The organism is Streptomyces sp. NPDC050674, from assembly GCF_040654575.1.
Lineage (GTDB): Bacteria > Actinomycetota > Actinomycetes > Streptomycetales > Streptomycetaceae > Streptomyces.
The window spans coordinates 1-44,525 of record NZ_JBFAIG010000030.1; the positions used below are offsets into that span (position 1 = coordinate 1).

General features: G+C 72.3%; 42 protein-coding genes and 2 pseudogenes. 17 read left to right on the forward strand and 27 right to left on the reverse strand.

Annotated elements, in window-relative coordinates; translation table 11 throughout:
• Window positions 1–74: 74 nt before the first annotated feature.
• A complete protein-coding gene (locus AB0I06_RS32795; protein WP_363122507.1) occupies window positions 75–581 on the reverse strand; it encodes a DUF5709 domain-containing protein in 507 nt (168 codons plus the stop codon).
• 391 nt (window positions 582–972) lie between these two features.
• Here AB0I06_RS32795 and AB0I06_RS32800 point away from each other — a divergent pair, with 391 nt between their 5' ends.
• Both AB0I06_RS32800 and AB0I06_RS32805 read left to right on the forward strand, forming a co-directional pair.
• Window positions 973–2,442 (forward strand): APC family permease, encoded by a 1,470-nt coding sequence (locus AB0I06_RS32800; protein ID WP_363122508.1) that lies wholly within the window; start codon window positions 973–975, stop codon window positions 2,440–2,442.
• A gap of 12 nt (window positions 2,443–2,454) precedes the next feature.
• The gene (locus AB0I06_RS32805; RefSeq protein WP_363122509.1) at window positions 2,455–3,426 is read left to right on the forward strand and encodes a hypothetical protein; all 972 of its coding nucleotides are present in this window, start codon (window positions 2,455–2,457) and stop codon (window positions 3,424–3,426) included.
• A gap of 7 nt (window positions 3,427–3,433) precedes the next feature.
• Here the strand turns inward: AB0I06_RS32805 and AB0I06_RS32810 are convergent, their stop codons facing one another.
• From AB0I06_RS32810 to AB0I06_RS32830, 5 genes and pseudogenes are all read right to left on the reverse strand, one after another.
• Window positions 3,434–4,585 (reverse strand): HoxN/HupN/NixA family nickel/cobalt transporter, encoded by a 1,152-nt coding sequence (locus tag AB0I06_RS32810; RefSeq protein WP_363122510.1) that lies wholly within the window; start codon window positions 4,583–4,585, stop codon window positions 3,434–3,436.
• Between the two features lie 157 nt (window positions 4,586–4,742).
• A pseudogene (locus AB0I06_RS32815) lies at window positions 4,743–5,087 on the reverse strand (proteasome subunit beta); the annotation flags it as partial.
• A 65-nt stretch (window positions 5,088–5,152) separates the two neighbouring features.
• On the reverse strand, window positions 5,153–6,631 hold the full coding sequence (locus tag AB0I06_RS32820) for a hypothetical protein (RefSeq protein ID WP_363122511.1): 1,479 nt from the start codon (window positions 6,629–6,631) through the stop codon (window positions 5,153–5,155).
• 103 nt (window positions 6,632–6,734) lie between these two features.
• The gene (locus AB0I06_RS32825; RefSeq protein WP_363122512.1) at window positions 6,735–9,089 is read right to left on the reverse strand and encodes a glycosyl hydrolase family 65 protein; all 2,355 of its coding nucleotides are present in this window, start codon (window positions 9,087–9,089) and stop codon (window positions 6,735–6,737) included.
• Complete coding sequence (locus AB0I06_RS32830) at window positions 9,086–9,823, reverse strand: beta-phosphoglucomutase family hydrolase (RefSeq protein ID WP_363122513.1); 738 nt, start codon at window positions 9,821–9,823, stop codon at window positions 9,086–9,088. The genes AB0I06_RS32825 and AB0I06_RS32830 overlap by 4 nt, the downstream gene beginning before the upstream one ends.
• 118 nt (window positions 9,824–9,941) lie before the next feature.
• Between AB0I06_RS32830 and AB0I06_RS32835 the strand changes: the two genes are divergently transcribed.
• Both AB0I06_RS32835 and AB0I06_RS32840 read left to right on the forward strand, forming a co-directional pair.
• Window positions 9,942–10,595 (forward strand): nucleoside/nucleotide kinase family protein, encoded by a 654-nt coding sequence (locus tag AB0I06_RS32835; RefSeq protein WP_363122514.1) that lies wholly within the window; start codon window positions 9,942–9,944, stop codon window positions 10,593–10,595.
• Between the two features lie 58 nt (window positions 10,596–10,653).
• Window positions 10,654–11,163, forward strand: a complete 510-nt coding sequence (locus AB0I06_RS32840; RefSeq protein ID WP_363122515.1) for a GNAT family N-acetyltransferase — start codon at window positions 10,654–10,656, stop codon at window positions 11,161–11,163.
• A 53-nt stretch (window positions 11,164–11,216) separates the two neighbouring features.
• Here AB0I06_RS32840 and AB0I06_RS32845 read toward each other — a convergent pair whose 3' ends face one another.
• The 5 genes from AB0I06_RS32845 to AB0I06_RS32865 form a co-directional block, all read right to left on the reverse strand.
• A complete protein-coding gene (locus AB0I06_RS32845) occupies window positions 11,217–12,944 on the reverse strand; it encodes a hypothetical protein (RefSeq protein WP_363122516.1) in 1,728 nt (575 codons plus the stop codon).
• Window positions 12,945–12,946: 2 nt separating this feature from the next.
• The gene (locus AB0I06_RS32850; RefSeq protein WP_363122517.1) at window positions 12,947–13,849 is read right to left on the reverse strand and encodes a carbohydrate ABC transporter permease; all 903 of its coding nucleotides are present in this window, start codon (window positions 13,847–13,849) and stop codon (window positions 12,947–12,949) included.
• Complete coding sequence (locus tag AB0I06_RS32855) at window positions 13,846–14,757, reverse strand: sugar ABC transporter permease (protein ID WP_363122518.1); 912 nt, start codon at window positions 14,755–14,757, stop codon at window positions 13,846–13,848. Before AB0I06_RS32855 ends, AB0I06_RS32850 begins: the two co-directional genes overlap by 4 nt.
• 115 nt (window positions 14,758–14,872) lie before the next feature.
• Window positions 14,873–16,201 carry an extracellular solute-binding protein gene (locus AB0I06_RS32860; RefSeq protein WP_363122519.1) on the reverse strand — a complete coding sequence of 443 codons (1,329 nt, stop codon included), beginning with the start codon at window positions 16,199–16,201 and terminating at the stop codon, window positions 14,873–14,875.
• A gap of 274 nt (window positions 16,202–16,475) precedes the next feature.
• Entirely contained in the window at window positions 16,476–17,597 is a 1,122-nt protein-coding gene (locus AB0I06_RS32865; protein ID WP_363122520.1) for an ROK family protein, read from the reverse strand.
• 240 nt (window positions 17,598–17,837) lie between these two features.
• Here AB0I06_RS32865 and AB0I06_RS32870 point away from each other — a divergent pair, with 240 nt between their 5' ends.
• Entirely contained in the window at window positions 17,838–18,737 is a 900-nt protein-coding gene (locus tag AB0I06_RS32870; RefSeq protein ID WP_363122521.1) for a BadF/BadG/BcrA/BcrD ATPase family protein, read from the forward strand.
• Window positions 18,738–18,959: 222 nt separating this feature from the next.
• Window positions 18,960–20,876, forward strand: coding sequence for a phosphatase PAP2 family protein (locus AB0I06_RS32875; protein ID WP_363122522.1), 1,917 nt, complete (start codon window positions 18,960–18,962; stop codon window positions 20,874–20,876).
• Between the two features lie 208 nt (window positions 20,877–21,084).
• Here the strand turns inward: AB0I06_RS32875 and AB0I06_RS32880 are convergent, their stop codons facing one another.
• Together AB0I06_RS32880 and AB0I06_RS32885 are read right to left on the reverse strand one after the other, a co-directional pair.
• Window positions 21,085–21,486: a DUF3662 domain-containing protein gene (locus AB0I06_RS32880; protein WP_363122523.1), complete on the reverse strand. Its 402-nt coding sequence runs from the start codon at window positions 21,484–21,486 to the stop codon at window positions 21,085–21,087.
• A 55-nt stretch (window positions 21,487–21,541) separates the two neighbouring features.
• Window positions 21,542–21,703 (reverse strand): hypothetical protein, encoded by a 162-nt coding sequence (locus AB0I06_RS32885; protein ID WP_363122524.1) that lies wholly within the window; start codon window positions 21,701–21,703, stop codon window positions 21,542–21,544.
• 154 nt (window positions 21,704–21,857) lie between these two features.
• Between AB0I06_RS32885 and AB0I06_RS32890 the strand changes: the two genes are divergently transcribed.
• The 4 genes from AB0I06_RS32890 to AB0I06_RS32905 all read left to right on the forward strand — a co-directional run bounded on the left by AB0I06_RS32890 (window position 21,858) and on the right by AB0I06_RS32905 (window position 26,528).
• The gene (locus AB0I06_RS32890; protein ID WP_363122525.1) at window positions 21,858–22,775 is read left to right on the forward strand and encodes a MurR/RpiR family transcriptional regulator; all 918 of its coding nucleotides are present in this window, start codon (window positions 21,858–21,860) and stop codon (window positions 22,773–22,775) included.
• A gap of 260 nt (window positions 22,776–23,035) precedes the next feature.
• Window positions 23,036–23,416 carry a hypothetical protein gene (locus AB0I06_RS32895; RefSeq protein WP_363122526.1) on the forward strand — a complete coding sequence of 127 codons (381 nt, stop codon included), beginning with the start codon at window positions 23,036–23,038 and terminating at the stop codon, window positions 23,414–23,416.
• 43 nt (window positions 23,417–23,459) lie between these two features.
• Window positions 23,460–24,026 (forward strand): antibiotic biosynthesis monooxygenase, encoded by a 567-nt coding sequence (locus AB0I06_RS32900; RefSeq protein ID WP_363122527.1) that lies wholly within the window; start codon window positions 23,460–23,462, stop codon window positions 24,024–24,026.
• 105 nt (window positions 24,027–24,131) lie between these two features.
• Complete coding sequence (locus AB0I06_RS32905) at window positions 24,132–26,528, forward strand: SpoIIE family protein phosphatase (protein WP_363122528.1); 2,397 nt, start codon at window positions 24,132–24,134, stop codon at window positions 26,526–26,528.
• Between the two features lie 251 nt (window positions 26,529–26,779).
• Here the strand turns inward: AB0I06_RS32905 and AB0I06_RS32910 are convergent, their stop codons facing one another.
• A complete protein-coding gene (locus AB0I06_RS32910) occupies window positions 26,780–27,268 on the reverse strand; it encodes a flavin reductase family protein (RefSeq protein WP_363122529.1) in 489 nt (162 codons plus the stop codon).
• Between the two features lie 9 nt (window positions 27,269–27,277).
• The gene (locus AB0I06_RS32915; RefSeq protein ID WP_363122530.1) at window positions 27,278–27,964 is read right to left on the reverse strand and encodes a peptidoglycan-binding domain-containing protein; all 687 of its coding nucleotides are present in this window, start codon (window positions 27,962–27,964) and stop codon (window positions 27,278–27,280) included.
• 232 nt (window positions 27,965–28,196) lie between these two features.
• Between AB0I06_RS32915 and AB0I06_RS32920 the strand changes: the two genes are divergently transcribed.
• Together AB0I06_RS32920 and AB0I06_RS32925 are read left to right on the forward strand one after the other, a co-directional pair.
• On the forward strand, window positions 28,197–28,865 hold the full coding sequence (locus AB0I06_RS32920) for a TetR family transcriptional regulator (protein WP_363122547.1): 669 nt from the start codon (window positions 28,197–28,199) through the stop codon (window positions 28,863–28,865).
• Between the two features lie 151 nt (window positions 28,866–29,016).
• Window positions 29,017–29,427 (forward strand): zinc ribbon domain-containing protein, encoded by a 411-nt coding sequence (locus AB0I06_RS32925; protein ID WP_363122531.1) that lies wholly within the window; start codon window positions 29,017–29,019, stop codon window positions 29,425–29,427.
• Between the two features lie 7 nt (window positions 29,428–29,434).
• On the opposite strand, the gene AB0I06_RS32930 is transcribed toward AB0I06_RS32925, so the two are convergent.
• The 3 genes from AB0I06_RS32930 to AB0I06_RS32940 form a co-directional block, all read right to left on the reverse strand.
• Window positions 29,435–30,772, reverse strand: coding sequence for a Gfo/Idh/MocA family oxidoreductase (locus AB0I06_RS32930; protein ID WP_363122532.1), 1,338 nt, complete (start codon window positions 30,770–30,772; stop codon window positions 29,435–29,437).
• A 65-nt stretch (window positions 30,773–30,837) separates the two neighbouring features.
• The gene (locus tag AB0I06_RS32935) at window positions 30,838–31,218 is read right to left on the reverse strand and encodes a PPOX class F420-dependent oxidoreductase (protein ID WP_363122533.1); all 381 of its coding nucleotides are present in this window, start codon (window positions 31,216–31,218) and stop codon (window positions 30,838–30,840) included.
• A 29-nt stretch (window positions 31,219–31,247) separates the two neighbouring features.
• Window positions 31,248–32,423, reverse strand: coding sequence for an aminotransferase class I/II-fold pyridoxal phosphate-dependent enzyme (locus AB0I06_RS32940; RefSeq protein WP_363122534.1), 1,176 nt, complete (start codon window positions 32,421–32,423; stop codon window positions 31,248–31,250).
• Window positions 32,424–32,447: 24 nt separating this feature from the next.
• On the opposite strand from AB0I06_RS32940, the gene AB0I06_RS32945 reads away from it, so the two are divergent.
• Together AB0I06_RS32945 and AB0I06_RS32950 are read left to right on the forward strand one after the other, a co-directional pair.
• The gene (locus AB0I06_RS32945) at window positions 32,448–33,437 is read left to right on the forward strand and encodes a hypothetical protein (RefSeq protein WP_363122535.1); all 990 of its coding nucleotides are present in this window, start codon (window positions 32,448–32,450) and stop codon (window positions 33,435–33,437) included.
• A 122-nt stretch (window positions 33,438–33,559) separates the two neighbouring features.
• Window positions 33,560–34,906 carry a S1 family peptidase gene (locus AB0I06_RS32950; protein ID WP_363122536.1) on the forward strand — a complete coding sequence of 449 codons (1,347 nt, stop codon included), beginning with the start codon at window positions 33,560–33,562 and terminating at the stop codon, window positions 34,904–34,906.
• 32 nt (window positions 34,907–34,938) lie between these two features.
• Here the strand turns inward: AB0I06_RS32950 and AB0I06_RS32955 are convergent, their stop codons facing one another.
• The 6 genes from AB0I06_RS32955 to AB0I06_RS32980 form a co-directional block, all read right to left on the reverse strand.
• Entirely contained in the window at window positions 34,939–35,763 is an 825-nt protein-coding gene (locus AB0I06_RS32955; RefSeq protein ID WP_363122537.1) for an EamA family transporter, read from the reverse strand.
• Window positions 35,764–35,834: 71 nt separating this feature from the next.
• Window positions 35,835–35,993 (reverse strand): hypothetical protein, encoded by a 159-nt coding sequence (locus tag AB0I06_RS32960; protein WP_180989589.1) that lies wholly within the window; start codon window positions 35,991–35,993, stop codon window positions 35,835–35,837.
• Between the two features lie 216 nt (window positions 35,994–36,209).
• Window positions 36,210–36,905 (reverse strand): L,D-transpeptidase, encoded by a 696-nt coding sequence (locus AB0I06_RS32965; RefSeq protein ID WP_363122538.1) that lies wholly within the window; start codon window positions 36,903–36,905, stop codon window positions 36,210–36,212.
• A gap of 183 nt (window positions 36,906–37,088) precedes the next feature.
• Complete coding sequence (locus AB0I06_RS32970; RefSeq protein WP_363122539.1) at window positions 37,089–38,003, reverse strand: SDR family oxidoreductase; 915 nt, start codon at window positions 38,001–38,003, stop codon at window positions 37,089–37,091.
• A gap of 90 nt (window positions 38,004–38,093) precedes the next feature.
• Window positions 38,094–38,723: an MBL fold metallo-hydrolase gene (locus tag AB0I06_RS32975; protein WP_363122540.1), complete on the reverse strand. Its 630-nt coding sequence runs from the start codon at window positions 38,721–38,723 to the stop codon at window positions 38,094–38,096.
• Entirely contained in the window at window positions 38,723–39,811 is a 1,089-nt protein-coding gene (locus AB0I06_RS32980) for an S-(hydroxymethyl)mycothiol dehydrogenase (RefSeq protein ID WP_363122541.1), read from the reverse strand. Before AB0I06_RS32980 ends, AB0I06_RS32975 begins: the two co-directional genes overlap by 1 nt.
• 159 nt (window positions 39,812–39,970) lie before the next feature.
• Here AB0I06_RS32980 and AB0I06_RS32985 point away from each other — a divergent pair, with 159 nt between their 5' ends.
• Window positions 39,971–41,725, forward strand: coding sequence for an ABC transporter ATP-binding protein (locus AB0I06_RS32985; protein WP_363122542.1), 1,755 nt, complete (start codon window positions 39,971–39,973; stop codon window positions 41,723–41,725).
• A 59-nt stretch (window positions 41,726–41,784) separates the two neighbouring features.
• Here AB0I06_RS32985 and AB0I06_RS32990 read toward each other — a convergent pair whose 3' ends face one another.
• Complete coding sequence (locus tag AB0I06_RS32990; protein ID WP_363122543.1) at window positions 41,785–42,072, reverse strand: hypothetical protein; 288 nt, start codon at window positions 42,070–42,072, stop codon at window positions 41,785–41,787.
• Window positions 42,073–42,244: 172 nt separating this feature from the next.
• Between AB0I06_RS32990 and AB0I06_RS32995 the strand changes: the two genes are divergently transcribed.
• The gene (locus AB0I06_RS32995) at window positions 42,245–42,610 is read left to right on the forward strand and encodes a nuclear transport factor 2 family protein (protein WP_363122544.1); all 366 of its coding nucleotides are present in this window, start codon (window positions 42,245–42,247) and stop codon (window positions 42,608–42,610) included.
• A 60-nt stretch (window positions 42,611–42,670) separates the two neighbouring features.
• Here the strand turns inward: AB0I06_RS32995 and AB0I06_RS33000 are convergent, their stop codons facing one another.
• On the reverse strand, window positions 42,671–43,714 hold the full coding sequence (locus AB0I06_RS33000; protein WP_363122545.1) for a CU044_5270 family protein: 1,044 nt from the start codon (window positions 43,712–43,714) through the stop codon (window positions 42,671–42,673).
• Window positions 43,707–44,267, reverse strand: a complete 561-nt coding sequence (locus tag AB0I06_RS33005) for a sigma-70 family RNA polymerase sigma factor (protein WP_363122546.1) — start codon at window positions 44,265–44,267, stop codon at window positions 43,707–43,709. The genes AB0I06_RS33000 and AB0I06_RS33005 overlap by 8 nt, the downstream gene beginning before the upstream one ends.
• 45 nt (window positions 44,268–44,312) lie before the next feature.
• Between AB0I06_RS33005 and AB0I06_RS33010 the strand changes: the two are divergent.
• A pseudogene (locus tag AB0I06_RS33010) lies at window positions 44,313–44,525 on the forward strand (cytochrome ubiquinol oxidase subunit I); the annotation flags it as partial.

Consider the following 44,525-nt stretch of genomic DNA (forward strand, 5'->3'; position numbering starts at 1 on the left):
GGCCACCGCGGCCGGGCGTCCGGTCGCGGTGGCCTCCCGCATGACTGCCCCCGCCTCAGGTGGCGGGCGGCGCTTCACCCTCTGCTGTCGTCCTCGGGCAGCAGGACGTCCTCCTCGACCACGTGCACGGCGGCCTCCTCCGCGCCGGCCGCGCCGCCGTCGATGCCGACGTCGGCCGCGACGCTCTCCTTCGTGGTGTCGGCGTGCGCGCCCTCGTCCGGGGCGACGAGGCGTCCGGCCCTCTCGGTGCCCGCCTCGGGGTCCACCGGTTCGCCGTCGCCGTCGGGGCTGTCGCCCACCCCGTCGCCGACCGGTTCGGCGGACACGTCGGGGACCTCCTGGGCGAGCCGTTCGTCGAGGGACTCGCCCTCGTGCTGCTCGGCGGCGGTGGTGCCGCGCTTGGTGACGCCGAGGGGCTTCTCCGGCGGGGAGTAGCCCTCGTCCAGGGTGTCGTCGTAGGTCCGTTCGTCGACGGCGTCCTGCAGGTCAAGCGGCGCGGCGTCCTCCTGCTCCTCGTTGGTCCCGGTGGGCTGGTACACGTCGTCCGCCATCGGTTCGGGGTGCGTCGGTTCCGTGCCCATCACTCCTGCCTCCTTGTCGCGCTGCGTCGACTCGTGGGTGTGTTCTGTCCGTTCCGCGTTTCCCGTTACGCGGGCTCTAACCTCGGCGAATGTCTCCCGGCCGGGAGGGCGGCCGAACGTCCGCCGGCCGACGGGAGTCAGAACCGGGCGGCCGCCCGGACATTACCGATCAGTCAAGCTTGAAAGATCAAGGAGTAGGGCTATCATCACTCGCACACACGGTGTGACCGAGTGCCGACACGGCGGCAGCGCGGTATCCATCACCCCTTTTTCATCGCCCCCGGGCCCGAGGCCACCTTTCTCCGTCCGGCGGCGAGCTCCACCCCACCCCCCAACGCCTCCGGGACGGCATGCCCGCTTCCGGTCGTGCACAAGTGAAAGCAGCGCATCCATGAGCAACAGCAGGGGCAGAGGGCTGCAGGCCAACGTCCTCGGCACGTTCGACACCGTTGTGATGGCGGTCGCGGGCAGCGCCCCGGCGTACTCGCTGGCCGCGACCACCGCCGTCCTCGTCGGTGCGGTGGGACTGGCCGGCCCGGCCGCCCTGCTGTACTGCGCGATACCCATGCTGGGCATCGCGCTGGCGTTCAGCTACCTCGGCCGGATCGACGTCAACGCGGGCGCCAGCTACTCGTGGGTGGGACGCACGCTCCACCCGTTCCTCGGCTTCATCAGCGGCTGGGCGCTGGTGATCTCGGCGACGATCTTCATGGTGGCCGGTTCGCTGCCCGCCGGGTCCATGACCCTCGCGCTGTTCGACGACACACTCGCCGACAACACCGCGCTGGCCACGGTGGTCGGCGCGGTGTGGTTCCTCGTCATGCTGGGCGTGGTGCTGGGCGGTGCCCGGCTCACCGTCCGGGCGCAGCTGATCATGTCCGGTGTCGAGCTGGCCATCCTGGCGCTGTTCGCGGTGCTCGCCTTCTTCCACACCGGCAACGCCCGCGCCTTCGACTGGTCGTGGCTGGGCTTCTCCCACTTCGACGGCATGGCCGGCTTCGCCTCGGGCGCGCTCGTCGCCGCGTTCTACTACTGGGGCTGGGACGTCACCAGCAACCTCAGCGAGGAGACCCGCGACAGCCGCCGGACCACGGGCCTCGCGGGCCTGATCGGGGTGGGCATCGTCTTCCTGCTGTTCGAGGTGTTCACCATCGCCGTGAACGTGATCCTGACCTCGCGGCAGATCGAGGAGAACGACGCGAACGTGCTGGCGGTGCTCGGCGAGGAGGTCTGGCCCGGCTGGGGCGGCAAGTTGCTGATCGTGGCGGTCATGCTGTCCACCATCGCCACCCTGGAGACGACGCTGATCCAGGTCACGCGCTCGCTGTTCGCGATGGGCCGGGACCGTACGATGCCGTCCGCCCTGGGCCGGGTGCACCGCCGGTGGAACACGCCCTGGGTGGCGATCGTGGTGGTCGGGGCGGTGGCGCTGGTGATGTTCATCGCCTCCAACGCCCTGGGCTCGGTGGGTGACATCCTCTCCGACGCCATCTCGGCGATCGGCCTGCAGATCGCGGTCTACTACGGACTCGCCGGGCTCGCGGTGGTGGTCGCCTACCGCAAGACGCTGCTGACGTCCCCCGCCAACTTCCTCTTCGGCGGCCTGTGGCCGCTGTGCGGCGCCCTGTTCATGTTCTGGGTGTTCGTGGAGTCGCTGAGCGAGCTGAGCAGCGCCGCCATCACCATCGGCGTCGGCGGCCTCGCGGTCGGGCTCGTCCCGATGCTCTGGTACTGGCGACAGGGCAGCGACTACTACCGGCCCGCGAAGCTGGACGCCTCGCGCGCGGTCGAGACGGACTACGTCCCCGACGAACAGGCCGCGCACGCCCGGGTCCACGAGGGTCTCTCCACCGACTTCTGAGGGGGGACTCCCATGGCGCGAGGCGGTCTCAGACGTGGTTTCACTCCCGACTTCGACCCCGACTGCGGGGACGCCGGGCTCACCTCCGCCCGTCAGGACGTGGTGATCGGCCGCTGGCAGGGGCTGCGGGACCTGCTGGGCGCCACCGGGGGCGACTGGGCGGCGCGGGGGCACCGTGTCCGGCAGCTCGCCCAGGCCTGCGCGGGCAGTTCGACGGTGGAGTCCTGGCTCTCCGCGGACCCGCACAGCGCCGACGCGCTGGTGCTGCGGGCGGCGACGGAGACGGCCCGTACCTTCAACACCGCCATCGCGGCGGGGCGGGGCGTGCCGATCGACCAGCACCGCGTGGACGCCGCGGTGCTGGCCTGCCTGACGGCGGCGCAGGCCTGCCCGGAGGATCCGACGCCCTGGGTGTCGCTGATCTCGGTGGCGCGCCTGTACCCGTCGGGGGTGCGCCGGCAGGAACTGGGGCGCTGGTGGGACGAGTTGCACGCGCGTGATCCCTACAGCGTCGAGGGACACCTACAGGTGCTGCACTACTACTCGGCGCGCTGGCACGGCACGCACGGCCTGATGTACGACTTCGCCCGGGACGCGGCCGGGGTGGCACCGCCCGGCTGCCCGCTGCCGGTGCTGGTGCAGTACGCCCGGGTCGAGGAGTACCGCTTCGCCCTGGACGCGGCACAGGGCAGGCACTCCGCCGTGGGGCTCTCGCAGCACTGGAACCACGACGGCGCGCTGAGCGACGTGCGGCGGACCTGGCAGCGCTGGGTCATGAGCCGGACGCAGACCGCGATCACGCCCGCCGAACTGCGCGACTTCGGCTACCTGGCCCACGCCGCCTGCTCCGCCGGCGCCACCGACATCGCGGGCGTCCTGCTCGGCATGCTGGGGACCCGCGCGACCCGCACGCCCTGGTCGTACACGGGCGACGCGGAGAAGCAGATCGTCAAGTGGCGCAAGGAACTGCGGCTCGGCTCCTGAGCACCTGTCAGGAGCCCGGCGGCCCGGCCAGGTCCCCCGACCACCTCTCCTCGATGCGTCCGACCCTCCACACCACCAGGGCCACCACCCACGTGGCGAAGAACAGGGCGACGACCACGTAGCCGAGGACGTTGAGGTCCAGGCCGGCGACGCGGTCCCAGAAAGGGCCGTGCAGGCCGAACCGGTCGGCGAGGAGGCCGAGGAGTTCCACGGTGCCGATCAGCAGGGCCACGGCGACGGACAGGCCGGTGATGGTGAGGTTGTAGTAGACCTTGCGGACGGGCTTGGAGAAGGCCCAGCCGTAGGCGAAGTTCATGAAGGAGCCGTCGATGGTGTCGAGGAGGCACATCCCCGCGGCGAACAGGACCGGCAGGCACAGGATCGCGTACCAGGGCAGTCCGGAGGCGGCGCCGGAGCCGGCCAGGACGAGCAGGGCGATCTCGGTGGCGGTGTCGAAACCGAGGCCGAACAGCAGGCCCAGCGGATACATGTGCCAGGGCTTGGACACCGACTTCATGACACGGCCCAGCAGGCGGTTCATGAAGCCTCGGTTGTTCAGCTGCTCCTCCAGGGCGGCCTCGTCGTAGCGGCCCGAGCGCATCGCGCGGAACACCTTCCAGATGCCGGCCAGGATGACGAGGTTGACGCCCGCGATGAGGTAGAGGAACGTCCCGGAGACGACCGTGCCGATCAGGCCCGTGGCGTCGTGCAGCGCCGAGCCGTCGTCGCGTACCGGCCCGGCCAGGGTCTTCACACCGAGGGTGAGCAGGAAGGCCAGGGCGAAGACGACGCTGGAGTGGCCGAGGGAGAACCAGAAGCCGACCGACAGCGGGCGCTGTCCCTGGCCCATCAGCTTGCGGGTGGTGTTGTCGATGGCGGCGATGTGATCGGCGTCGAAGGCGTGCCGCATGCCGAGCGTGTACGCGGTGACGCCGATGCCGACGCCGAAGGTCTGCGTGCCCAGGGTGCGGTGCTCCGGGGTGACGATCGCGACGAGGGTGAACCAGCCGATCACGTGCAGGGCCAGGATGAAGGCCGCCATCCCCCCGACCCTGGTCCACTCCCGCCGCGTCATGGAGGTGCGGACGCGGTGCCAGGCCGTGCGCTGGGCGGGGGCCGGGGCGGGGAGGGGTGGAGTGGACTCAGGGGCGGCCGTCATCGGGGGGCGGGTCTTTCTGTCGTACGGACGGCTGCGTCGAACAGCCTCGCGCCATCCTCCGGTACCTGCAAGTCTTGTGCAGTAAAGCCCGCGACAGGTCTTGTCCATGGAAGCGAAAACTCCGCCCGGGGGCGGCGGGCCGACGGGATCGGACCTCGGCGTTCGGTCCGTCCGGCCGGGTCCGGCGCCGCTCGACCATCTCGCGGCTGAGCTCCTCGGTCTCCTCCTCGGCCGGCCGCTCGAAGCCGTCCTCGGTGATGAGCGCGACGATCGGGTAGATGCGGCGCGTGAGGTCGGGGCCGCCGGTCGCGGAGTCGTCGTCCGCCGCGTCGTACAGCGCCTGAAGGGCGGCCAGGGCCGCTTCGCGGCGGGTCGTGCCGGGGCGGTACAGCTTCTTCAACGCGCCCCGCGCGTACGGCGATCCGGAGCCCTCGGCGTGGAAGCCGTACTTCTCGTAGCGGCCCCCGGTGACGTCATAGGAGAAGATGCGGCCGTGTTCGCCCCCGGGAGCCGGCCGTCGACGCGCTCCTGCCTGAGCCGGGCGGCCGGGAAACCCGCCGTGCGGCGTCAGGGACGCGGTGCGACACGGACGTCCAGGTCCGAGATCCGGTGCACGGGCCAGGAGCGGGCGTAGCGGGGCGGGGTGCCGCCGGCCGGTGCGAGGTGGGCGACCGGGATCCGCCGTGCGGAGCGCAGGATGTCCGTCACGGTGATGTTCTCGTTGTTGCCGGACGTCGCCCCCGAGGAGCAGCCGGTGTAGTAGCCGATCGGGATGGCCTCGTGGCCGGTGAGCAGGCAGGGCGCACGGACACCGAGCCGGTGCAGGGCAGCCGCGGTGCGGTCCCAGTCCCGTCGGCTCTCGGTGTTGCGGCTCACGACGCCGTTCAGGACGGCGAGCTGCGCCGCGAGGTGCCCGGCCAGGCAGAGCGCCACGATGGTGGCGGCCACCGGGCGCCATGCTCCGCCGCGGGTGCGGACCAGGTGCCACAGGGCGTCCGCGACCGGGAGCGCGAGCAGCGCGTAGGCCGGCTGGAGGAAGCGCGGCGCCGCGTAGCCGATCATGAAGAGGTACGGCAGGGCGGCCGTGGTGGCGCAGGCCAGCGGGACCAGGGTCGGCGCCGGGCGCCGGGCGCGCACCGCGACGACCAGTGCCAGGCCGGCCAGGACGGGCAGGGCGAACCACCAGAGGGTGACCAGGGGGTTGGGCATCGAGCCGGTGCACGGCCGGCACAGGGCCCGTCCACCCAGGCTGCGCAGCTGGTCGTCGACGGCGATCTGCCAGCCCAGTCCGCCCTGGATGCGGGAGGCCTCCGCCAGCCGTTGCGCCAGACCGCCGTAACCGACGTAGGCCTCGATCACCCAGGGAACGGCGCCCGCCGCGAGTCCCGCCGCGAGGACGAGCAGGGCTCGCCAGTGGCGCCGCGCGAGGGCGAGGACGAGCAGGGGTGCGGCCACGTGGACCGCGTCGGTGGGGCGCATCCACGCCATCAGCGCGGCGCCGGCCGCCAGACCCCACAACAGTCTCGCGCAGGGACGTTCCGCCCGGAGGCGCAGGAAGCAGCCGACGCTGATCAGGGCGCCGATCGCGACCCAGTAGTTCGGCATGGCCTGCGGACCGTAGAAGAGCGTCATCCACAGCGAGGCGAACAGGGCCCCGCCGACGACCAGCACGCGGGTCGGGAACAGGCCCCGCCAGGCGCGCAGGGCCAGGTAGAGGGCGAGCCCGGAGAGCAGGGCGAGATAGACGCGCAGCAGCGGGACGGACGACGACCAGGACGCGACGGGCGCGGCCAGCAGCGAGACGCCACGGGAGCGGGGCGCGCTGAAGAAGGCGGCGGGGTGGTGGGAGGTGACCTGGCTGACGTAGACGATCTCGTCCCAGCCGAGGCCCAGGACGGGCCGGACCAGGACGAGCTGCGCGAGGGTGAAGACGGCGGCCAGGACGGCGAGCGGCCGGTCGCCGCGCACCCTGCCGGGGGTACGCGGCCCGGCCGTCTGCCGCCGTCTTCTCCTCTGAACGAGGACGGCGCTCGCGCCATCGGCCATGTTCGCCCCTTGTTCCGGTGATCAACTACCCCGGTCAAGCTAACCCGCGGTGCGGGGCAGCGCAGGGCGGAACTCGGCCATGTGCCTGACCCCGGAGGCGAGATCAGCGCGTGTGCGGGGCGCGGTGCGGGGGCTGGTGGGGGGCCGGGCGGTGGACCGGCTCGGGAACGGGCCGGGAGACGGGCGCCTCCTCGGTCACCGTCAGTTCGCTCCCGTGGTGGTGGATGGTCAGGGGCAGGCCGGAGTTGAGGGTGTACGTGGCCTGGTCGGCGGTGAGTTCCACGCGCAGGCACCGGTCGAGGAAGCCCACCGTGAAGGCGAGCCGGCTGTAGCGTTCGGGCAGGCGGGGCGCGAACCGCAGGGTGCCGTCGGTGCACCGCATGCCGCCGAACCCGGCGACCAGCGCCATCCAGGTGCCGGCCAGCGAGGCGATGTGCAGGCCGTCGCGGGTGTTGTGCTCCAGGTCGCCGAGGTCCATCAGCGCGGCCTCGGCCGTGTAGTCGGCGGCCAGGTCGAGATGGCCGGAGCGGGCGGCCATGACGGCCTGGACACAGGCCGACAGGGAGGAGTCCCGTACCGTCAGCGGCTCGTAGTAGGCGAAGTTGCGGGCGATCTGCTCCTCGTCGAAGTACTCCTCGAAGAAGGCACCGCAGGTGTACATCGCCAGCACCAGGTCCGCCTGCTTGATGACCTGCTTGCGGTACAGGTCGAAGTAGGGGAAGTGGAGCATCAGCGGGTACTGGTCCGGGCCGGTGCGGTCGAAGTCCCAGCGCTGGTAGCGGGTGAAGCCGGCGTGCTGTTCGTGCACGCCGAGTTCGTCGTTGTAGGGGATGTGCATGGCCTCGGCCGCGTCCCGCCAGGCGGCCCGCTCCTCCTCGTCCGCACCGAGCCGCGCGGCCTCGTCGGGGTGGCGTTTGCAGGCGTCGGCGGCGGCGAGCAGGTTCGCCCGGGCCATGAGGTTGGTGTACGTGTTGTCGTCGGCGATGGCGCTGTACTCGTCCGGTCCGGTGACGCCGTCGATGTGGAACAGGCCCCGGTCGTCGTGGTGGCCGAGGGAGCGCCACAGGCGGGCCGTCTCCACCAGCAGCTCCACCCCGACCTCGCGTTCGAAGGTCTCGTCACCGGTGACCGCCACGTACCGCACGACCGCGTCGGCGATGTCGGCGCCGACGTGGAAGGCCGCCGTGCCGGCCGGCCAGTACGCGGAGCCCTCCGAGCCCTCGATGGTGCGCCAGGGGAACGCGGCGCCGCGCAGGCCGAGTTGGGCGGCGCGTTCGCGGGCGGCGGGCAGGGTGTCCAGGCGCCAGCGCAGGGCCTCGGCGGCGGACTTCGGCGCGGTGTAGGTCAGCAGCGGCAGCACGAACGCCTCGGTGTCCCAGAAGGCGTGGCCGTCGTAGCCGGAGCCGGTGAGCCCCTTGGCGGGGATGGCCCGCTGTTCGGCGCGGGCGCCGGCCTGGAGGACGTGGAACAGGGCGAAGCGGACGGCCTGCTGGATCTCCTCGTCGCCGTCGATCTCGACGTCGGCGCGCGCCCAGAAGTCGTCGAGGTAGGCCTTCTGGTCTTCCAGGAGCCCTTGCCAGCCGCTGTGCCCGGCCGCCGCGAGGGCCGCCTCGACCTGGTCGCTCATCGCGGGCCGGGAGCGGGTGCCGGACCAGCCGTGCGCGACCAGCTTCTCGATGCGCAGCCGCTCGCCCGGTTCCAGCACGGAGGTGACGGTCAGCCGGGCGACGTCCACGTTGGACTCGCTGCTGGTGGTGGTCCGGTCGGGGCCGGTGACGGTGTGGTCGGCGGCCACCGCGACGCGCAGGCCGCTGTGGCGGGTGCGGTGGACCAGCCGCAGTCTGCTGCCTTCGGCGAGGTCCTCCTCCGGCTCCAGCGGCGACTTCAGCGCCTTGGCGGCGCGCGGGTCGCCGTCCGGCTCGGGCAGGCTCTCGTTGGCGACGAGTTCCGACTGGAGCACCACGCGGGTACGGCTGTCGACGGGCTCCACCTCGTAGGCGACGGCGGCTATCGCGCGCTGGGTGAGGGACACCAGGCGTGTGGAGCGCACCCGGACGGTGGAGCCGGCCGGGGAGGTCCATTCGCAGACCCGTTCCAGGACGCCCCGCCGCAGGTCGAGGGTCCGCTCGTGGGTGACGAGCCGCCCGTAGCGCAGGTCGAACGGCTCGTCGTCGACCAGCAGCCGCAGCACCTTGCCGTTGGTGACGTTGATGGAGGTCTGGCCGGACTCCGGGTAGCCGTAGCCGGCTTCGGCGTACGGCAGCGGGTGCACTTCGTGGACGCCGTTGAGGTAGGAGCCGGGCAGGCCGTGCGGTTCGCCCTCGTCGAGGTTGCCGCGCCAGCCGACGTGCCCGTTGGACAGGGCGAACACCGACTCGCTCTGCGCGAGGACGTCGAGGTTGAGTTCCGTCTCGCGCACGGTCCAGGGCTCGACGCTGTACGCCCGCTGTGTGATCACTGCGTGTCCCCCAGTTCGGCAAGGTCCTTCACCACGATGTCGGCGCCGTGCTTGTACAGCGCGTCGGTCTGCCCGACCCGGTCGACTCCGACGACGTACCCGAAACGGCCCGCGCGGCCCGCGTCCATGCCGGCCAGGGCGTCCTCGAAGACGGCCGCTTCGGAGGGCTCGACGCCGAGGTCCCCGGCGGCGGCGAGGAAGGTGTCGGGGTGCGGCTTGCCGGGCAGCTCGCGCTCGGCGGCGATCACACCGTCGATGCGTACGTCGAAGAAGTGCTCGGCACCGATCGAACGGAGCACGTCACGGCAGTTGGCGCTGGAGGAGACGATCGCGGTGCCGAGCCCGTGCGCGCGGACGGCCTCCAGATACCGCAGGGTGCCGTCGTAGGCCTCGACGCCGTCGGTGCGGATCTTCTCCAGGACCAGGTCGTTCTTGCGGTTGCCCAGTCCGTGCACGGTCTCGGCGCCCGGTGGGTCGTCCGGGTCACCGTCGGGCAGGTCGATGCCGCGGGAGGCGAGGAAGGTGCGCACCCCGTCGGCGCGTGGCCGCCCGTCGACGTACTCGTCGTAGTCCGCCGCCTCGAACGGCCGGAAGTCCGCGCCGTCACGCTCGCGCAGGAAGGCGTCGAACATCTCCTTCCAGGCCGCGGCGTGCACGACGGCCGTCTTGGTGACGACGCCGTCGAGGTCGAAGAGACAGGCGTGGATGCCTTCGGGTAGTCCGAGCTGCGTCATACAGGTCCCGTTCCCCGCCCGGCGATGTTCCAGTGAGTGGCGCACGCCACATCACGGGGGGCGTGCGGGGTGCATCCGCCGGGGGTTCTCGCCCGGCACCGGGTGACACACTCTCCGTGTGCCGCTCACTTTCGACGACCTCGTCCGCCGTGCCCGGGCCCTCCCGCGAGGCGGCCGGCGCGCGCTCCTCGGTATCGCGGGCAGCCCCGGCGCCGGCAAGTCGACGCTCGCCGAGCACCTGGTGCGGGAGCTGAACGGCACCGGTGACTCCTGGGTCGCGCATGTCCCCATGGACGGCTTCCACCTCGCCGACGCCGAACTGGAGCGCCTCGGCCGCCGGGACCGCAAGGGCGCGCCCGACACGTTCGACGCGGCCGGTTACGCGGCTCTGCTGCGGCGGCTGCGCGACGAGCCGGGCGACGACATCGTGTACGCCCCGGGCTTCGAACGCGTCCTGGAGCAGCCGATCGCGGGCGCGATCCCGGTGCCCGCGACGGCCCGTCTGGTCGTCACCGAGGGCAACTACCTCCTCCTGGACACCGGCGCCTGGTCCCGGGTCCGCGCTCTGCTGGACGAGGTGTGGTTCTGCGAGCTGCCCGAGCCGGAACGCGTCCGCCGGCTGGTCGCCCGGCACGAGGAGTTCGGCAAGACGCACGAGGAGGCGGCGGCCTGGGTGTCCCGCTCGGACGAACGCAACGCCGAACTGGTCGCGGCGACCCGGGGACGGGCCGACCTGGTGATCCGGACGGACGGGGCGTCATGGGCTCGGTGATCGGGGCGGGGCCGGACAGCGGGCCCGGTGATCCGGACCGGTCCGGCATGATGGGCCCATGATCCGGCCCGCGACCCCGGACGACGTTCCCGAGATCCGCTCGATGATCCGTGAACTCGCCGCATACGAACGGGCCGAGGAGCAGGCCCGGGCCACCGAGGAGCAACTGCGCGCGGCGCTGTTCGGCGAACACCCGGCCGCCCACGCCCTGATCGCCCAGGACGACGACGCCGGCGGGACCGTCGGCTTCGCCCTGTGGTTCCCGCGCTTCTCGACCTGGACGGGCACCCGGGGCATGCACCTCGAGGACCTCTATGTACGTCCTTCGGCGCGCGGCGCGGGCCATGGCAAGGCCCTCCTCGCGGCCCTGGCCGCGACCTGCCGGCGCAACGGCTACGACCGCTTCGAGTGGTGGGTCCTGAACTGGAACACGCCCACGATCGACTTCTACAAGTCGCTCGGGGTGGAACTGATGGACGAGTGGACCGTGTGCCGGCTCAGCGGCGAGCCCTTGGAGCTGCTCGCCGCCCAGGCACCCGACGTCGTGGATCCGGCCCCCGGCGCGTGAGGCGCGGGCTCAGCCCGGCGGGGCCGGTTCCGCTTCTCCGGACGCGTCGCCGGTCACCCGCGTGAGGGCCCCTGCGCTGGACGGTGGGCGCGTAGTGCGAGGGTCAGGGTGTGCGGGCCGAGCCCCCCGATGTAGACGCGGTTCCCGGTGGTGGCGTCCGTGCCGCCCACCACGGTGTAGTCCTGACCCGGGTCGTACCGCAGGATTTCGCTCCGGTCCGGCCCGGCGAGCGGTTCGCCCGACGCCACCTCGGCCTCGACCCGGATCTCGTCGTCACCGACCCGGTAGGTCATCGACCCGGTCGTCAGGCACCAGCGCCCGTCGCCGAGCGGTACGGCGCCCTCCGGCACACCACCGGGCCGGAAGGTCAGTTCGAGGCACCAGGGCACCCGTGGTCCGCTGATGTCGATCCGCAGGTCGGCGCCGTCCTCCCGCAGGTCCGCCTCGACGCGGGTCGTGTGGGAGACCTCGTCCCGCGGCCGGTCGGGGAAGGCCATCGCAGCCGAGAAGCGCCCCTCGTCCGCCATGAGGTAGGCGCCGTCCTGCCGGTGGCGGTCCGGCGACAGCGGCTGGTAGTAGGCGGCTGTGAGGGTTTCGGTGAGGCGGTACCGGTGGTCGGCGGGCTGCCGCACGTCGGCGGCGCGGAACGGGCCCAGGTCGAAGAATCCCCGGGAGAGCCGGACCGCGTCGAGGACCGCTTCCCCGGCGAACAGGCGAAGGAAGGTGGGGTTGCAGGCGAGGCCCGAGCGGATGCGCCGCTGCTCGGGCACGTCGGAGCCGCCGTACACCACCGTGTGCGCGGTGGCCGACGCGCGTGCGGCGAGGCGCGCGGTGCTGAGGTACCGCTCGCGCGGGAGTGTCTCCGCATCCGGTGCCGGCAGGACCCGGCACAGGTCGGGGGTCAGGAGGGTCTCGGCGAGCAGGTCGGGGTCGTCGATGCCGCCGGCCGCCGCGAGGAGCGCCGCCCGGCTGAAGTCGCCCCGGCCGGTGCGGATCGCGAGCAGCCGGTAGTGCGGCAGGTAGGGCGCCAGCGGGAACGGTTGGTTCTGGTCCTGCCGCCGCGAGAGGACCGTCTCCACCGTGCCGTCCGGCCTGATGAGGTCCAGGGTCGTGGCGAGATTGCGTTCGACGGCGTCCAGCAGATCGGGGCGGCCGAGGACCTCGGCCAGCAGAAGCAGCGACGGGTTGGACACATGGGCCGCGTAGTTGGCGCTGCGTTCCGAGTACAGGCCCTCCGCGTCGATGTCCACGCCCTCGGCGAGCCACTCCCCGACGCGGTCGAGGAGCCGGTCGTCGGGGAACGACCTGTGCAGCCGGGCCAGCGCCGCGCACAGCTCCCAGCGGTGGTTCGGGGTGTGCACCCCACCGGTCAGGAGACTGCCGGTCGCAGCGCCGGCGATCTCGGCGAGCGCGGCCGTGACATCACGCAGTTCCGGCCCCGCCCCGGCGGCGAGGACGTGCGCGTCGCACACGTCGTTGACGGTGAACCCGGAGTCCGGCGGTGACTGCACGTTGTCGCCGCCGGCGAAGAGGCCGGTGGGTGTCTGCACGGCCCGCAGGGCCCGGAGGTGGGCCGTCGCGGCGGCGACGGCCCGGCCGCTGCCGTGCAGGGCCGAGTCCGGGGACCGGTACGCCGCGATCAGGGTCTTCGCCCGGCGCGCCAGGGCGCGGTGGGGCACAGCGACGGGTTCCTCGTCGGGGCGGGCGGCCAGCGGGGCGGCCAGCCGGTCGGCGGCGCCGGCCACCGCACGGACGAACTCGCGGTCGAGCGCAGGAGGCACGGTCAGTCCTTCAGTCCGGCGTTGATGTCGGCGCCCATGACGTAGCGCTGGAAGACCAGGAAGATGGCGATCAGCGGGATCATCGAGATGACCGAGGCGCCGAGCAGGACCGACCAGTTGATGTTCTGCGCGCCGACGATGCTCTGGATGCCGATCTGCACGGTGAACTTGTTGGGGTCGTTGAGCATCAGCAGCGGCCAGATGTAGTCGTTCCACCGCCACTGGAACGACAGGATCGCGAGGGTCAGCATGATGGGCCGGGAGACCGGCACCATGATCCGCAGGAAGATCGACAGTTCGCGGGCGCCGTCGATGCGTGCGGCTTCCACGAGCTCGTCGGGCACCGTCAGGAAGAACTGGCGGAACATGAAGCATCCGGTCGCGGTGAGCACGGCCGGGAGGATGATGCCGGCGAAGGAGTTGTACAGGCCGAGGTTGCGGACCACCAGGAACTCCGGGGCGAGCATGACCTCGCCCGGCAGCATCGTGGTGGCCAGGATGCAGAGGAAGAAGGCCTTGAGCCACCTGTTGTCGTACTTGGCCAGCGCGTACCCGGTGCAGCAGCTGACTCCCACCGTGAGGATCGTCGTGATCACGCACACGATGGCCGTGTTGATGAAGTACTGGGAGAAGTTGGCACTGTCCCACGCTGCCTTGAAGCCCGACAGGGTGGGGTTGTGCGGGACCAGCGTCAGCGGATAGGAGAACAGGTCGCTGGCCGGCTTGAAGGAGCTGAGGATGAACCACAGCACCGGCACACCGTACAGGCACGCCAGGATCCACAGCAGTGTCGTCGCGGGCACCGCCCGCCGGAGCCCGCCGCCGGCCGCGTTGCGGGGCCGCTTCCTGGGCACGGGCTGCTTGGCGTCGGTGTCGAGCGGGCGGGGCATGTCTGTGGTTGTCATCGGTTCTCCACCCGCCGGTTGACGATCAGCTGGACGATCGCGACGGCCATCAGGATGAGCATGAGCACGAAGGACGCGGCGCTCGCGTAGCCGATCTGACCCCGTTTGAAGCCGGTCTCGTAGATGTACTGGACGAGCAGGTTGTTCGAGGTTCCGGGTCCGCCGTTGTTGAGGGCGACGAACACCGGGTATTCCTTCATCGCGTTGATCGTGTTGAGCAGGATGACGATGAACGAGGTGGGCGCGATGCTCGGCAGCGTGATGCTGACGAACTTGCGCCACGGACCGGCGCCGTCGAGCTCGGCCGCCTCGTAGTACGACACCGGGACGTTCTTGATCGCCGCGATGAACAGCAGCATCGTGAAGCCGGTCCACGCCCAGGCTGCCGCCATCACCACGACCAGCAGCGACAGGTCCGCGTTCGACTGCCACGGAACGGCGCCTCCGCCGAGCTTCTCGATGACGTAGTTGACCAGTCCGAAGTTCTCACCGAACATCCACCGCCACAGGACGCCGACGACGATCGGCGACAGCAGCCACGGGATGAAGAAGATGACGCGGGCGACCGACGATCCCTTGGCGTGCTTGTTCACCACCAGGTTGGCGGCGAGCAGCGAGAGCGCGAAGTTCAGCGGGACGAAGAGGACGGTGTACAGCAGCGTCCGGGTCAGCGCGTCGTAGAACGTGGAGTCGCCGAACAGGTTGTGGTAGTTGTCCAGTCCGATCCACTGGAAGACCCCCACGCCCGTGTAATTCGTGAAGGAGTACAGGAGCCCGATCACCGCAGGCCAGACGAAGAACAGCGCGAAGAGCACGACATTGGCCGCGATGAGGACGAGCGGCGCGAGGGTGTACTTGCTGCGTCTCCTGGGCGGGCTCGTGGACACGTCCGAGGCGTGTGTGGTCATCTTCCTGACTCCGTGCTGGTGGAAGGGATTGCGGTGGGCTCACGCCGTGAGCCCGGCATCACGGGGCGCGTCCGGGGCCGGGCGGCGGTGTCTCGCCGCCGCCCGGCCCGGCGGCCTACGATCCGCCGCCGACCTGCTGGTTGTAGCCGGCCACGATGTTCTCCAGGGCCTTGTCGGGCGACTGCTGGCCGTTGATCGCCTTGCCGAGCTCCGTCTTGGTCGGGTCCTCGGTGAGGCTCTTGCCCTTCAGCACCCACTGCGTCTGCGCGCCGTTGAAGTAGCCGGAGATCGGGGCGTAGAGCGGGATCGACTCGTTGTAGAGCTTGAACGCCGCCTGCGCCGCCTCGGACTTGAAGGGGTACTTCGGGTTCAGGCCGCTCTCGACCGGCAGGAAGCCGGAGGCCTCGCACAGCACGCGGTAGTTGTCCGGCTCGTAGATCCAGGACAGGAACTTCTGCGTGGCGGTGGCGGCCTCCCCGTTGTTGTTGAAGCCGACCATCATGCCGCCGCTGTTGACGTCGCTGGCCTGCACCGGCTGGGCGGGAGTGGGGACGCTGGCCCAGTCGAACTTCTTGATGCTCTCGGAGAAGGCGGCGACCTGCCACACGCCGGACCAGTAGGCGACCACGTCACCGCTCTGGAACATGGCGGACGGGTCGGCGCCGCTGGTCCACACCGACTTCGGCATGATCTTGTTGTCGTTCCAGCCGACGAAGGTGTTCACGGCCTTCTTGGTCGCCGCGTCCACCGAGAACTTGCCGGAGGAGTCCGCGTGGACGTACTTCCCGCCCATCTCGTACACCATGGCGCGCAGCCGGGACGGCGACTGGTCGAAGGTCAGGGAGTACTTGGCACCGGTCTTCTCGCGGACCTTGTTCGCCGCCTTGATGAACTCGGTCCAGGTCCAGGTCTTCTGCGGCGAGGTCGGGAAGGAGACACCGGCCTTCTTGAACAGCGACTTGTTGATGAACAGGCCGGACGCGGTGACGTCCGAGGGGATGGCGAGCACCTTCCCGGACGAGTCCTTGGCGAGGAAGTTGGCGTTGATCTTGTTGCTCTTCTTGCCGGCGATGGAGCTGAGGTCGATCAGCTTGCTCGACCAGATCGGGTCCAGCGCCGGCACGGCCGCCACGTCGGGCAGGGAGTTCGCCTGGGCGGCGTTGTGCAGCTTCGTCGTGTAGCCGTCATAGGGGATGTTGACGAGCTTGACGGTGACGCCGGTGTCCTTCTTGTACTGCGACACCATCTTCTTCCAGCCCGCGTCCTGGCCCGGGACCGTGGAGATCCAGAAGGTCAGCGACTTGGCGTTCCCGCCCGAGTCGGACCCCGACCCGCAGGCGGAGAGCAGAAGGGCACCTGCCGTGGCGACGGCAGCGAGGGGAACAACGCGACGTATACCGCCGCGGCCGAGCCGGCGCGAGCGCCGCACACCCAGACTGGTCATCTTCAATCCCTTTTCGTCGTAGCGGAAGAAGCACGGCGCCAGCCGAGGCGGCACGGGTGCATTTTGCAGGAGATTTCGCTTTCCGGGGGCACGGCCTCGCCCGGCCGCGTCGCCTTGACGGGTGGGGTCCCCGGCCCTGACGGCCGACGTCGCACAAGCTCGCCCTCGTGCGGCTGCCGTACTTCGCGTACGTGCGGGAGGCTCACCCGGAGTCGGCGTCCCGGCCGACTCAGAAAGCGCTTGTCCGGACATTGGCAGACCGATGGCGCAGCCGTCAATGCTTCGCTCGTACAGCTCCGGTCACGGTTTGAATTCCATGGGCGACCGCGAGCCTGCTGGCCCCCGCCACGGTGCCGGTGTCGCCCACCACGCTGCTGACCACCTCGGTGGGCCAGCTCAGCCGGTCCAGCTCGGCCCGCACCCCGGGCAGGAGCTGCGGATCCGCGCCGGTGCCGCCGCCCAGCACGATCAGGCCCGGGTCCAGTACGGCGGCGACGGCGGCGGCCAGCCGGCCCACGTCGGCGGCGTGCGCGTCGATCACGGACCGGGCGGTGGCGTGCCCCTGCCCGGCCAGGGCGAGGAGCCGCTCGGCGGTGCGCGGGCGGGGACCGTCGGCGTCCTGCCAGGCCTCGGCGGCCCGGCGCAGCAGGGTGCGCGAGCCCATGCGCTGCTCCAGGCCCTCGTGGCGCGGGGCGCGGTGCTCGTCCCAGGGGTAGGGCAGGCGCGCCACCTCACCGGCCGCGCCGTTCGCGCCGCGCAGGACCCGGCCGCCGATGACGACGGCGAGACCGATGCCGACGCCGATGCGCAGGTAGCCGAAGGTGTCGCGGCCGACGGCCGCGCCTTCGTGCAGTTCGGCGAGGGCGGCGCAGTTGACGTTGTTCTCCAGGTGCACGGGCACACCCTCGGGCAGCGCGACGGCCATGGCGTCGAAGACCGGGCCGGCCTTGGCGGTCGCGGGGCGTTCCCCGGCCCCCTCCCCGTCGCGGGTGGTGACATCGCCGACGGCGACGACGACGGCTCGCAGCGGAGCCCCGGCCGGCAGGGCGTCGAGGACCGTGCGGACGGTGTCGGCGGCCTCCGGCCGGGATCCGGTGCCCTCGGCGAGCAGGGTGCCGTCCAGCGCGCAGCCGCGCACCCGTGTCACGGCGGGTCCCAGGTCGACGGCGAGCACGGCACCGGCGGCGGGTCCGAGCCGGTAGACGGCGGCGCTGCGGCCGGTGCCGCCGGAGGCACGCCCGGAGTGGGCGGCGAGCCCGGCGGCCTCGAGTTCGGCGACGGCGGTGGAGACGGTCGGCTTGGAAAGGCCCGCACCGGCCGCCAGCTGGGGGCGGGTGGCCGTTCCCGCTCCCGCCAGTACGTCGAACACCACACGGGCACTCTCACTCAGATGCATGGTCTCCCCAGGTCGTGCTGCGGCCGAACAGGGCGCCGCAAGGGTCGCGCGGCATCGGGATTCCGTGCCTCTTGACGCGCACCCTACTTCGTTAGTTAACTTCCTAACGAAGTGCACGGTACTCGCCTGCCGTGTCCGGCAGAAGCCCGTCCCGGGGCTTCCCTACCTCTTCAACTGCCGTGGTCCAGCGCGCTGTTCGCCTGCCGTGCGCCGTGTCCGCGCAACGACGAAAGAGGATCCGTGCAGGACTCCACGCCTTACGCGGTCGGTATCGACGTGGGCGGCACCAAGACGCAGCTGCGCGCCTTCGCGGACGGCGAGGACCTCGTCGACCGTGTCCGCAGCAGCAGCGGATGGCGGCCGCACGACCCGGGGGCCGCCGCCGACTGGCTGGCCGCCCTGCTCGCCGACACCCTGCCGTCCGGCGTCCGGCCGGCCGCGCTCGCCGTGGGCGGGCACGCCTGTGAGACACCACGCCAGTGCGCGGAGATCCGGGCCGCCCTCGAGCAGCGGCTGCGGGTCCCCGCGCTGGTCGTGGGCGACGCCGAGCTGCTCGTCCCGGCCGCGGGGCTGGACAAGGGCGTCGGCCTGGTCGCCGGCACCGGCTCGGTCGCGGTGGGACGGTTGCCCGACGGCACGGCGGTCCAGGTCGGCGGCTGGGGCGCGGTCCTCGGCGACGAGGGCGGCGCGGCCGGCCTCGTCCGTGAGGCCGCGCGGGCCGTCTGGGCCGCGCACGACCGCGGCGAGGAGCCCGACGCGCTGGCGACCGGGCTGGTCGCCGCCTTCGGGGTGGCCGAGGTGCCCGCGCTCGGCGCCGCCCTGGAGGCCGCCACGGACGTCTCCGCCGAGTGGGGCCGTCGCTCCCCCGCCGTGTTCGCCGCCGCCGAGGCGGGCTCACCGCTCGCCCGGGCCGTGATCACCGAGGGCGGCCGGGCGCTCGCCCGGCTCGTCGTACGGCTGGCAGCGCGCGGGGTTCCGGTGGACGACGTGGTGGTGGCGGGCGGCACCGTGCTCGCCCAGCCCACTCTGTACGAGGCATTCGCCTCCGCGCTCGCCGAGTCCCTGCCCGGAGCCCGGCCGCGACCGCTGCGGGTGCCGCCGGTCGAGGGCGCGCTGGCCCTGGCCCGTTCGCTTCTGTGAGACGGGCGGCCGCCGTTCACCTTCCGGCCACCGGCCGGTGGCCGGACCCTCTCCGCGGGGTCACAACCCGGCCGTAGATCTTCGCTCGTACGCAACAGGTGCCACAGAAGTCGTCAGAGGCACCGGTAGTCGCACCGACCGCACCACCTCCGGCCGCACGGCCGACGCACTGTCGCGCAACGCCACGACTCCTTCCTCGCAGAACTCCAGAGAGGCGCACCCATGCCGTCATCAGCCGGGCACCGCTCCCCCGTCACCGTCGACCGGCGGGGGTTTCTCAGGACCTCCCTCGGTGGCACGGCGGGCCTGCTCGCCGCACCGGCCTTCGCGACGTGGCTCGGCGCCGCCGACGCCAAGGCCGCCACGGGCTTCGCCGCGTTCGTCGACGACTACAAGTCGAACGTCGTCGCCAACCTGACCCCGGAGACCAACGCCGTCGTCCGGGTCCTGGGCGGCATGGCGAAGGTGTGGAAGACCGGGGACGCCTGGAACACCGGCCGGGTCCTGGACCATGAGGTGCTGCGCGCCAACATGCGCTACTGCGCCCGTGTCACCCAGGCCCGCACCGAGGCACAGGCGAAGGAGGCCTTCCTCTACGACCGCCAGCACCAGAGCTACGCCATGATCGCCGGTCTCGGCCCGCTGGCCGACCTCTACAAGGCGGGCGCCAAGGCCGTCACGTCGATCACCACCGCCCCGGAGGGCACTCCCCCCGGGAAGATCAACGACACCCTGCCGGCCGACGCCCCGGCCGGGTCCGCGCTCGGGGCGGGCTCGTACGACTCCGACCTCGGCACGGTGGCCCGGCTGGTCGACACCGTGCGCGGACCGTTCGCCTCGGGCAACCCGGGCAAATTCGCCTTCCAGTACCCGCGCCCGTGGCGGATGAACGAGGACAGCGAGGTCGTCGACACCGGGAAGAAGGACGCCCTCGGCTACCCCGTGTACGACTCGGACGTCGTCGTCGCCCCACAGCTGCTGCGCCAGCGCTCCGAGAACGCGGCGGAGGACGGCGGCTTCCCCAGTGGCCACACCAACGCCTTCCACCTGGCCGGTCTGGCCCTGGCGTACGCGGTGCCCGAGCGGTTCCAGGAGCTCGTGACACGGGCGTTCGAGCTCAGCCACACCCGGATCGTGTCGGGCATGCACTCCACCGTCGACGTGATCGGCGGCCGGGTCATGGCCACCGCCCTGACCGCCGCGACCCTGGCCTACCCGGCGAACGCGGAGCTCAAGGCCGCGGCCCGCGCCCAGGCCCTCGCCTACTTCACCCGGCGGACCGGCACGACCGCGGACACCCTGTACGCCTACGCCCACCCGGGTGCCGGGGACGCCTACGCCGACCGCGAGGCCAACGCCCGTGCGGTCGGGACCCGTTTGACGTACGTCCTGCCGCGTCGCGGCCGCAAGGACCCGCTCACCGTGCCGAAGGGTGCGGAGGTGCTGCTGGAGACGCGGCTGCCGTACCTGACCGCGGCCCAGCGGCGCGAGGTGCTGCGGACGACCGCGCTGCCCTCCGGGTACGTCCTGCTGGACGGCTTCGAGCAGTGGGGCCGGCTGAACCTGTTCGCCGCGGCGGACGGCTACGGCGCCTTCGACCGGGACGTGACCGTGACGCTGGACGCGGCGGCCGGGGGCTTCCACGCGGCCGACAGCTGGCGCAACGACATCGAGGGCGAGGGCGCTCTGACCAAGCGCGGCACGGGCACGCTCACCCTCACCGGTCACAACCGCTATCGCGGGGGGACCGTACTGGAAGCCGGAACGCTGGTCGCCGCCTCGCCGCGCGCCCTGGGCGAGGGTGACGTCCGGGTCACCGGCGGCACGCTCCGCGCGGACACGGTCCTGCGGGTGCGCGGCTCGTACGTCCAGGAGTGCGCGTCGACGCTGGAGCTGCTTCTGCGCCGGGGCCACGGCCCGGCCCTCACGGTGACCCGCCGGGTCCTGCTGGGGTCGGGCAGTGTGCTGTCGCTGCGGCTGGACCCCGAGCGGCCGCCGGTGGCGGGGACGACCGTGCCCGTGCTGTCCGCTCCGCGGCTGCGCGGCCGGTTCGACCGTGTCGAGCTGGACTCGACGGCGCTGCGGGCCGTGCCCGTCCACACGGCTGACGGTCTGTCGGTACGCCTCGTGAGGCGGTAGCGCTCTCTGCGGCGGGGGCTGATGCGGAGTGGGCCCATGAGGGACCTCCGGGTCGCTCCCGCCGTTCCCCGCCCCGCGTCATTCTCGTGCCCGGCGACGAAGGCCACGGGGCGGCCGGCCGCGATCGGCGGCAGCCGCCCCGTCGAGGACGTCGGGCACGCGATCACGGTGTATCGCCGCCGAGCGCCCGGTTCTGCCGCGCGAAGCCTCAGTGGGCCGCGTAGAAGAACCCGTCCGCGCTCACGTGCCGCATGACCCGGCCGGCCACCCGGTAACGGCCGCTGGGCACGTCGGGGCACCTCGCCACGTGGACCGCCAGCGGCCCGGCGAACTCGTAACCGCGGCGTTCGGCGTGTTGGGACAGGCTGTCGGTGAGTGCCTGGCCCACGTCCGTGCCGGTGCGGGTCAGGTGGTCGTGCACGTCGTCGGGGAGTTCCACGTCGTAGGCGTTGGGGACCATGACGCGGCCCTCACTGCACACCACGGCGTTGTCGTCGCACTCACGCCGCAGGGCGTCGACGATCTCCACCGGTTCCTTGTCCGTGAGCCGCGCCCACAGGGCGTCCCATCGGTTCTCCAGCGTCTGTTCCAGCGCACTCAGCGCGCCCATGCCGTCTCTCCTGCCGCAGGCGTCGTCGGTTCGGTCGGGGATGCCGGTCGGTGACCTACCGGCCGTCGAAGTCGTCGGGGCGCACCTCGGCCTCTTCCAGGGCCTCGCGCAGCGTGCGCCCCGTGCCGCCCTGCGGCCGGGAGCGGTTGTCCTCGCGGTGTTCCAGCAGCTCGTCGGTGGTCTCCGTCTTGGGACGGTTCTCCTCGGGCACGGTCATGCCGGTGGCTCCTTACGGGGTCGTGTGCGGCGGCGGGTTCCCGCCCGGCGTACGGGTAACCCCGGGCAGGGCGGTCATGCTGCCGGAAGAAGCCCTGGTCACCACGGGGCGTGAGCTATGTTGAACGTCCGTGGGAGACGAAGGAGGCGCACCGGTGCCATCGCCGCAGCAGGCACGCGCACAGGCGTCCGCGATCACCTCGGGCAAGGCCGCCCCCGAAGCGGAGGTCTCCGCGTCCGCCCAGCTGCGGGCGCTCTTCGACGGGCCCCGGCTCTCCCCGGGGCAGCGGCGCATCGCGCAGTACCTGATCGAGCACATCACCGAGGCGGCGTTCCTGTCGATCACGGATCTGGCGGACCGGGTGGGCGTCAGCCAGCCCTCCGTGACGCGGTTCGCCTCGGCGGTCGGCTTCAGCGGCTATCCGGCGCTGCGCGAGAAGCTCCAGTCGATCGCGCTGGGCACCTTCGCCGCCGGCCCGGGCGAGGAGAACCAGGGCAACGAGTTGCAGGCGGCGGTCGACGCCGAGATCGAGAACCTGGAGAACCTGCGACGGGACCTCGCCGACCCGGACCAGGTCATCGACGTCGGCCGCAAGCTCTCCTCGTCCGCCCCCCTGACGGTCCTCGGCCTGCGGATCTCCGTCTCGCTGGCGGAGTACTTCGCCTACGCCGCCCGCCGGATCCATCCGGACGTACGGCTGGTGACAAGGGGCGGCAGCGTCGCCTACGACGCGCTGCTGCAGTCACGGGAGGCGGGCGGCACATGGGTGCTGGCGTTCTCCATGCCCCGGCACGCCCAGGAGACCCTCACGGCCGTGCGGGTCGCGCGGGGCGCCGGGCTCAAGGTCGCCCTGATCACCGACCTGGCGCTGGGGCCGCTCGCGGACGAGGCGGACGTCGTCTTCGCCCTGGGGACCGGCTCGCGTCTGGTCTTCGACTCCTACGCGGCTCCCGGAGTGATGTGCTCGGCGCTGCTCCAGGCCATGACGGACGCGGATCCGGAGCGGACCCAGGCGCGGCTGGAGGAGTACGAGCAGGTCGCCGACCAGCACCAGTTCTTCCTGCGGGACTGAGCGGCACCCGGCGAGAGCCCACAGCGGGACCATCCACAACAAAGCGCGCATGAATGTTTTCATGCTCCTTGCAAACCGGATGGCATATATAAATACTGCTCACGGATCGCGACCCGGTCGTCCCGGATCCGTTCCGCACCCGTGGGGCCGGGTCCTACCCACTCCGGCGTCCCGGGTGTCCGTGGCGGCCCCGGCCATCCCCTAGGCCGGGGCCGCCCCGACTCGTCGTCCACCCTCACGACGCCGCACACCCGAGAGCGATGATCATGCCCCTGACGACCACGCGCATCAGCCCGGACTGGCCCTGCCAGGTCAAGACCCCCGGGAGCTTCGACTGGGAGCGCTCGGCGGCCAAGTGGCTGCGCGAGCTGGTGCCCACGCGCTACGCCGGATACCCCGCCTTCATCCGGCACCCCGTCCTCCTCGCGCGGCATGCCCAGATCCAGGTCCAGAACGAGATCAGGGTCGCCCGCACCGCCCTGCAGACCGCCCGCGCCGACCTGCCGGGGCTCGGCCTGCACGAGGGTGTCATCGAGCACACGATCAAGCTGTACGCGGCCGAGGTCATGCAGCTCCAGCACATCGCGCGCAGCGTCCGCGCGGTCACCCAGGCCCTCGTGGAGGCGCACCGCCAGCCGTGAGCCGGCGGCATGATCCGGGCCGTCACGTGGCACCCGTGGAGGAATGAGCACCACGGAAGTCCGGCGCGGCGAACCGGTGACCACCGTCCTGACCTGGCAGGTGCGTCCCGGCCAGGAACAGCGGTTCGAGGAGTGGACGCACGGCATCACCCGCTGCGCCAGACAGTTCCCCGGCAACGAGGGCGTCTCCTGGTTGGCACCCGAGGACGGCCACCGCTACCACGCGGTGCTGCGCTGGTCCGACCAGCACCGGCTGGCCGCCTGGCTGGAGTCCGACGAGCGCGCGCACTGGCACCGCCGCATCCAGGACATCGCCACCGAGGTCAGCAGCGAACGCCAGTCGACGAGCGGGATGGAGACCTGGTTCAGCCTGCCCGGGACCACCGTGCAGGCACCGCCGCGGTGGAAGATGGTCCTCACGACCTTCCTCGGCGCCTACCCCTTCACCCTGCTCGTCCAGTGGCTGGTGACACCGCGCACCACCGGCTGGCCGCTGCCGCTGCGGGCCGCCGTCTTCCCGCTGGTCCTGCTTCCGGTGCTGACCTACCTGGTCATGCCGCGGCTGAGCCGGGTGCTGCGGCTGTGGCTGTATCCGACCCATGGCCGCTGACCGTGTGGGCGAGGCCGGTGTGATGCGTGGGGCGCACGGGGCGGGTGAGGGGTTCATCCGCACAAGGCGGTCTGCGAATCGGGCCAGGTGTGCCATGCTCAACGCGTGACGAGCGAGCCCGTGACGCCGGCGCAGCCCGGTGCCGCACCGGACCTGGTCGAACTGGCCAAGATCGTCGCCCGGCAACGCGCCGAGCTGGACCGGCTGCGCGACCAGGCGGCCACTTCGGCTGTCGTGGAACGGGCCAAGGGCGCGGTCATGGCGCTGAGCGGGTGCACCGCCGACGTGGCGGGCGAGCAGTTGCTCCAGCGGGCCAAGGCGGCCCGTCACACCTTGCTGGAAGAGTGCTGGATCACCCTGGGCGGCCTCGCTCCCACACCTCCGGGCCCGGGTCGGCCGCAGGCCTCCGCCGGACCGGGGGCTCGCGACTCCGAGGCGGCCGCCCTGGAGCGCTCGGCCGTCCCGGACGACGTCAGCGCCGCCCTGGCCCGCCTCGGCAAGGCCCTCGTTCGGGTGACGACACCGCACGAGCTCGCCCGGTGCCTGCTGAGGCATCTCGGCCCCGACCTGTCGGCGGACGCGGTCCTGATCTACTCCCGCAGGCCCGACGGCGGCCTCGCACTGATCGGGCACGCGGGCGTCGACGGCCGGCTGGTGGCCCAGTGGTCCCAGGTGCCTCCGCTGAGCGGCATGGCCGCACTGGACGCGCTGCGGGCGGGGGAACCGCGCTGGCTGGAGGACTTCACGGCGGACGAGGGGCAGTACCTGCTCATCGGCGATCCTCCCGACCGGTGGCGCTCGCGCGCCTGGCTGCCCGTGCCCGCCGCCGGTGCGGCCGAGGTCTGCGTCGGCGTCCTGCGCGGCCGTGCCGGGACGTTCACCGAGCGCGACCGGGTGCATCTGCGGGGGCTCGCCGAGCTGTGCGCCGGCCGGCTGCGTGCCTTCGACACCCCGCCGGAGCGGGACGCCGACGCCGCCACCGACGCGGTGCAGGCGCTCTTCGAGGCGCTGCCGGTCGCGGCGATGCTGCTCACTCCGCTGCGGACCGCGACGGGCGAGACCGAGGACTTCCGGGTGGAGGCCGCCACCGCCCAGGTGAGCGACCTGCTGGGCCGCAGCGGTGAGGAGCCGGCCGGGCGGCGGCTGCTGGAGCTGCGGCCGGTCCTGGCGGCCGAGCCGCTGTGGCAGGCCTGCCTCCACGTGCTGACCACCGGGCAGGCGTACGACGGCGAGCCGTTCGCCCACGAGGAGGTCGTGGCGGGTGTCGCCGAGCTGTCCGTGTACACCACGCGGGTGGCTCCGCTGGGCGACGCCCTCGTCGTCTCCTGGATCCGGCACGGCTCCTCCGACCGGCAGGAGCAGCGGCTGGCGGACCTGCAACGGCTGGGCAATCTCGGCTGGGCCACCTGGAACCTGGTCACGCAGGAGGCCTCCTGGTCGACGCAGGTGTTCTCCCTCGTCGGCCGGGACCCCGCGCTCGGCCCGGTGCGCCTGTCCGAGGTACCGGAGCTCGCGCTACCCGAGGACACGCCCGCGCTGACCCGCGCCGTCGGTGAACTCGTCCACGGGGGAAAGGCGTTCGACGTGCCGTTCCGGATCCGGACGAGCGGCGTCATCCGCCACCTGCGGCTGGTGGCCGAGGCGGTGGCCGACCGGCACGGCACACCCGTCGAGGTGCACGGCTTCGTGCAGGACATGACCGCCAGGCGGCGGGCGGAGCTGGCCCTGGTCGAGAGCGAGCGGGCGATCCTGACCCAGCACGACGTGCTCCAGGCCGAACGGACCCTGGCCACACGACTCCAGCACGCACTGCTGCCCATGGCCAACCGGCCCGTGCACCTGGCCGGGTTGCGCGTCGAGGTCGCCTACCTGCCGGCCCAGTCGGGGGTGCACGTCGGCGGTGACTGGTTCAGTGCGATCGAACTCCCCGACGGGGACGCGCTGCTGGTCGTCGGTGATGTCGCCGGGCACGGGGTCGACGCGGTGGCCACCATGGCCCAGCTGCGGTTCACCGCGAAGGGCATGGTCATCACGGGCTCGTCGCTGACCGGCGCCCTCGCCCGGCTGAACACGCTGCTGCTGCACTCGGGCGACTCCCACGCCACCGCCACGATGGTGCTGGCCCGCTACGACCCCCGCCGCCGGCGCCTGGTCTGGGCCCAGGCGGGGCACCCCCCTCCGCTGCTGTTGCGTGACGGGGAGGCGCGGTACCTGCCCCGCCCCGGCGGGATCCTGCTCGGGGCGACCTCGTCGCCGGTCTACCAGGAGGCGGAGTGCCGCCTCGACCCGGGCGACCGGCTCATCCTGTACACCGACGGCCTGGTCGAGCACCCGCCGGACAGCATCGACCGGGGTCTGGAGCAGCTCGCCGAGGCGGTGGAGGCTCCGCACGGCGACGGGCCCGGCTCGCTGGGCCCGCTGCTCGCCCGGATGCTCCCGGACGAGCGGCGGGACGACGTGTGCGTGGTGGACGTCCGTGTCCCCGGGAGGCAGGACCGCTAGGCCCTGTCCGCACGTCTCACGTGTCCCCGTGGTGTCGCCAGTACCACCACAGGCCCGCGAGCAGGGCCAGCAGGAACAGGATGGGCAGCACCAGACCCGGGATGCGGGAGCCGTTCATGGGCGTGGCCTTCGTCGTGCGGCGGTTGGGGCGCCTCGTGCGTCGCCCCGGGCCCAAGGGTGCGGCCGGACGCACCGGCCGGTCCGCCGTTTTCCCCAGCCCTTGCCCGCTGTTCGAAGGACGGGGAGCGGCGTCAGTCGGCCGGGTGACCGGGCTCGATGGTGAGTGCGTCGGACAGGCGCAGCAACGGCCCCTCGTGGTCGGCGTGTCCGCCCCATTCGACCGGGTCGAGGACGAAGCCGATGTGGTCACCGCCGCCCACGCGTGTCACGATCCGGCCGACGAACCAGGCCTGCGCGTCCTCCAGGACGAGGGCCCCGCCGTACGCCTCCCGCAGGCGGACGTCCTGGAACTTGTCCGTCCGGTCACCGGTCCGGCCGCCGAACAGTTCGGCGAGACCGTGCTGCTCGCGGCCGAGCAGGTGCACGGCGAGGACATCGGCGTCGCGCGCCACCCGGAAGGTGTGGTTGAGCTCGGACAGCCACACCACGAACCGCACGGGCCGCATCGAGCACTGTGAGGCGAACCCGACGAGACAGCCCGCCCGTGCACCGCCCGCGGCGGCCGTGACCACACACATGTCGGGGTTCAGCCGATCGATGAACTCGTCCATGCCGGCCATCGTCACACATCAGCTCGTACGGGACTCCAGGGCGGTCCGGGTGTCGTCGCCGTAGACGCCGGTCTCGTCGCCGCGGATGCCGTACCAGAGCTGGAAGCGGGCCACCGCCGCGGTGAGGGTGGCGTCGTAGCGGCCGCTGGTGGAGCCGTCCCGGTAGACGTCCGGAATGCGCAGGAGGCGCCGCTGGAGTTCGGTCACCTCGGGGCCGCCGGCCCCCTCGCGCAGGGTGCCCGCGCCGTCGGGGTCCACGCCTGCCGTGACCGGTGGGGTCGGGGTGGGGGTGGGCGTGTGATCGGGAGCGGTGGTGGCGGCGCCGGGCGGCTGGGGTGCGGGAGCCGCGCCGGTGGCCTCGCGCTCGCCGTGGAGCAGGAGCGCACCGCCGAAGCCGGTCACTGCGGCCGCGAGGACGGCCATCGCGACCGCGGCACGGCGCAGTCCGGCTCCCGGGGGCACGGCAGGCGTGGACCGGCGGGTCGCGTGGGCGACGGGCGGGAGTTCCTGGGTGAGGGCCTCGGAACCGGCCGGCGGCCTCCCCGGGAGCGCGGCGGAGCGGTGGTCGCCGGGCTCCTCACCGGTGTCCTGGCGGAACTCCCGCATCAGTTCGGCGAGGGCGTCGGTGCGGCGGGGCCGCAGGACACGGATGGGTTCGAGGGCCGGGCCGTCGTGCGGCGGCCGGGGCTCGGACGGTGTCGACACGCTGTTTCTCCTTCGTCCGGGCCCGGGGGCGCCCGACTTCGAGGATCGTCCTGCCGGGGGATACGCGGTGCGGACGCCCGGAGTTCAGCACTCGGGTTCGGGGGCCGCCTTGGACGGCTCGCGCAGCACTCAGTACCTCCCGCATGTGCACTGAGTGCCACCACTCCTTCCGGGTGCTACGTTCGCGCTCATGAGCTCCGAGAAAGCCGAGGCCACAACCGGAAAGCCGCCCATGCGGGACGCCTTGGTGGCGGCGGCCTTCCAGCTGTTCCTGGAGCGGGGGTACGAGCAGACCACCGTCGACGACATCGTGGCGCTCGCCGGTGTCGGCCGGCGCTCGTTCTTCCGCTACTTCCCCTCCAAGGAGGACGTGGTCTTCCCGGACCACGAGCGGTGCCTGGCCGACATGACGGCCTTCCTCGCCGGCGGCTCCGACGCGGACGAACCCGTGGGGCGGGTCTGCGACGCGGCCCGGCTGGTGCTGCGGATGTACGCCGAGAACCCCACGTTCTCCGTCCAGCGCTACCGCCTGACCAAGCGGGTGCCGGGTCTGCGCGCCTACGAGCTGTCGGTGGTGTGGCGCTACGAGCGGGCCCTCGCCGCGTATCTGCGCCGGCGCTTCGCCGCCCGCCGGGACGGCACCCTTCAGGCCGATGTGATCGCGGCGGCGGTGGTCGCGGCGCACAACAACGCGCTGCGCTCCTGGCTGCGTTCGGACGGGCAGGGGGAGGCGAGCGCAGCGGTCGACCACGCGCTGTCCCACGTGCGGTCGGCGTTCGGCGCTGTCCCGGTGCCGCCGACCGTGGAGCAGCCGGACGACGTGGTCGTCGTCGTGTCGCGGCGCGGGACGCCGCTGTGGCGGGTCGTGCAGGAGGTCGAGTCGGCGCTGGGGCGGGGCTGAGACTCCGCACATTGAGGGTACGGAGTGCCTTTACGAGTGGCACTGAGTGCCATACTCTGTGCTGCGTGCACGGTGGCACGGCGAACCGCGCACACGTGTGCGCGGGTGATCGCGTGCGCGGATTCCGGCCGAGTGCAGGGAGTTGACCAGCGTGTACCACTCAGGAAGCGTCGCTCAGCAGGCAGCCGGCTCCGCGACGGGTCTGCTCGACCCGAGGGGCCAGAACTCGGACGCCATCCTCTTCCAGCGCTGCACCTGGTGCGGCACCGCCATGTACCACCGGCTGCTGTGCCCGGTCTGCCGGGGCAGTGACCTGCGCACGGAGCGCGCCGAGGGCACGGGCACCGTCCGCCACTCCACGGTGGTGCACCGCAACACCCCGGCGGCGCGCAATGTGTCGCAGATAGAGATGTCCGAGGGTTTCGTGGTCCGCGGCCGGGTGATGGGTCCGCCGATCGGCATCCACAGCGGGGACCGGGTCCGGCTGTCCACGGCCAAGGATCCGGTACGGGGCGAGCCGGTCTTCCAACTGCTCGACGAGCCGTACCGGGCCTGGAGCTGACGCCCCCTCAGCCGGGGACCAGCGCGTCGGTGCGCACCGGCCGTCCGGTCTCGAAGCTCCGGTTGGCCGCCAGCCCCACCGCGAGGGCGAGCGCCCCGTCGCGTTCGGTGGCCGTGGGATGCGTGCCGGCGGCGGTGTCCGCCGGCCGGGCGGGGTCGGCAGGTCCGAACAGGGCGTCGAGCATGCGCGGATCGCCGCCGCCGTGGGCCTCGCGGGCGACCGCGAGCGGCACCTCCACCGGAGGCCGCCACAACGGGCGCAGGGTCAGACGGGCGCCGCCCGCGTGCTCGGCCGCCGTGTCGCCGTGCACCGCGCCGGCCGCCGGGGTGAGCCGGGTGCGCGGCGACTGCCAGCGGCTCTCCTCCACCTCCAGCTCCAGCCGGCCCGCGCTGCCGTTGAACATCACCCGGTAGCCCTCCCACGGGGAATAGGCGGTCAGGTGGTACGTCATGGTGGCGCCGCGGGCGTACCGCACGAGGACGGCCATGTCGTCCTCGATGGTGACCGGCCCGTCGAAGACGTTGCGGTCCCGCAGGTACCCGTCGTCGTGTTCGGCGTCGAGGTAGAGGGCGCGCAGGGTGTCGTCGGCCGCGAGGTCCAGGGCGAAGGGGTCGTCGGCGGCCCGCTCGGCTCCGTGGGCACGGTCGTAGTCCCGGCGCAGTCCGTGCCGCTCCCCCGCCTCGCAGCCGTAGAAGCCGAGCCGCCCGTAGCCGAACGCTTCCCGGGGCTCGTCGTCGAGCCACCAGTTCACCAGGTCGAAGTGGTGCGAGGACTTGTGCACCAGCAGGCCGCCGCTGTGCCGCTTCTCGCGGTGCCAGCGGCGGAAGTAGTCGGCGCCGTGCCGTACGTCGAGGAGCCACTCGAAGTGGACCGAGAGCACCTCGCCGACCGCGCCGTCCGCCAGCAGGGCGCGGACCTTCTCGTGCACGGGGTTGAAGCGGTAATTGAAGGCGACCGTCAGGGAGTTGCCCGTCTCGCGGACGGTGTCGAGGATGCGGGCGCAGCGCTCTGCGTCGACGGTCATCGGCTTCTCGGTGACGACCCGGCAGCCCGCTTCGAGGGCGGGGACGATGTAGCGGTCGTGCTCGGCGTCGACGGTGGTGACGACGACCTCGTCGATGTCCTCCTCGGTGAGCAGGTCGGTGAAGCGGCCGGGCTCCCACGGGGTGGCGGCCGGTGCGCCGGCCTCGGCGAGCAGCCGGTTGTGGAAGGCCATCCGGGTCGGACTGGGGTCGCACAGCGCGGCCACGACATGGCCGGGGCGTTCGGCGAGGCCGCGGGTGTACAACCGGGCCCGGTGGCCGGTGCCGACGACGGCTGCGCGCAGGACGGGAGTTCGGCTCATGGCAGGTGCCCTTTCCCCTGGACCGGGTCTCCACTCCCCTGCGGCCGAAAGCGCTTGCCCGGGTCTCAGAGGGTGATGCGGATGCCCACGGTGCCGTCCGTGCCCCGGCGCAGCCGGCTGCCGAGCAGCGTGAGCCGGCCGGTCAGACCGTACTTGCGGGCGATCAGCTTCCGGTAGCGGGCGGTGGTGGCCGGGTCGCAGATCTCCGCCGTGCCCGGTACCTGACTGCCGGTGGGGTTGCCGCGCAGGTCACAGGGGCCGACCAGCACGTCGGCGCGGTCGCGGATCCGCTTCACCTTCCAGGACTCGGCGGGCGTCCAGGCGCCGAGCGCGTCCCCGTCGCGCACCACCCAGACCGGGGTGGCGACCGGCGTGCCGTTCTTGCGGTAGCTGGTGAGGAGCAGGTACTTTCCCGCGCCGAGTGCGTCCAGTGTCCTGTCGTCCATGGCGCAAGTGTACGAGCGCGCCACCGGGTTCAGCGCGACGCCGCCATTCTGCGCACCGCCTCGGTGAGCACCTCCGCCGAGGCCGCCAGGTTCAGGCGGGCGTGGCCGGCGCCACCGGGGCCGAAGGGGAGGCCGGAGGTGAGGGCGACGCGGCCGCGGCGCAGGAAGACGTCGGCCGGGTCGTCGCCGAGTCCGAGGGCGCGGCAGTCGAGCCAGGCCAGATAGGTGGCGTCGCCCGGCCGGTAGCGGACGGCGGGCAGATGCTCCGCCAGCAGGTCCGCGAGCAGCCGCCGGTTGCCGTCGAGGCCGGCCAGCAGGGCGTCCAGCCAGGGGACGCCGTCGCGCAGGGCGGCGGTGTGCGCGATGACGGCGACGTGGCTCGGGCCGTCCCCCACCTCCTCGGGCATCCGCCTCAGGTCGGCGGCGGCCCCGGCCCCGGCGATGGCGAGGGCGGCCTTGAGCCCGGGCAGGTTCCAGCCCTTGGAGGCCGACATCAGCGACAGGCCGCGCTCGGCGCCCGGCACGCTCAGATACGGCACGAAGCGGGCGTCACCGAGCACCAGCGGGGCGTGGATCTCGTCGGCGACGACGCGCACGCCGTACCGCTCGGCGAGGGCGGCGACGGCGGACAGCTCCTCGGCCGTGTGGACGGTGCCGGTCGGGTTGTGGGGGTTGCACAGCAGGTGGGCGGCCCGCCCGCCGCCCGCGACGGCCTGCCGGAAGGCCTCCTCCAGGACGCCGAGGTCGATGCGCCCGTCCGGGCCGAGCGGGGCCTCGGCCACCCGCCGGTCCATGTGCGTCACGAACGGGTAGAACGGCGGGTACACGGGCGGGTTGACGATCACCGTGTCGCCGGGTCCGGTGACCAGTTTGAGCATCTCGACGACACCCAGCATGACGTCGGGCACGATCGCGGTGCGCTCCACGGCGAGCCCGTCCCAGCCCCACCGCTTCCCGGCGAAGGCAGCCAGGGCCTGCGCGTACGCGGTGCCGGTCGCGTAGCCGGTGTCGCCCAGGTGGAGCGCGTCGGTGACGGCCCGCACCACGGGCTCGGCGAGCGGCACGTCCATCTCGGCGACCCACAGCGGGAGCACGTCTTCCGGGTAGGTGCGCCACTTGGCGCTGGTGCGCTGCCGGAGCCGGTCGAGGGTGAGGGCTTGCAGAGGATTCGGTTCACCGGACGTCTCGTGCGCGATCCTGGTCATGGGCACACGATAGGGGGCTGTGCGGTGAGCGGGAATCGTGCGGAGGACGAGCGGGGCGGGGCGGCGGGCGCGTTGCTGGAGATCGCCTGCGACGAGTCGGGGTCGGACGGTGAGAACCTCACCGGCGGCAACACGGACGTGTTCGCGCACGCCGGTGTCTCGTTGTCCGTGGCGTCGGCCGCGGCGACGGTGGGAGAGATCCGGGACCGGATCCGGTCACCGGCCGAGGAATACAAGGCGAACCACCTGCTGCGGGAGAAGCACCGCGCGGTGCTGGAGTGGCTGCTCGCACCGGAGGGGCCGGTCCACGGGCGGGCGCGGGTGCACCTGATGGAGAAGGCCTTCTTCGTGGTCGACCGGGCCGTCGGCCTGCTGCTGGACGACCCGGCCGAGGCGATCGCCCTGTTCCGCGTGGGGCGCCCGGCCTTCGGGGAGGACGGCTGGCGGGCGTTCCTCGAGGCGGCCAACCGGCTGCTGCGGGTGCGCCACGACGGGGACCCGGTCGGCGACTTCTACGGCACGGTCGACGACCTGCTGCGCACGCGTCCGAGGACGGACGCGGCGCGGATCCTGGAGCGGCTCGCCGCGACCAGGACCCGGGCGGTGGCGTACCGGGACGGGCTCCTGGCCGGGCCGCCGCTGGTCCCGCCGCTCAACCCGCTGCTGCCGGCGATCGTGCGGACGGCCGCCCTGTGGAACGGGCACGGGCGGCCGGTCCACCTCGTGCACGACCGGCAGAACATGCTGACGCCGGACCGCATCGCGTGGATCGAGGCGACGGCCCGGCGGGCCGGGATCGGTCTGGCCGGGCTGCGGCTCGTCGTCGCCCGTGACGACGCGCGGGTGCAGGTCGCGGACTTCCTCGCCGGGATCGCCCGCAAGATCGCCTCCGACGAGCTGAACGGCCGCGGTGACCCGGCGCTCACGGCCCTGCTGCGGCCCTACGTCGATCCGCACTCGGTGTGGGGCGACGCCCGCAGCGGCGCCCTGCTCGCGCCCCCGGTCGCCGGGTGACGCCGAAGAGATCACCGGCGCGGTGAACACGGCGCGCCCGCGCCCCGTATGGATGAAGGGCACTCAACTCAAGGAGGGCTCCGCGGTGTTCACACCGTGATGTTCGGGTTCGGGAGCCACGCATGAGGCACGCACGACGACGGGTCGTCCGGCGAGTGACACGGCTGGCGGCCGTCGGCGGACTCCTCCTGGGAGGAGCGATGGTCACCAACGCCGTGGCGAGCGAGCCCGCGGCCCCGTCCATCGGCGTCCCGTTCACCGCGCCGCCGCCGACCGGCAAGGGCACCGACCTCGTGTCCCGGCTCGGGAACTCCCGCACCGCCGGCAGCTGGGTCGACTCGGCCGGGCGGCCGGTCGTCGCGGTCACCGACGGCAAGGCGGCGGCCGAGGTGAAGCGGGCCGGCGCGCAGGCCAGGATGGTCGAGCACAGCATGAGCGACCTCAAGTCCGCGGCGGCGACGCTGCGTTCGGCCCCCCGGGTCGCGGGCACCTCGTGGGCCCTGGACTACAAGAGCAACCAGGTGGTGGTGCGGGGCGACAGCACCGTCTCCGCCTCCGACTGGTCCAGGATGACCAAGGTCGCCGAGGGCATCGGCTCCTTCGTCCGCATGGAGCGCACCGAGGGCAAGTTCACGACACGGATCAACGGCGCGCAGCCCATCCTGTCGACCGCCGGGCGCTGTTCGGCGGGGTTCAACGTGACCGACGGAACAAGCGACTTCATCCTGACGGCCGGACACTGCGGGCCCGACGGTTCCGTCTGGTTCGCCGACAACCGGGGCCGGAACCAGGTCGGAACGTCGCTCAAGGGCAGCTTTCCCGGCGACGACTACTCCCTGGTGAAGTACGACGGCGGCCGTGCGGGCAAGGGCGCGGACGTCGTGGCGGTCGGTGACGGCAAGGGCGTGCGGATCACAGGCGTCGCGGATGCGGAGGTCGGGCAGAAGATCTTCCGCAGCGGCAGTACAAGCGGGCTGCGCGAGGGCGAGGTCACCGCGCTCAACGCGACGGTCAACTACCCCGAGGGCACGGTCACGGGCCTCATCGAGACGAACGTGTGCGCCGAACCGGGCGACAGCGGAGGCCCGATGTTCGCCGACGGCGTGGCGCTGGGCGTGACCTCGGGCGGCAGCGGGGACTGCACGGCGGGCGGTACAACGTTCTTCCAGCCGGTGACGAAGGCGCTGACGGAGCTGGGGGTCAAGCTGATCGTGGCCGAGTCGGCCGGTGGCACGGGCGCCGCACCGGCGCCGTCGGCCTCGCAGGGCGCCGCCTCCCCGGGGTCGTCGGCACCGGTCACGGACACGGATGCCTCGACGCTGCTGAGCCGCCTGACCGACCCGCGCAACGTGGGCCCCGGCATGCTCGTCATCGCGGGCAGCCTCGTCGCCCTGGTGGCGACCCGGTGGATCCGGGCGGAGCAGGACCGCAAGGCGTACCGGCAGTACTACTCGGCCACTTGGGGATGACGCCGGTGGCGGGTCGCGGTGGGGCGCGCCGCTCAGCCCAGGGTGAGCAGGACGGTCGCGATGCCCGCCCCCACCAGTCCCCCGGCCTGACGGCGGCTGATCCGCTCGTGCAGCAGCACCAGGCCGAGGACCACCGGCAGGGCCGGGTAGAGCGAGGCCAGGACCACCGCCACGGCCAGCAACTGCCGCTGGACAGCGAGCAGATACAGCACGAGGCCGAGGGCCGCCCCGGCTCCGACGAGGACGGCCTGGACACAGCGGACCGGCGGCAGCCTCAGCCGGCGGGCGTGACGGGCGGCGTCCGGCAGGAGGACGAGCACCGCGGCGACCCGGCCCGCGGCGACGGGCCACAGGCCGCTTCCGGCCCCGGCCTGGCCCAGGGCGAGGTACTGCACGGCCACGCCCGCACTGGCGATCAGTCCGTCCGCCGTTCCCTTCCCCGCACCGCTCCTGCCGCCGGCGACGCACCACAGCGCGGGCACGGTGACGGCGATGCCGAGCCAGGCGACGGCGCCAGGACGGTCGCCGAGGACGAGGACCCCGCACAGCACCGACAGCGCGACGCCGGTGACGGCGCTCACGGGCACGACGACGCTCATGTCGCCGCGGCTCAGGCCGCGGTTGAGGAACCGCATGGCCGTGCCGCTGCCGACTCCGGACAGGGCGCCCCACAGCAGATCGGTGCCCCGCGGGGCGTCGGAGGGCAGCAGGAGGGCGGCGGCACAGGCGAGCGCCAACCCGCCGAACTGGCCGTAGAGGGTGACGGCGGCGTGGTACACGCGCCGGGACAACAGGCCGCCCGTGAAGTCGACGATGCCGTAGACGACGGCCGAGGACAGTGCGAGAAGGGCACCCATTCGGTCAGGGGTGCCCTGTCACGAAGGACTGATGCGTCAACGGGGCCGGGACGAAGGCCGGACCGCGGAACCTACTGCGGGGCCGCGGAGGCCCACTCAAGGACGAGCCGCTGGTACTCCTCGCGCTGCTCGACGCTCAGTGTCCCGCCCGACCGGCGCCACAGCGCGCGGATCTCCTCGTTGACCTCGTCAGCCGATCGCTCGGATGAGGTTTCAACAGTGGTGGACATGCTGTGAAGCATACGTCGCCGGACGTGAAGGCGATGTGAGTAATCAGGAACCAATCCGGCATTTCGGACAGTGTTGCTGATCACGTCCATCTCCCGGTAAACGTGAGGCTGTTCACATCAGCCACCTGCGAGTACCTTTCGCCGCCCCGCCGTTCACCTTCGGGGTCGGCACGGCAGGGCGGGGCCAGGCTGGAGGTACGGACTTCGGGGCTCGGATCAGGTGCCCGGCTTGCGGCCGTAGACGAAGACGTCGTCGCCCTTCTTCAGCAGCGACCAGTACTTCTTGGCGTCGGTCTTCGTCATGTTGGTGCAGCCGTGCGAGCCCGGCGGGTTCCACATGCTGACGCCGACGGAGTGGAAGGCCTGGCCGCCGTCGAAGAACTGCGCGTAGGGCATCGGCACGTGGTAGATCGACGAGACGTGGTCGATGTTGCGCCAGTAGATCTTCTTCAGGCCGGTGCGGGTCTCGTACCCGTCGCGGCCGGTGCGGACCGGCACGGGGCCGTAGACGAGCTTCTCGCCGTCCTGGATCCAGCTCAGCTGGAGCGTCAGGTTCACACAGGCGATCCGGCCCTTGTTCACCGGGCACTTGCCGTCCTTGTTGGGGGTCTTCCCGACGGCCTTCTGCTTCTGCATCAGGTCCATCACCCCCCAGGTGACCGAGCCGGCGTAGCCGATGTTCGGCGAGATGCCGTGCTTGGTCTGGAAGGCCTTGATGGCCTTGCAGTCGGCGGCGGACTGCTTGCCGTCGACCGGACGGCCGAGGAACTTCTCGACCTGCTTCTGGTACGGGCCGGCCTGCGTGCTACAGCTCGCGGCCTGAGCCGGTGCGGCGCCGAGCGCCAGCGTGAGCGGTGCCACCAGGCCGGTGATCCCCAGTGCGACGGCACTCCGTCTGCGTACGTCCCCCATGGCTGGTCCTGCCCCTTCGCGACAGTCGATTCCGTGATGTCTGTCTGCTAGACGGGCGAAGACCGGTTCCGGTTGTGCACGCGGCGGCGCTGGGACGGAACAGTGACATACCCCATCGACCCAAGGGGGTGGTATCCGGGCATACCTGTTGATTTCGTCGATCCGGCTGTCCGGTCGTACGCGTCACCGGTATCCGGTGACGTCCGCGGGCCTGCCCGCGTCCTGGACCTCCACGAGGTAGCGCCAGGCGTCCGGGCGGCTGCCGTCGAGGTCGGTGAAGCCGTACACCTGGGCGAGCCCGCCGCTGGACAGCGACTGCCCGTTCCAGCGCGCCACGTCCGTGTCGGCGGCGAGCGCGGCCACGGCCCGGCCCACGTAGTGCGGGGTCTCGGAGATGGCGAAGTGGGGGACGCGCTCCAGGGCGTCGCGCCAGTTGTCCTCCCGCACCCCGAAGGCGTCCAGCATCAGCTCCGAACGCAGCCAGCCGGGGGTGAGGGCGACGGCCGTGGCGCCCCGGGGGCCGAGTTCGTGGCCGAGTGCGAAGGCCATGCGCAGGACCGAGGCCTTGGCGAGGTCGTAGAAGAAGTTCACGCGGTAGTTCTCACCGTTGTACTCGGCGGTGCCGTCGGTGACCTCGACGACCAGGCCGCCGGGACGGCGCAGCAGCAGCGGCAGCGCGTGGTGGCTGGTGACGGCGTGCGTCTCGACGGCGAGCCTGAGCAGTCGCAGGCCGTTGTCGAGGTCGTGCTCCCACAGCGGGGTGTCCCACTCGAAGAGGGTCTCGCCGCCCCAGATGTCGTTGACGAGGACGTCGAGGTGGCCCTGTTCGTCGGCGATCCGGTCGACCAGGGCCCGGACCTGTGCCGGGTCGAGGTGGTCGGTGGGGACGGCGACGCCCCGGCCCCCGGCGGCGGTGACCAGGTCGGCGGTGTCCTCGATGGTCTCGGGCCGGTCGTACTCCGAGCGGCGGGCGCGGGTGCTGCGGCCGGTGACGTAGACCGTGGCACCGGCCGCACCGAGTTCCACGGCGATCCCCCGCCCGGCCCCCCGGGTCGCCCCGGCGACCAGTGCGACCTTGTCCTGCAACGGAGCTGACATGTCCGGCCTCCCGTGTCCGTGACTGCTTGACGCCTTCACAGTGACGGGTAAGCCGGACATCTTCTGTCGCCTTTTACGGGCGACACGCGGTCAGTGGCCCCGGGCGATCCATTCGTCCAGGTGCGGGGCCTCCGCGCCGATGGTGGTGGAGTCGCCGTGGCCGGTGCGGACGGTGGTCCCGGGCGGCAGGGTGAGCAACCGGTCGCGGATCGAGTCGATGATCGTCGGGAAGTGCGAGAAGGACCGGCCGGTGGCGCCGGGCCCGCCCTGGAAGAGGGTGTCGCCGGTGAAGACCGTGCCCAGCCCCGGGTCGTGGAGGCAGACCGCGCCGGGCGCGTGACCCGGGGTGTGCAGGACCCTGAGGTCGGCGCCTCCGGCTTCGATCGTCTGGCCGTCGACCAGCCAGGCGTCGGGATCCCGGTCCGGGTGGGTCTGCTTCCACAACGGCAGGTCGTCGCGGTGCAGCCAGATGGTGGCGCCGGTGCGCTCGGCGAGCGCGGGGGCGGCGTCGATGTGGTCGTTGTGGGCGTGTGTGCACACGATGGCCGTGAGCCGGCGGTTTCCGACGGCCTCGGCGATGGCGTCGGCGTCATGGGCGGCGTCGATGACGATCGCTTCGTGGTCGTCGCCGACGATCCACACGTTGTTGTCGACGTCCCAGGTGCCGCCGTCGAGGCTGAACTGCCCGGAGGTGACGAGGTGTTCGACGCGCGTGGCCATCACAGCACCACCACCGAGCGCAGCACGTCGCCGTGGTGCATCCGCTCGAACGCCTTCTCCACCTCGTCGAGCTGGATGGTCTCGGTGACGAACGCGCCGAGGTCGAGGCGCCCTTGGAGGTGCAGGTCGATCAGCATGGGGAAGTCCCGGGAGGGCAGGCAGTCGCCGTACCAGCTCGACTTCAGCGACCCGCCGCGGCCGAAGACGTCCAGCAGCGGCAGTTCGAGCTTCATCTCGGGTGTGGGGACGCCGACGAGGACGACCGTGCCCGCGAGGTCGCGGGCGTAGAAGGCCTGCTCGTACGTCTCGGGGCGGCCGACGGCCTCGATGACGACGTCGGCGCCGAAGCCGCCGGTGAGATCGCGGATCGCCGCGACCGGGTCGTTCTCGCGCGAGTTGACGGTGTGGGTGGCGCCCATGGAGCGGGCCGTCTCCAGCTTGCGGTCGTCGATGTCGACGGCGATGATCGTCCCCGCTCCGGCCAGCCGCGATCCGGCGATGGCAGCGTCGCCGACACCGCCGCAGCCGATCACGGCGACCGAGTCGCCCCGGCCGACGTTGCCCGTGTTGATCGCGGCGCCGATGCCGGCCATCACCCCGCAGCCCAGCAGTCCCGCCACCTGCGGGGCGACGCCCGGGTCGACCTTGGTGCACTGCCCGGCCGCGACCAGGGTCTTCTCCGCGAAGGCACCGATGCCGAGGGCCGGGGACAGCTCCTGGCCGGTCGAGGCGAGGGTCATCTTCTGCTGCGCGTTGTGCGTGTCGAAGCAGTACCAGGGCCGGCCGCGCAGACAGGCCCGGCACTTACCGCACACCGCGCGCCAGTTGAGGATCACGAAGTCACCCGGTTCGACGTCGGTGACGCCGGCGCCGACCGTCTCGACCACGCCCGCCGCCTCGTGGCCCAGCAGGAACGGGAACTCGTCGTTGATGCCGCCCTGCTTGTAGTGCAGGTCGGTGTGGCACACGCCGCAGGCCTGCACCCGCACCACGGCCTCGCCCGGGCCCGGGTCGGGCACCACGACCGTCTCGATCCGCACCGGCTCGTCCTTGCCGGGTGCGATCACGCCGCGTACTTCCTGGGCCATGGTGCTGACTCCTTCGTCGGCCGGGGTCCGTTCCTTTCCGACCCTACGCGCGACTGATCGGTAAGGGGCGCGGATCGGCCACCCACGGCGCGGAAAGGCCAGGCCGCGCGGGTCGGCGGCGACGTAGCCTGAACGCTCAGCCGACGCCGAAGGAGCGCCGTGAGCATCGCAGAGACCGAGACCGCCACCCCCGCGTGGCGGCAGCTCCTCGGGTACGTACGGCCGCACCGCTGGTCCCTGTTCGCCGGCGCGCTGCTCTCGCTGGTCACCGGGGCGACGGGGCTCCTGCTGCCGCTGGTCGCGCGGGGCCTGATCGACGACCTGTCGCACGACCGGGCCATCACCGGCGCCCTGCTGGCCATGTCGGCCCTCGTCGTGACCAACGCGGCGCTGGGCGCGCTGGGTTCGTACGTGCTGACCCGCACCGCCGAGTCGGTGGTGCTCGGCGCGCGGCGCGCCCTGTCGTCGTATCTGCTGCGGCTGCGCGTCGCGGCCGTGGACCGCACCGAACCCGGGGACCTGATGGCCCGCATCACCTCCGACACGACCCTGCTGCGGGCGGTCACCACCGACTCGCTGGTCGGCCTGGGCACGGGCGGGCTCACGCTCGTCGCCACGGTGGTGATGATGGGCCTGGTCGACGCGGTGCTGCTGGGCGTCACCCTGGCCGTGATCCTGGCCGCGGGCGTGGTCCTCGGGGTGATCGTGCCGCGCATCAACAAGGCGAGCCGGCAGGCGCAGGACGCGGTGGGCGTCATGGGCGCCTCACTGGAGCGGATCCTCGGCGCCCTGCGCACCGTGAAGGCGTCCGGCGCGGAGCACCGCGAGGAGCGGACGCTGCACGAGGCGGCGCAGGAGTCGTGGCGCCAGAGCGTGCGGGCCGCCAAGTGGTCGGCCGCCGCCGGCAACACGGCCGGGCTCGCCATGCAGATCGCCTTCATCACGGTGCTCGCCGTGGGCGGCGCACGGGTCGCGACCGGCGCGGTCGACGTGGGCACGCTCGTGGCGTTCCTGCTGTACGTCTTCTACCTGATGTCCCCGATACAGCAGGTCGTCGGCGCCATCACCCAGTACCAGACGGGCGCCGCGGCCCTCACCCGCATCGAGGAGGCACTGCGCCTGCCCGCGGAACCGGCGGCCGAGTCGGCGCCGCTGCCCTCCCCCGGCGCCGAGCCCGCCGCCCTCACCTTCCAGGACGTCCGCTTCCGCTACGCCGACGATCTTCCGCCCGTGCACCACGGAGTGACGTTCACGGTGCCGGCGCAGGGCATGACGGCGTTCGTCGGCCCGTCCGGCGCCGGCAAGACCACCGTCTTCTCGCTGATCGAGCGGTTCTACGACCCCGAGTCCGGTGTGATCACGCTGGACGGACGCGACCTGAACGACTGGGAGCTGCCCCGGCTGCGTGCCGCGATCGGCTATGTGGAGCAGGACGCGCCGGTCCTGTCGGGCTCCCTGCGGGACAACCTGCTGCTGGGCAATCCGGAGGCGGACGAGGACGCCCTGGCGCGGGTGCTCAAGACGACCCGCCTCGACGGCCTGGTCGCCCGGCTGCCCGGCGGCCTCGACACGCTCGTGGGACACCGCGGCACCAAGCTGTCCGGCGGTGAGCGCCAGCGCGTCGCCATCGCCCGCGCGCTGTTGCGCCGCCCCCGGCTGCTGCTGCTCGACGAGGCGACCTCGCAGCTGGACGCGGTGAACGAGGCGGCGCTGCGCGACACCGTCGCGGACGTGGCCCGGACGACCACGGTGCTCGTCGTGGCACACCGGCTGTCCACGGTGACGATGGCCGACCGGATCGTGGTGATGGACGCGGGCCGGGTCCGGGCCGTCGGCACGCACCGCGAGCTCGTGACAGCCGACCCGCTCTACGCCGAGCTGGCGGCGACGCAGTTCCTGGCCACGGCGGACTGAGCCCGGGCACGCGAGAGAGGGCCGCCCGGATCCGGGCGGCCCTCACGCACGCGGCCGTGTCAGCGGACGTTCGGAAGGAAGCCGAAGACCGGGGAGACCAGGCCGACGACCTGGTTCAGCTGGTCGAGGTCGTTGAGGCGGTTGAGCCCGGCCAGCTGCGAGGAGGGCCGCGGGATCTCGTCCTTGTGCTCGGCGGGGATGTCGCTCACGGTCAGCGAGTCGAGCGTGGCCATCGGGCTGAGCGGGCTCTTCGCTTCCGCGGCGGCCGCGTTCGCCATCGGCGCGGCGAGGCCGGTGACCCCAGCGGCGAGACCAACGGCGGCGACGATACGTCGTGTTGAGATCATGCCTTTCGCAACGCGGACGGGTCCCCCGCGGACACGGGCGGGCGCCGCCGCTCACCCGTCAGGCCCAGTGCCCGGTTGCGCTTGCCGCACCGGCCGGGCAGGAGGAGGCTCGACAGGGAAGGCCCCTCGCGGCCCGCTCCCGCCGGGCCGCGGCCCTGTGAAGGGAGTCATCATGGGAACCGCCGCAGACCCCGCCTTCGACCGGGAGACCCTGCGCCGAGGCGTGGAAGGACAGACCCCGGACCTCCTGCTATCCCTCTATGCCGACGATGCCGAGCTGCGCATCGTGGACCGCACGACCCAGCCCAGCCACCCCAAGGTCCTGCACGGCCGGGACGAGATCAGCCGGATGCTGGAGGACGTCTACAGCCGCGACATGTCGCACAAGCTGGAGCGGTGCGTCATCCAGGGCGACGAGGCGGCCTACAGCGAGAGCTGCCGGTACGCGGACGGGGTGCGTGTCCTGTCCGAGTCCATGATCGCCCTGCGCGACGGCAAGATCGCCGAGCAGACGCTGGTCCAGGCCTGGGACGAGTAGCGGGGGCGTCACCGGGCCCGGCCCGGTCAGGCGGGGGCGGGCCGTGGCGCTGGGGGCTGATCAGGGCATCCAGGCGCTGTACGACATGACGTCGCCCTCCTCGACGCCGAACGCGGGTTCCGGCTCCGTGAGAGTGCTCTCCAGACCGAGGACGGTTCCGGTGGCCGGGTCCATGATCAGCATGCGGCGGACGCCCCGCGCATCGTTCACATAGGCCTGGCCGCGTCGGCCCAGCCGGTCGGTGACCTGGCCTACGGGCCGCAGCCCCTCAGCGTCCGCCAGGAGCCGGGCCAGCGCCGCGCTCTCCCGGGCGCCGAGGGTCCAGTGGTCGAGCAGCGTCGCCACGGCGTCCAGCAGTTGGGGCGTGGTCAGCGGCGCGTCGGTGTACTGGGCCTCCGCCAGGTAGGTGCGCAGCCGGGCCGGATCGCGGGGCGGCGGCGACTGGGGCGGGGCGTCGCTCCAGCTCGGCGGGTAGGTGCGGTCGAGCAGGACATGGCCGTCGGCCACGAGGTGGGGGTCGCCGCCCTCGTCCGAGAGGACCGGGCGGCCCGAGTGCCTCGGATCGGTGGCCACGACGAGTTCGGTGTGGCTGTCGTCGGCATTCCAGCGCACGATGCGCTCCTCGGGGAGGGTGATCGGGGGTTCCTCCTCCGACAGGGCGAGGCTCCAGGACCGCACATGGGTGCCCTTGCGCAGCCGGACCGCGTCGTGGGCCCCCGCCGCGGCCGCGGCGCGCTCGGCCAGCCTCGCCAGCGGTACCGGTGCGGAGCCGGTGTCGATCGCCAGCGGGCGGGGCGCGGCGACCGCGGGCGGGGTGCTCGGGCCGCTCAGCACGAGGGTGAGGCTCAGGGCGGCGACGACGGCCGTGGCGACCAGGCCCCAGGCCAGCCGGATCCGTCCGGGGGCCGGCGGCAGCCGCTCGCCCAGCCGGGCCGGGTGCCGGTCCCACCGGGCCTGCGGCGGGGACGGATGCCCTTCGCCCCGCTCTTTCAGCAACTGCTCCAGCCGGCGTTCCGCACGAGCGTCGAGGGGACCGTCGGTGAAGCGGTGGCCGTCGGCGGGCACCGGGTCGGCGGCCCGCAGCAGTTCCAGTTCGTCAGCCATGGCCGTGTTCCTTCGGGGCGGTCGTGCAGGTGTGCTCGGTGATCGGGGAGTCGGGACGCATGCGGTCGATCTCGGCTCTGAGGCGGCGCCGGGCCCGGTGCAGCCGCATGGCGGCGGCCCGGCTGCCGCAGCCGAGGGCGACGGCGACCTCGTCGATGCCGAGTTCCTCCCAGGCCGTGAGGCGCAGTACCTCCTGGTCGGCCGCGGAGAGCCGGGCGAGCGCTTCGTGCACCCAGCCGCCGGGGGTGTCCGCATCGGGGCCCACCGCGATGTGCCGGCCGTGCGCGGTGTCGTCGTTGCCGAGGCGGTCGACGAGCCTGCGGCGGCGTCCGTGGCCGCGTACCGCGTTGGCCAGGCAGTTGCGTGCCACGCCGTACAGCCAGGGCAGCGCGGCGGCCGGGAGGTCGGCCCGGCGCCGCCAGGCCACCGTGAACACCTCCGCCACCACTTCCTCCACCTCGCCGGCCCGCCCGTCCAGTCGCCGCGCGACATAGCGGCTGACCGCCCAGTAGTGCTCGCGGTAGGCAGCGGCGAAGATCTCGTCGTTGCTCATGTCCCGTTCGTGTCCGGCACCTTCACGATCGTCACACCCGGTTTCGTGATTCTCGTCGCGCCGAAGAAGTGTGACGTCTCGCCGGGGCGCGGACACAGGCGGGGCATGAGGCACCTGAAGTGGCTGACGACCACGGATCACAAGACGATCGGCACGCTGTACTTGGCGACGTCGTTCGCGTTCTTCGTCATCGGCGGCGTGATGGCGCTGCTCATGCGCGCCGAGCTCGCCCGGCCTGGTCTGCAGATCATGTCGAAC

Coding starts and splice junctions, on each gene's coding strand:
- AB0I06_RS32795 (WP_363122507.1), bottom strand. CDS start 581: ATGGGCACGGAACCGACGCACCCCGAACCGATGGCGGACGACGTGTAC.
- AB0I06_RS32800 (WP_363122508.1), top strand. CDS start 973: ATGAGCAACAGCAGGGGCAGAGGGCTGCAGGCCAACGTCCTCGGCACG.
- AB0I06_RS32805 (WP_363122509.1), top strand. CDS start 2,455: ATGGCGCGAGGCGGTCTCAGACGTGGTTTCACTCCCGACTTCGACCCC.
- AB0I06_RS32810 (WP_363122510.1), bottom strand. CDS start 4,585: ATGACGGCCGCCCCTGAGTCCACTCCACCCCTCCCCGCCCCGGCCCCC.
- AB0I06_RS32820 (WP_363122511.1), bottom strand. CDS start 6,631: ATGGCCGATGGCGCGAGCGCCGTCCTCGTTCAGAGGAGAAGACGGCGG.
- AB0I06_RS32830 (WP_363122513.1), bottom strand. CDS start 9,823: ATGACGCAGCTCGGACTACCCGAAGGCATCCACGCCTGTCTCTTCGAC.
- AB0I06_RS32840 (WP_363122515.1), top strand. CDS start 10,654: ATGATCCGGCCCGCGACCCCGGACGACGTTCCCGAGATCCGCTCGATG.
- AB0I06_RS32850 (WP_363122517.1), bottom strand. CDS start 13,849: ATGACAACCACAGACATGCCCCGCCCGCTCGACACCGACGCCAAGCAG.
- AB0I06_RS32855 (WP_363122518.1), bottom strand. CDS start 14,757: ATGACCACACACGCCTCGGACGTGTCCACGAGCCCGCCCAGGAGACGC.
- AB0I06_RS32860 (WP_363122519.1), bottom strand. CDS start 16,201: ATGACCAGTCTGGGTGTGCGGCGCTCGCGCCGGCTCGGCCGCGGCGGT.
- AB0I06_RS32865 (WP_363122520.1), bottom strand. CDS start 17,597: ATGCATCTGAGTGAGAGTGCCCGTGTGGTGTTCGACGTACTGGCGGGA.
- AB0I06_RS32875 (WP_363122522.1), top strand. CDS start 18,960: ATGCCGTCATCAGCCGGGCACCGCTCCCCCGTCACCGTCGACCGGCGG.
- AB0I06_RS32880 (WP_363122523.1), bottom strand. CDS start 21,486: ATGGGCGCGCTGAGTGCGCTGGAACAGACGCTGGAGAACCGATGGGAC.
- AB0I06_RS32885 (WP_363122524.1), bottom strand. CDS start 21,703: ATGACCGTGCCCGAGGAGAACCGTCCCAAGACGGAGACCACCGACGAG.
- AB0I06_RS32895 (WP_363122526.1), top strand. CDS start 23,036: ATGATCATGCCCCTGACGACCACGCGCATCAGCCCGGACTGGCCCTGC.
- AB0I06_RS32900 (WP_363122527.1), top strand. CDS start 23,460: ATGAGCACCACGGAAGTCCGGCGCGGCGAACCGGTGACCACCGTCCTG.
- AB0I06_RS32910 (WP_363122529.1), bottom strand. CDS start 27,268: ATGGCCGGCATGGACGAGTTCATCGATCGGCTGAACCCCGACATGTGT.
- AB0I06_RS32920 (WP_363122547.1), top strand. CDS start 28,197: ATGCGGGACGCCTTGGTGGCGGCGGCCTTCCAGCTGTTCCTGGAGCGG.
- AB0I06_RS32930 (WP_363122532.1), bottom strand. CDS start 30,772: ATGAGCCGAACTCCCGTCCTGCGCGCAGCCGTCGTCGGCACCGGCCAC.
- AB0I06_RS32935 (WP_363122533.1), bottom strand. CDS start 31,218: ATGGACGACAGGACACTGGACGCACTCGGCGCGGGAAAGTACCTGCTC.
- AB0I06_RS32940 (WP_363122534.1), bottom strand. CDS start 32,423: ATGACCAGGATCGCGCACGAGACGTCCGGTGAACCGAATCCTCTGCAA.
- AB0I06_RS32950 (WP_363122536.1), top strand. CDS start 33,560: ATGAGGCACGCACGACGACGGGTCGTCCGGCGAGTGACACGGCTGGCG.
- AB0I06_RS32955 (WP_363122537.1), bottom strand. CDS start 35,763: ATGGGTGCCCTTCTCGCACTGTCCTCGGCCGTCGTCTACGGCATCGTC.
- AB0I06_RS32960 (WP_180989589.1), bottom strand. CDS start 35,993: ATGTCCACCACTGTTGAAACCTCATCCGAGCGATCGGCTGACGAGGTC.
- AB0I06_RS32965 (WP_363122538.1), bottom strand. CDS start 36,905: ATGGGGGACGTACGCAGACGGAGTGCCGTCGCACTGGGGATCACCGGC.
- AB0I06_RS32970 (WP_363122539.1), bottom strand. CDS start 38,003: ATGTCAGCTCCGTTGCAGGACAAGGTCGCACTGGTCGCCGGGGCGACC.
- AB0I06_RS32975 (WP_363122540.1), bottom strand. CDS start 38,723: ATGGCCACGCGCGTCGAACACCTCGTCACCTCCGGGCAGTTCAGCCTC.
- AB0I06_RS32980 (WP_363122541.1), bottom strand. CDS start 39,811: ATGGCCCAGGAAGTACGCGGCGTGATCGCACCCGGCAAGGACGAGCCG.
- AB0I06_RS32990 (WP_363122543.1), bottom strand. CDS start 42,072: ATGATCTCAACACGACGTATCGTCGCCGCCGTTGGTCTCGCCGCTGGG.
- AB0I06_RS32995 (WP_363122544.1), top strand. CDS start 42,245: ATGGGAACCGCCGCAGACCCCGCCTTCGACCGGGAGACCCTGCGCCGA.
- AB0I06_RS33000 (WP_363122545.1), bottom strand. CDS start 43,714: ATGGCTGACGAACTGGAACTGCTGCGGGCCGCCGACCCGGTGCCCGCC.
- AB0I06_RS33005 (WP_363122546.1), bottom strand. CDS start 44,267: ATGAGCAACGACGAGATCTTCGCCGCTGCCTACCGCGAGCACTACTGG.